53 protein-coding genes and 1 riboswitch (1 of these 54 cut by a window edge) are annotated in these 55825 nt (G+C 74.7%); of the genes, 35 read left to right on the top strand and 18 right to left on the bottom strand.

Going from position 1 to position 55825, the window contains the following annotated elements:
- Window positions 1–954 carry the beginning of an HPC2 multi-domain protein gene (locus ACFVFR_RS04900; RefSeq protein ID WP_383698170.1) on the bottom strand. It extends 2778 nt beyond the left edge of the window, so 954 of the gene's 3732 nt are visible here — the first part of the coding sequence; the start codon lies at window positions 952–954; its stop codon lies off the left edge, out of view.
- 285 nt (window positions 955–1239) lie between these two features.
- Between ACFVFR_RS04900 and ACFVFR_RS04895 the strand changes: the two genes are divergently transcribed.
- The 13 genes from ACFVFR_RS04895 (at window position 1240) to ACFVFR_RS04835 (ending at window position 14703) form a co-directional block, all read left to right on the top strand.
- Window positions 1240–2802 carry a phage tail sheath family protein gene (locus tag ACFVFR_RS04895; RefSeq protein ID WP_383698168.1) on the top strand — a complete coding sequence of 521 codons (1563 nt, stop codon included), beginning with the start codon at window positions 1240–1242 and terminating at the stop codon, window positions 2800–2802.
- Window positions 2803–2845: 43 nt separating this feature from the next.
- The gene (locus ACFVFR_RS04890; RefSeq protein ID WP_187061354.1) at window positions 2846–3289 is read left to right on the top strand and encodes a phage tail protein; all 444 of its coding nucleotides are present in this window, start codon (window positions 2846–2848) and stop codon (window positions 3287–3289) included.
- A complete protein-coding gene (locus ACFVFR_RS04885) occupies window positions 3289–3756 on the top strand; it encodes a hypothetical protein (protein ID WP_383698166.1) in 468 nt (155 codons plus the stop codon). The genes ACFVFR_RS04890 and ACFVFR_RS04885 overlap by 1 nt, the downstream gene beginning before the upstream one ends.
- Window positions 3753–3896: a DUF6760 family protein gene (locus ACFVFR_RS04880; RefSeq protein ID WP_383698164.1), complete on the top strand. Its 144-nt coding sequence runs from the start codon at window positions 3753–3755 to the stop codon at window positions 3894–3896. Before ACFVFR_RS04885 ends, ACFVFR_RS04880 begins: the two co-directional genes overlap by 4 nt.
- 34 nt (window positions 3897–3930) lie before the next feature.
- Complete coding sequence (locus ACFVFR_RS04875) at window positions 3931–6015, top strand: hypothetical protein (protein WP_383698162.1); 2085 nt, start codon at window positions 3931–3933, stop codon at window positions 6013–6015.
- Between the two features lie 163 nt (window positions 6016–6178).
- Complete coding sequence (locus ACFVFR_RS04870; RefSeq protein WP_383698160.1) at window positions 6179–6610, top strand: phage tail protein; 432 nt, start codon at window positions 6179–6181, stop codon at window positions 6608–6610.
- Window positions 6611–6822: 212 nt separating this feature from the next.
- Complete coding sequence (locus ACFVFR_RS04865; RefSeq protein ID WP_383698158.1) at window positions 6823–7734, top strand: peptidase M23; 912 nt, start codon at window positions 6823–6825, stop codon at window positions 7732–7734.
- Window positions 7728–9629 carry a VgrG-related protein gene (locus ACFVFR_RS04860; protein WP_383698156.1) on the top strand — a complete coding sequence of 634 codons (1902 nt, stop codon included), beginning with the start codon at window positions 7728–7730 and terminating at the stop codon, window positions 9627–9629. Before ACFVFR_RS04865 ends, ACFVFR_RS04860 begins: the two co-directional genes overlap by 7 nt.
- Before the next feature lie 131 nt (window positions 9630–9760).
- Window positions 9761–10036, top strand: coding sequence for a PAAR domain-containing protein (locus ACFVFR_RS04855; RefSeq protein ID WP_383698154.1), 276 nt, complete (start codon window positions 9761–9763; stop codon window positions 10034–10036).
- A gap of 2 nt (window positions 10037–10038) precedes the next feature.
- Window positions 10039–10446, top strand: a complete 408-nt coding sequence (locus ACFVFR_RS04850; protein WP_383698153.1) for a GPW/gp25 family protein — start codon at window positions 10039–10041, stop codon at window positions 10444–10446.
- Window positions 10443–12428, top strand: coding sequence for a putative baseplate assembly protein (locus tag ACFVFR_RS04845; protein ID WP_383698151.1), 1986 nt, complete (start codon window positions 10443–10445; stop codon window positions 12426–12428). The genes ACFVFR_RS04850 and ACFVFR_RS04845 overlap by 4 nt, the downstream gene beginning before the upstream one ends.
- A 2-nt stretch (window positions 12429–12430) precedes the next feature.
- Window positions 12431–12991 (top strand): phage tail protein, encoded by a 561-nt coding sequence (locus ACFVFR_RS04840; RefSeq protein ID WP_383698149.1) that lies wholly within the window; start codon window positions 12431–12433, stop codon window positions 12989–12991.
- 914 nt (window positions 12992–13905) lie between these two features.
- Complete coding sequence (locus tag ACFVFR_RS04835) at window positions 13906–14703, top strand: NADase-type glycan-binding domain-containing protein (RefSeq protein WP_383698147.1); 798 nt, start codon at window positions 13906–13908, stop codon at window positions 14701–14703.
- 103 nt (window positions 14704–14806) lie between these two features.
- Here ACFVFR_RS04835 and ACFVFR_RS04830 read toward each other — a convergent pair whose 3' ends face one another.
- The gene (locus tag ACFVFR_RS04830; protein ID WP_383698402.1) at window positions 14807–15547 is read right to left on the bottom strand and encodes a MerR family transcriptional regulator; all 741 of its coding nucleotides are present in this window, start codon (window positions 15545–15547) and stop codon (window positions 14807–14809) included.
- Window positions 15548–15681: 134 nt separating this feature from the next.
- On the opposite strand from ACFVFR_RS04830, the gene ACFVFR_RS04825 reads away from it, so the two are divergent.
- Complete coding sequence (locus ACFVFR_RS04825; protein ID WP_383698146.1) at window positions 15682–16092, top strand: DUF3291 domain-containing protein; 411 nt, start codon at window positions 15682–15684, stop codon at window positions 16090–16092.
- Window positions 16093–16126: 34 nt separating this feature from the next.
- On the opposite strand, the gene ACFVFR_RS04820 is transcribed toward ACFVFR_RS04825, so the two are convergent.
- Window positions 16127–16897 carry an SAM-dependent methyltransferase gene (locus tag ACFVFR_RS04820; RefSeq protein WP_383698145.1) on the bottom strand — a complete coding sequence of 257 codons (771 nt, stop codon included), beginning with the start codon at window positions 16895–16897 and terminating at the stop codon, window positions 16127–16129.
- A gap of 950 nt (window positions 16898–17847) precedes the next feature.
- On the opposite strand from ACFVFR_RS04820, the gene ACFVFR_RS04815 reads away from it, so the two are divergent.
- Both ACFVFR_RS04815 and ACFVFR_RS04810 read left to right on the top strand, forming a co-directional pair.
- Window positions 17848–18360, top strand: coding sequence for an STAS domain-containing protein (locus ACFVFR_RS04815; protein ID WP_383698143.1), 513 nt, complete (start codon window positions 17848–17850; stop codon window positions 18358–18360).
- Window positions 18361–18427: 67 nt separating this feature from the next.
- Window positions 18428–19414: a DUF3048 domain-containing protein gene (locus ACFVFR_RS04810; RefSeq protein WP_383698141.1), complete on the top strand. Its 987-nt coding sequence runs from the start codon at window positions 18428–18430 to the stop codon at window positions 19412–19414.
- A 47-nt stretch (window positions 19415–19461) separates the two neighbouring features.
- Here the strand turns inward: ACFVFR_RS04810 and ACFVFR_RS04805 are convergent, their stop codons facing one another.
- Complete coding sequence (locus ACFVFR_RS04805; protein WP_383698139.1) at window positions 19462–20499, bottom strand: ArsR/SmtB family transcription factor; 1038 nt, start codon at window positions 20497–20499, stop codon at window positions 19462–19464.
- 136 nt (window positions 20500–20635) lie between these two features.
- Complete coding sequence (locus tag ACFVFR_RS04800; RefSeq protein ID WP_383698137.1) at window positions 20636–21889, bottom strand: cysteine desulfurase; 1254 nt, start codon at window positions 21887–21889, stop codon at window positions 20636–20638.
- Window positions 21890–21985: 96 nt separating this feature from the next.
- Between ACFVFR_RS04800 and ACFVFR_RS04795 the strand changes: the two genes are divergently transcribed.
- Window positions 21986–22573 carry a CGNR zinc finger domain-containing protein gene (locus ACFVFR_RS04795; RefSeq protein ID WP_383698135.1) on the top strand — a complete coding sequence of 196 codons (588 nt, stop codon included), beginning with the start codon at window positions 21986–21988 and terminating at the stop codon, window positions 22571–22573.
- Between the two features lie 46 nt (window positions 22574–22619).
- Here the strand turns inward: ACFVFR_RS04795 and ACFVFR_RS04790 are convergent, their stop codons facing one another.
- Entirely contained in the window at window positions 22620–23150 is a 531-nt protein-coding gene (locus ACFVFR_RS04790; RefSeq protein WP_383698133.1) for a TerD family protein, read from the bottom strand.
- A 176-nt stretch (window positions 23151–23326) separates the two neighbouring features.
- Here ACFVFR_RS04790 and ACFVFR_RS04785 point away from each other — a divergent pair, with 176 nt between their 5' ends.
- Window positions 23327–24142 (top strand): aminoglycoside N(3)-acetyltransferase, encoded by an 816-nt coding sequence (locus tag ACFVFR_RS04785; RefSeq protein ID WP_383698131.1) that lies wholly within the window; start codon window positions 23327–23329, stop codon window positions 24140–24142.
- Between the two features lie 325 nt (window positions 24143–24467).
- Here ACFVFR_RS04785 and ACFVFR_RS04780 read toward each other — a convergent pair whose 3' ends face one another.
- Entirely contained in the window at window positions 24468–24908 is a 441-nt protein-coding gene (locus ACFVFR_RS04780) for an SPW repeat protein (RefSeq protein ID WP_383698130.1), read from the bottom strand.
- Window positions 24909–25139: 231 nt separating this feature from the next.
- On the opposite strand from ACFVFR_RS04780, the gene ACFVFR_RS04775 reads away from it, so the two are divergent.
- Window positions 25140–25550 (top strand): four-helix bundle copper-binding protein, encoded by a 411-nt coding sequence (locus ACFVFR_RS04775; protein ID WP_383698128.1) that lies wholly within the window; start codon window positions 25140–25142, stop codon window positions 25548–25550.
- Between the two features lie 62 nt (window positions 25551–25612).
- Here the strand turns inward: ACFVFR_RS04775 and ACFVFR_RS04770 are convergent, their stop codons facing one another.
- The 3 genes from ACFVFR_RS04770 to ACFVFR_RS04760 form a co-directional block, all read right to left on the bottom strand.
- Window positions 25613–25957, bottom strand: a complete 345-nt coding sequence (locus ACFVFR_RS04770; protein WP_383698126.1) for an MmcQ/YjbR family DNA-binding protein — start codon at window positions 25955–25957, stop codon at window positions 25613–25615.
- A 71-nt stretch (window positions 25958–26028) separates the two neighbouring features.
- On the bottom strand, window positions 26029–28260 hold the full coding sequence (locus tag ACFVFR_RS04765) for a protein kinase (RefSeq protein ID WP_383698124.1): 2232 nt from the start codon (window positions 28258–28260) through the stop codon (window positions 26029–26031).
- A gap of 396 nt (window positions 28261–28656) precedes the next feature.
- A complete protein-coding gene (locus tag ACFVFR_RS04760) occupies window positions 28657–29574 on the bottom strand; it encodes an MBL fold metallo-hydrolase (protein ID WP_383698122.1) in 918 nt (305 codons plus the stop codon).
- Between the two features lie 166 nt (window positions 29575–29740).
- Between ACFVFR_RS04760 and ACFVFR_RS04755 the strand changes: the two genes are divergently transcribed.
- From ACFVFR_RS04755 to ACFVFR_RS04730, 6 genes are all read left to right on the top strand, one after another.
- Window positions 29741–29950 (top strand): hypothetical protein, encoded by a 210-nt coding sequence (locus ACFVFR_RS04755; protein WP_383698120.1) that lies wholly within the window; start codon window positions 29741–29743, stop codon window positions 29948–29950.
- Window positions 29937–31340 (top strand): amidase, encoded by a 1404-nt coding sequence (locus ACFVFR_RS04750; RefSeq protein ID WP_383698118.1) that lies wholly within the window; start codon window positions 29937–29939, stop codon window positions 31338–31340. The genes ACFVFR_RS04755 and ACFVFR_RS04750 overlap by 14 nt, the downstream gene beginning before the upstream one ends.
- A gap of 224 nt (window positions 31341–31564) precedes the next feature.
- A complete protein-coding gene (locus tag ACFVFR_RS04745) occupies window positions 31565–32122 on the top strand; it encodes a TetR/AcrR family transcriptional regulator (protein WP_383698401.1) in 558 nt (185 codons plus the stop codon).
- A 233-nt stretch (window positions 32123–32355) separates the two neighbouring features.
- Window positions 32356–32625, top strand: a complete 270-nt coding sequence (locus ACFVFR_RS04740; RefSeq protein ID WP_383698117.1) for a hypothetical protein — start codon at window positions 32356–32358, stop codon at window positions 32623–32625.
- Window positions 32622–34232: a hypothetical protein gene (locus tag ACFVFR_RS04735; RefSeq protein WP_383698115.1), complete on the top strand. Its 1611-nt coding sequence runs from the start codon at window positions 32622–32624 to the stop codon at window positions 34230–34232. Before ACFVFR_RS04740 ends, ACFVFR_RS04735 begins: the two co-directional genes overlap by 4 nt.
- 312 nt (window positions 34233–34544) lie before the next feature.
- On the top strand, window positions 34545–36065 hold the full coding sequence (locus ACFVFR_RS04730; protein ID WP_383698113.1) for a SulP family inorganic anion transporter: 1521 nt from the start codon (window positions 34545–34547) through the stop codon (window positions 36063–36065).
- Window positions 36066–36123: 58 nt separating this feature from the next.
- Here ACFVFR_RS04730 and ACFVFR_RS04725 read toward each other — a convergent pair whose 3' ends face one another.
- Window positions 36124–36873, bottom strand: coding sequence for a Mut7-C RNAse domain-containing protein (locus tag ACFVFR_RS04725; protein ID WP_383698111.1), 750 nt, complete (start codon window positions 36871–36873; stop codon window positions 36124–36126).
- 98 nt (window positions 36874–36971) lie between these two features.
- Between ACFVFR_RS04725 and ACFVFR_RS04720 the strand changes: the two genes are divergently transcribed.
- The 5 genes from ACFVFR_RS04720 to ACFVFR_RS04700 all read left to right on the top strand — a co-directional run bounded on the left by ACFVFR_RS04720 (window position 36972) and on the right by ACFVFR_RS04700 (window position 43767).
- Window positions 36972–37550 carry a TetR/AcrR family transcriptional regulator gene (locus ACFVFR_RS04720; RefSeq protein ID WP_383698109.1) on the top strand — a complete coding sequence of 193 codons (579 nt, stop codon included), beginning with the start codon at window positions 36972–36974 and terminating at the stop codon, window positions 37548–37550.
- Between the two features lie 378 nt (window positions 37551–37928).
- On the top strand, window positions 37929–38891 hold the full coding sequence (locus ACFVFR_RS04715) for an alpha/beta fold hydrolase (protein WP_383698108.1): 963 nt from the start codon (window positions 37929–37931) through the stop codon (window positions 38889–38891).
- Between the two features lie 851 nt (window positions 38892–39742).
- Window positions 39743–39950, top strand: a riboswitch (cyclic di-AMP (ydaO/yuaA leader).
- Between the two features lie 5 nt (window positions 39951–39955).
- Window positions 39956–41227: a transglycosylase family protein gene (locus ACFVFR_RS04710; RefSeq protein ID WP_383698106.1), complete on the top strand. Its 1272-nt coding sequence runs from the start codon at window positions 39956–39958 to the stop codon at window positions 41225–41227.
- Window positions 41228–41432: 205 nt separating this feature from the next.
- Window positions 41433–43073, top strand: a complete 1641-nt coding sequence (locus ACFVFR_RS04705; RefSeq protein ID WP_383698104.1) for a DUF1266 domain-containing protein — start codon at window positions 41433–41435, stop codon at window positions 43071–43073.
- A gap of 136 nt (window positions 43074–43209) precedes the next feature.
- Window positions 43210–43767: a GNAT family N-acetyltransferase gene (locus tag ACFVFR_RS04700; RefSeq protein ID WP_383698102.1), complete on the top strand. Its 558-nt coding sequence runs from the start codon at window positions 43210–43212 to the stop codon at window positions 43765–43767.
- 27 nt (window positions 43768–43794) lie between these two features.
- Here the strand turns inward: ACFVFR_RS04700 and ACFVFR_RS04695 are convergent, their stop codons facing one another.
- On the bottom strand, window positions 43795–44151 hold the full coding sequence (locus tag ACFVFR_RS04695; RefSeq protein WP_383698101.1) for a hypothetical protein: 357 nt from the start codon (window positions 44149–44151) through the stop codon (window positions 43795–43797).
- Between the two features lie 251 nt (window positions 44152–44402).
- On the opposite strand from ACFVFR_RS04695, the gene ACFVFR_RS04690 reads away from it, so the two are divergent.
- A complete protein-coding gene (locus ACFVFR_RS04690; protein ID WP_383698099.1) occupies window positions 44403–45932 on the top strand; it encodes an MFS transporter in 1530 nt (509 codons plus the stop codon).
- On the opposite strand, the gene ACFVFR_RS04685 is transcribed toward ACFVFR_RS04690, so the two are convergent.
- Window positions 45910–46350: a GNAT family N-acetyltransferase gene (locus tag ACFVFR_RS04685; protein WP_383698097.1), complete on the bottom strand. Its 441-nt coding sequence runs from the start codon at window positions 46348–46350 to the stop codon at window positions 45910–45912. The genes ACFVFR_RS04690 and ACFVFR_RS04685 overlap by 23 nt on opposite strands.
- A gap of 200 nt (window positions 46351–46550) precedes the next feature.
- Between ACFVFR_RS04685 and ACFVFR_RS04680 the strand changes: the two genes are divergently transcribed.
- On the top strand, window positions 46551–47390 hold the full coding sequence (locus ACFVFR_RS04680; RefSeq protein WP_383698095.1) for a response regulator transcription factor: 840 nt from the start codon (window positions 46551–46553) through the stop codon (window positions 47388–47390).
- Window positions 47387–48769, top strand: coding sequence for an ATP-binding protein (locus ACFVFR_RS04675; RefSeq protein ID WP_383698093.1), 1383 nt, complete (start codon window positions 47387–47389; stop codon window positions 48767–48769). The genes ACFVFR_RS04680 and ACFVFR_RS04675 overlap by 4 nt, the downstream gene beginning before the upstream one ends.
- A gap of 46 nt (window positions 48770–48815) precedes the next feature.
- Here the strand turns inward: ACFVFR_RS04675 and ACFVFR_RS04670 are convergent, their stop codons facing one another.
- From ACFVFR_RS04670 to ACFVFR_RS04660, 3 genes are all read right to left on the bottom strand, one after another.
- Complete coding sequence (locus tag ACFVFR_RS04670) at window positions 48816–49904, bottom strand: TAXI family TRAP transporter solute-binding subunit (RefSeq protein ID WP_383698091.1); 1089 nt, start codon at window positions 49902–49904, stop codon at window positions 48816–48818.
- A gap of 133 nt (window positions 49905–50037) precedes the next feature.
- The gene (locus ACFVFR_RS04665; RefSeq protein ID WP_383698089.1) at window positions 50038–50295 is read right to left on the bottom strand and encodes a hypothetical protein; all 258 of its coding nucleotides are present in this window, start codon (window positions 50293–50295) and stop codon (window positions 50038–50040) included.
- Between the two features lie 284 nt (window positions 50296–50579).
- The gene (locus ACFVFR_RS04660; RefSeq protein WP_383698087.1) at window positions 50580–51041 is read right to left on the bottom strand and encodes a MarR family winged helix-turn-helix transcriptional regulator; all 462 of its coding nucleotides are present in this window, start codon (window positions 51039–51041) and stop codon (window positions 50580–50582) included.
- 483 nt (window positions 51042–51524) lie between these two features.
- Between ACFVFR_RS04660 and ACFVFR_RS04655 the strand changes: the two genes are divergently transcribed.
- Complete coding sequence (locus ACFVFR_RS04655) at window positions 51525–52196, top strand: nitroreductase family protein (RefSeq protein ID WP_383698086.1); 672 nt, start codon at window positions 51525–51527, stop codon at window positions 52194–52196.
- A gap of 76 nt (window positions 52197–52272) precedes the next feature.
- Here the strand turns inward: ACFVFR_RS04655 and ACFVFR_RS04650 are convergent, their stop codons facing one another.
- A complete protein-coding gene (locus tag ACFVFR_RS04650; protein ID WP_383698084.1) occupies window positions 52273–53346 on the bottom strand; it encodes a glycosyl hydrolase family 18 protein in 1074 nt (357 codons plus the stop codon).
- A 247-nt stretch (window positions 53347–53593) separates the two neighbouring features.
- Window positions 53594–53926 (bottom strand): putative quinol monooxygenase, encoded by a 333-nt coding sequence (locus ACFVFR_RS04645; RefSeq protein ID WP_383698082.1) that lies wholly within the window; start codon window positions 53924–53926, stop codon window positions 53594–53596.
- 447 nt (window positions 53927–54373) lie between these two features.
- On the opposite strand from ACFVFR_RS04645, the gene ACFVFR_RS04640 reads away from it, so the two are divergent.
- The gene (locus tag ACFVFR_RS04640) at window positions 54374–55600 is read left to right on the top strand and encodes a pyridoxal-phosphate dependent enzyme (protein WP_383698080.1); all 1227 of its coding nucleotides are present in this window, start codon (window positions 54374–54376) and stop codon (window positions 55598–55600) included.
- The last annotated feature ends 225 nt before the right edge of the window (window positions 55601–55825 follow it).

Below are 55825 nucleotides of genomic sequence, written 5' to 3'. Positions count from 1 at the left end.
TTCCGCGTCCTCGGCTCGACGGCTCGCCGGACCGGCCTTCCTCGCGTCCTCCTCCGCCTTCTTCTTCTCGCTCAGCGCCTCGTCGAACTGCGGCTCGTTGCCCTTGGCCAACTGCTCCTCGGTGACCTCGGCATCGGCCATCGCCTTGTCGTTCTGCTTCGGCCCGTCGGAGAAGTCCGTCACCGCCGGCGGCTGCTTGTCCGGGACCGCGTCGTTCGCGCTGGGGGCGCCCGGGTTCCCCGGCGGCTTGTCCGCCGTCATCGGGGTGACCTTCTTGCTCTTGGCCTTCGAGGTGTCGGGGGCGGCCCGGGTGGTGGTCTCGATGTCCTTGGCGGAGGTCTTCTTGCCGTCGGTGACCTTGCCGTTCACCTGCTCCTTGACCTGGTCGGCCTTGCCGGAGTCGGCGAACTTGTCGGCCTCGTTCAGGTTTTTCGGCGCCTGGTCGGCGATCGCCTTGTTCACCGCGTCGATGAACGCCTGCTTGTCGAACTCGCCCGGCTTGGCCGCGTTCATCTTCTCGGCCTGTGCCGCCTTGCCCTGGGCTTCCCTGTCGTCCGGCGGCGCCACCGCCGCGTCCTGCGCGGAGCGCGACTCCGTCGTCGCCGGCTGGTGCCGCTTGACCGTCTGTTTCTTCGTCCCGACGTCCGCCTTGACCCGCCGGAAGCCCGGCGCCTGCGCCGGGGAGGGCTTCACCGGCGCCGCGTACCGCTGCGCCACCAGGCGCGAGACCGCCGCGTTTCCCGCCGCACGCTGCAGACGGTGCAGACCGCGCCGGTCCAGGCTCGGTCCGCCGGGGACCGGGGTGGGTGGCGTACGGACAGCGCGTGACACCCCAGGGGTCACCTCGGTAGCCGGCGTCACCTCGGAAACGGCGCCCGTATGCTGCCCCATGGCGGGCACACCCGGATGGGGGCGCTGGCGCGCGGTGGACGGCACGTCGGGTGTGCTCTTCACGGCGACACCTGGCTACCGCCCGGAGGTTGTGCTCGCTGTGCGCCGCCTCCGGTGTTCCCAACTCCCCGCGCGCGCAGTGGACATGAGCGTCAGGATGAGGCCCCTCGCGGCGATCGGCCGCGAGGGAAAAGGAATGATCGGGTGCACCCCGTGGTGACCGACCAGCGATCAGCCGGCTGCCCCTTGGGGCAACCCGGACGGCACGCCAAGTAGCCCGAAGTTCTTTCCGGCTGATCCTTTACATGGCGAGAATCGCTGTCGTTTCCCCCGGCCAAGGAGAGTGGTATGCCGTCGTCGTACCTGTCCCCGGGTGTCTACGTCGAAGAGGTGGAGTCCGGGTCACGGCCCATCGAGGGGGTGGGGACCTCGGTTGCCGCCTTCGTGGGGTTCGCCGAGAAGGGGCCCTTCAACGAGCCGACGCTGGTGACGAACTGGACCCAGTTCGTCACCGTCTTCGGCGACTTCGTGGAGGGAACATACCTGGCCACCTCGGTCTACGGGTACTTCGCCAACGGCGGGGGCACCTGCTACGTGATCCGTATCGGCGGTTCGCGTGCCGCGCCGGACGCGGAGGCGGGGGACACCGCGCCGCCCGAGGAACTGGACGCCCCGCCGCAGGTCCCGCTCGGCCCGTACGTCGTGCGCACACTCCCCGGCGTCACGGGAGAGGTCACCGTCGAGGTCGCCTCGGCGGAGGTCGAGGACCCGCCGCAGGACGTGTTCAAGCTCATCGTCCGGCACAACGGCGAGGTCGCCGAAACCTATCCGGTGGTGACCACCAAGCGCAGCAAGGAGAACGTCGCCACCCAGGTCGCCGCGCGCTCCCGGCTGATCGCGCTGGAGGAGCCCGGCAAGGGGGCGGCGCCGCCCCGGCCCGAGCCGCAGTCGGTCCGGCTGGCCGTGCCACCCGGTGGGGCCGCGGGCGTGACACCCCAGGAGCTGACGACGGAGTCGTACGTGGGTGACCCGGACCAGCGGACCGGGTTCGGCGGGCTGGAGGCGGTCGAGGACGTCACGATGGTCGCCGCTCCCGACCTGATGAGCGCCTACCAGCGGCGCGTGCTCGACCTGGAGACGGTGATCGCGGTCCAGCAGGGGCTGATCGCGCACTGCGAGCTGATGGGCGACCGCATCGCCATCCTCGACCCGCCGCCCGCCCTCAGCCCGCAACAGGTGCGGGCCTGGCGCACGGAGACGACGGGCTTCGACTCGAAGTACGCCACCCTCTACTACCCGTGGGTCAAGGTGTTCGACCCAGCCGTCGGCCGCAACGCGTTCGTGCCACCCAGCGGGCACGTCGCCGGCGTCTGGGCCCGCAACGACGCGTCGCGCGGCGTCCACAAGGCGCCCGCCAACGAGGTGGTGCGCGGCGCGGTGGCGCTCCAGACACAGCTCACCAAGGGCGAGCACGACCTCCTCAACCCCATCGGTCTCAACTGCATCCGTGCCTTTCCCGGACGCGGCCTGCGGGTGTGGGGCGCGCGCACCCTGGCCAGCGATCCCGCCTGGCGCTACCTCAACGTACGCCGACTCTTCAACTACCTGGAGGAGTCGATTCTCGCCGGCACCCAGTGGGTGGTCTTCGAGCCCAACGACGACGCCCTGTGGGCCCGGGTGCGGCGGACGATCTCGGCGTTCCTGGTCAACGAGTGGCGCAAGGGCGCGCTCTTCGGGCTCACGCCGGAGGAGGCGTTCTACGTCAAGTGCGACCGGGAGACCAACCCGCCGGAGAGCATCGACGCGGGCCAGGTCATCTGCGAGGTCGGGGTGGCCCCGGTCAAACCCGCGGAGTTCGTGGTCTTCCGGCTCGCCCAGCTCTCCAGCGGCTCCGGCGCGGTCGACGAGTGAGACACCAGCCCGGCCCGCGACCGACTGACTCAAGGAGGCTGTTATGCCGCTGCCCGATCTCGACAGCTCCGTCGGGCATTCCTTCGGCCTGGAATTCGACAGTGTGCTGATCCGGCAGATCACCGAGGTCTCCGGCCTGAAGATGGAACAGGACGTCATCGAGCTGAAGCAGAACACCGCCGACGGCAAGTACGCCATCAAGAAGTTGCCCGGCCGCCCCAAGGCCGGCGAGGTCACCGTCACCCGGGGGCTGACCGAGGACAACAGCTTCGAGCGGTGGATCACCGACTCGCGCTTCGGGCGGATGAACAACGCCCGCCGCAACGGCTCCATCATCGTCTACGACTACGAGGGCATCCCGATCAAGCGGTACAAGCTCATCAACGCCTGGCCCAAGACGCTGGAGATCAGCGCGCTCAAGGCGGGTGACACCTCCGTCCTCACCGAGAAGCTCGCCATCACCTTCGAGAGCATCGAAGTCGAGTGATGCGCCGGCGCACCAGCGCGGCCACCGCCCCGGCCGTCGAATCCGCCGACCCGGTCGCCCGCCGGGAGGAGGAGCCCGGCGGGCGGGCCGGGGGGCTGCGTACCGAGTTCGGGTTCGAGCTGCCACGTGGGTACGTGGACGAGTCGGGCACCGTGCACCGGGCGGGGGTGATGCGACTGGCGACCGCGCGCGACGAGCTGGTCCCGCTGCGAGACGACCGGGTGCGGGAGAACCGCGCGTACCTGTCCGTGGTGCTGATCTCCCGGGTGCTGGTGCGGCTCGGCACGGTCGAGGACGTCCACCCGGGCGTGGTCGAGGATCTGTTCGCCTCCGACCTGGCCTTCCTCCAGGACTTCTATCGCCGTATCAACTCCGAGGGGCACACCCGCGCGTCGGTGACCTGCCCCTCCTGCCGTGACTCGTTCGCCGTGGACCTCGCCGGCGGTGGTCGCCTGGGGGAATCGTGACGTACGCGACCGACCGGATGCACGAAGAGGTCGCGTACCTCGCCTACCACTTCCACTGGTCGCTCGACCAGATCCTCGATCTGGAACACGCGGACCGACTCCGCTACGCGCACCAGATCGCCCGACTGGCCGGGCAGTGAACCACGCCGAGCGGCGGAGAGGGGCGAGCTTCTGATGGGATGGCTGTCGAGGTGGTCGGGCGGTGGCCGGGCGACCCCGGCCGGGGGCGAGGCGGCGGCCGGACCGGCCGACCCGACGTCCGCCGACTCTTCGAGCGCCGCCGACACGGTGCGTGGCGGCCAGGGCTGGCGCGAGCTGCCGCCACTGCAACGGACCCTGAACGAGGCCCCGTTGGTCGCAGACGTCGAATCCTTCCCGGCGTCCCTCGGCACCTGGCAGGACGCCTCACTCACCTCCCCCCTCGGCCACCTCGTCACCCCCGACGCGCCCACCGGGCTCGGCCACGGCCTGGCCACACCGGCCGAGCCCGACCCACCCGTGCCCGGCTCGGGGGAGACACGGGCAGCCGCGACCGGACGACACGAGGAGGGGCAGGACGCCGCGATGGCAGACCACCTGGCGGCCGGCCCGAACAGCCCGGCCGGACCTCGGGTGACCCTGCAACGCTGGTCGGCCCGGCCACTGACCTCCGCGTACCCGCTGGAGACCGGGTGGGTACGGGAGGTGGCCAGCCTTTCGCCCGAGCCCGAGCCCGTGCCCGACCCTGGCACGGCCCCGCCCGGCGCACCCACCAGCGTCGGGAGTACGCCGCGCTCCGCCGGTGTGCAGCGCTCGCCGTCCCTCGGGCCGCCGCCCGCTGTTGACGCGGGTACGGGCGCGGGCGCGCGCGGTACGGGTCTGGGCGCGCCGCTGGCCGGGCTGCCACCGACCGCGCAGCGCACCCCGGTGGCGAGCACCAGCGGCCCAGCTCCGTCGCCGGAGCCGGCCGCGACCGGACCGGCCGCCGGCGAACCTCCGGCTGGTCCCGTGTCCGACCCGCCACTCGACCGAGCCGACCCGCTCCCCGACCAACCCACCGCGCCACCCGACCAACCCGCGTCGCCGTCCCTGACCGCCGGGCCCGCCCCGGTGCGGGCCGACGCCGCCGAGTTCGCGGCCTCCCGGTCCTCCGTCGTCGAGCCGGAGGCCGACACGCATGCGGCCCGGCCGCTGCTCGGCACCGATCCGCTGGTCTCGCGGGCGGCCGCGGAGGACCAGACGGGCCCACCGGAGTATCCGGCTGAGCCGGCCGTCGGGCCGCCGCTCTCGGTGGCCCGCGCGGCGGAGTCGGGCGCGCGGCCGAGCGTGGCGCGGGAGTTCGCGGCGGGTTCGCGGCCACGCGGCGGCTCCTGGCCCCGGGCCGAGGCCGTCCAGCGGGCTCCGGTCCCGGTGCGGCCGGCCTCGGCCGACGGCACCGCGCTGCCCGCGCCGAGCGGGCCGGCCCCGGCCGTCGAGGTGGTGGCGCCGCTGGTGGCACAGCGCTCGGTGCCGGTGTTCTCCGACACGGCCCGGGAGGCGCTGGAGGAGGCGTCCCCCGCGGCGGCGGACGACGCCGTGCCCGTACGGTGGCCGGAGCCGGACACCGAGCTAGCCCCGCCACCCGCGCCGCGCCGAGCCGCCGCGCGTGGGTCGGCCGTCGGGGTGCAGCGGTGGGCCGGACCGCCGGCCGACGGGTCGGGCGGGACACGCGGCGAGCCAGGCCCGACGCGTACGGGGCCGACGCCGGCCGGGCCGACTCTCTCCCGTACCGGCCCCACGCCGACACCCACCGGCCCGCCTCGTACACCGCCCGCGCCGCGACGCGCCGCCGCGTCCGCCCCGGGCGCGGCCGGCCCCGGGCACGCGCCGGCCCCTGTCGGGCCGCTGGGCACGGCGCCGCTCGACGCCGGGGCCGTCGCCGTCGCGGCCGGGGTGGCGCGACGGACGGCCGACGGCTCCGTCGTCTTCCGCCAGCCCTCCTCCGCGCTGCCGGTGGCCGTGGGGCGGGACGCCGAACCGGCCGAGCCACCACCACCGGACCCGCCGCCCGACCCGGAACCCGAACCCGACCCGGAACCCGGGTCGGGCGGCGACGAGCCCTCGACCGAGGCCGATCCGGCCGGGGGGCGGTCAGCGACCGAGGGCCGGGAGGCGGGTGCCCCGGCCGTCACCGACGAGTTGGTGCGGGCGCTGTTCGCGCCGCTGAGCCGACTGCTTCGGGCCGAACTGCGGCTGGAGCGCGAACGGGCCGGCTACCTGATCGAGACCAGACACCGATGAACCAGACACCGACGACCCAGACACCGACAAACGAGTCACCGACGAACCAGCCAGCAGTGGTGCGCCGACCAGCAGTGGTGAGCCGGGCGGCGGCGCACCGGACACCGCCGCGCGGACACCGCCGAGCAGGCGCCGACAAGCAGACAGGGAAGGGAGGTACGGCATGAGCGTGACCGACGACCCGGCGGTGACCGTGTGCTTCGTCGTCACCATCGACGGCATCGAGCTGGGCTCCTTCAACACGTGTGAGGGCCTCGGGTGTGAGGTGGTGCTCGAACAGCGCGAGGAGGGTGGCAACAACGGCCACCTGTGGCAGCTTCCCACCCGACTGAAGTACTCCAACGTCAAGCTGTCTCGGCCGCTGACCCGCGAGACGGAGAAGGTGGCCCGCTGGTTCGCCAGCATGACGGGCGGGTTCAAGCGCAAGACCGCGCACATCGAGGCCCGCACCGGGGACGGGGTGAAGGTCGCCCAGTGGGGGCTGCTGGAGGTGGTGCCGGTCCGCTGGACCGGCCCCTCGTTCAACCCCGAGTCACCCAAGGTGGCCATCGAGACCATCGAGATCGCCCACCACGGCTACGTCATGGAGGGCTGAGCGGTGACCACCCCGCGCACCCGCACACACCCCCCGACCCGCCCCGGCGACCACACCCGCACCCGGACACGCCCCCACACTCGTGTACGCCCCCACACCCGCGTGTACACCCACACCCACACCCACACCCACACCCGGACCACCCCCCAGCCACCCCGCCAGGCGCACACCCGACGCCACACCCACCCACACACCCGGCACGGGGGGAGGGGATGAGCGGGGCCGTGGCGTTCAGCGCGGCGGGCACCGGTGGCGCGGGCGGGGGCGGCGGCGCGCGACCCAAGCTGGAGCACGCGTACCTGGAGATGCGCACCCCGCCACCCGGCGGGAGCCTGACCCCGGGCGGGCCGGCGGGGCGGATCGACTTCCAGTTCAACCCCAAGGAGCTGACGCTCACCAAGGCGGCGGCCTGGAAGCGCAGTCCGGCCAAGGGGGCCAAGAGCGCGGGCCCGCCCGAGTACCAGGGTCCCAAGCCCAGCAAGCTGACCGTGGAGATGTTCTTCGACGCCAGCGACACCCAGGACACCAGCGTGGTCACCTCGGTGGAGAAGCTGCTGGCCTGCTGCGTACCGACCAGCGAGACGCGACAGCAGCGGCGTTCGTCGCCCCCGTGGGTGATCTTCCACTGGGGCGGCCTCACCGGCTTCCCCGGCTATCTGAGCCAGGTCCAGGTGAAGTACACCCTGTTCACCACCTCCGGGGTGCCCATCCGGGCCGTGTGCCAGGTGACGATGGAGGAGATCAGCGGGGAGACCCCGGGGCAGAACCCGACCTCCGGCGCGCTGCACGCGCGCCGCGTGCACCAGGTGCGCACCGGTGACACGCTGCCCGAACTGGCCTGGCGCGAGTACGGCGACCCCACGGCCTGGCGGGTCATCGCCGAGGCGAACGACATCGACGACCCGATGCGCCTGACCGACGGTCGCGAACTGCTGCTGCCCGCGCCCGACGAACTGTCCCGACGGCACGCCCCCGCCCAGGCCGCGCCGGTGAGCGGGTCGGCGACCGCCGGCGGGCCACCGGGACAGCTCGCCTCGGCGCCCCGGGCCCTGGCGGGGCGCGGCCCCGCGCCCACCCCCGGCGCGCTGCCGGGCCACGCGTCGGCGGGAGCGGGCCCGTGGTGAGCCACAGTGTCGCCAAGACGCTGGTGGTCGAGGTCGCTGGCCGCCCGCTGCCCGCCGCGTGGGCCAACACGCTGGTCGAGGCGTACGTCGACGACAGCCGCACGCTGCCCGACCTGTTCCTGTTGCGCTTCCGCGACCCCAGCAGGGTCCTCCTGGAACAGGCGGGCCTGGCGATCGGCACCCCGGTGCGGCTGCTGGCCCAGGCCGGCGAGGGAGCTTCCGGCCCGCTGCTGAGCGGGCACGTCACCGCTCTTGAGGTGGACATCGACGACACCGGCACGTTCACGGTGGTACGCGGTCTGGACGAGTCGCACCGACTACTGCGGGGCCGGCGCGTCGCCAGCTACCAGAACATGACGCTGGCCGACGTCGTCGCCCGCGTGGCCCAGCGCGCGAAGCTGCGCCCCGGCACCGTGGACGTGGCCGGCCCCGTCCTGGAACACGTGGCCCAACCCAACATCACCGACTGGGAGTTCATCCGCACCCTGGCCGAGAGCGCCGGCGCGCAGGCGTGGGTACGCGACGGGCGACTCCACGTCACCAAGCCCACCGAGGCGGGCGGCGCCCCCGACACCGGGGCCCGCGCCGACACCAACCCCCTGGTCCTGGAGATGGGGGACAACCTGCTGCGCTGCCGGGCCGCCGTCTCGGCGGCCGAACAGGTCTCCGCCGTCGAGGTGCGCGGCTGGGACGTACGAGCCAAACAGCCGCTGGTCGGCCGGGCCGACGCCGGTACGGCGGCCACCCTGGAACTCGGGCTCACCGCGGCACAGGCGACCCAGCCCTTCGGCGAGGCCACCTACGTCGCCACCGACGCCGCCTACGGCAGCCAGGCCGAGGTGGACCAGGCGGCCAGGGCGCTGGCCCAGCGGATCGCGGGCTCCTTCGCCGAGTTGGAGGCCGTCATCCGGGGCAACCCCGCGGTGCGGGCCGGCGCCGCCGTCACCCTGGCCGGCGTGGGCAAGCCCTTCGAGGGCCGCTACACCGTCACCTCCTCCCGGCACGTCTTCGACGCCGTACGCGGCTACGAGACCTGGCTGACGGTCTCCGGCCAGCAGGAACGCTCGCTGTACGGGCTCGCCGGCGGCCCGGCCGGCGGCGGGGTCACCGGCGCCCACCGCGCCGGCCTGGTCAACGCGACGGTGACCGACACCAAGGACCCGGAGAGCCTGGGCCGGGTCAGGGTCCGCTTCCCGTGGCTGTCCGACGAGTACGCCAGCGACTGGGCCCGCACCGCCCAGGCCAGCGGCATCGGTGGCGGCGAGGCGTTCATCCCCGAGGTGGGGGACGAGGTGCTGGTCGGTTTCGATCAGGCCCGCATGGACCGGCCGTACGTGCTCGCCGCGCTCTACAACGGCCAGGACAAGCCCGGCACAGGCGGCGGCGCGGGCGGCGGCCAGGGTGGCACGGCCGGTGGCGCGCCCGGGGAGGGCGGCGCCGTCGACCCCACCACCGGGGCGGTCACCAGGCGGGCGTTCGGCTCCAAGGGGGGCAACAAGCTGGAACTCCTCGACGCGGCGAACGGCCCGCAGGGCCTGCGCCTGGTCACCGGCGACGGCAAGCTCAGCATCAACCTCGACCGCAAGGGAACCACCATCGTGCTGCACAGCGACGGGACCGTGGAGATCGAGGCCACCCAACGGGTGACCATCAGGGCCGGCGACGGACTCTCGCTGGACGCCGGCAAGGGAGCGCTGGAACTGGCCGGCGACGCGGTGCGGCTGACCGCCCGCGAGGGGGTGCGCGTCAACGGCGGCAACGGCCCACTCAAGCTCGCCACCGGCGGCTCCGTCGAGGTGCGGGGCAACCAGATCGCGGTCCACGCCGGCAACCGTACGGAGGTCAAGGGCGGTTCGACCGTCGCCATCAACGCCCCCCTCGTCCGCATCAACTAGCCCCGCGACAGCCAGCCCCGCGACAGCCAGCCCCGCGACAACCCGACCCGCGACAGCCGGTCCCGCCACAGGCCGTCCCGCCACCACCGGAGCCACCACGACCCGTCCCGTGCCGAAGGGGAGGAGCGCACATGCCAGCAGCCGCCCGCGTGGGCGACCCGACCGGCCACCCGGGCGTGGTGGGCGGGCCGGGTGTGCCCACGGTGCTCATCGGCGGGCGCCCGGCGGCCACCGTCGGCACCCCGCACCAGTGCGCGTCCCCGGCCGCGCACCCGCCGTCCCCGCTGCGCCCGCCCGGCAGCCGTGGCGTGTTCGTCGGAGGCCGCCCCGCCGCCCGGGTGGGCGACGCGGCCGGCTGCGGCTCCCCGATCGTCGCGGGCTGCCCCACCGTCCTGATCGGAGGCTGACCATGGTCCAGCAGTTCATCGGCGCCGGCTGGGCCTTCCCGCCCCGCACCGACGCCACCGGCGGCATCGCCCTGGTACACGGCGGGCAGGAGATCGCCGAGTCCATCCGGCTGATCCTGTCCACCGCGCCCGGCGAGCGGCCGATGCGCCCCGAGTTCGGCTGCGCGCTCGGTGACTACGTCTTCGCCCCCGCCGACGCGGGCACCGCCGGCCAACTCGCCTACGAGGTACGCCTTGCCCTGGAGCGGTGGGAGCCACGCATCGACGTGGCCGACGTGGCGGTGCGTTTCGACGAGGCCGACGACGGTGTGCTCTACATCGACATCAGCTACGCGATACGCGGCGCCAACGACCCGCGCAACCTGGTCTTCCCGTTCTACGTGATCCCCCGGCACGAGGAGGGCACATGACGCTCCCCAGCCCCAACCTGGACGACCGACGTTTCCAGGGGTTGGTGGACGAGGCGAAGCGGCTGGTGCAGCAGCGCTGCCCGGAGTGGAGTGACCACAACGTCTCCGACCCCGGTGTCACCCTCATCGAGGCGTTCGCCACCATGGTCGACCAGCTCGTCTACCGGCTCAACCGGGTGCCGGACAAGAACTACCTGGCCTTCCTCGACCTGATCGGCGTCCGCCTGTACCCACCCACCGCCGCCCGGACCGACGTCACCTTCTGGCTCTCGGCCCCACAGCCGGAGCCGGTACGCGTCCCGGCCGGCACCGAGGTGGCCACCGTGCGCACCGAGGCCGAGGAGTCCGTGGTCTTCACCACCAGCGCCGACCTGCCCGTCGTGCCGTGCTCGCTGGCCCACCTGGCGACCTGGCCGGCCCAGGGCGAGGTCGCCGACGGCACCGAGGAGTTGGCGCTCGGCCGTGACGTGCGCTGCTTCGGCGCCACCCCGCGCCCCGGCGACTGCCTGTACGTCGGCCTATCCCAGCCCGCGCCGGCCTGTGTCGTGGTGCTGCGGCTGGACTGCCGGGTCGAGGGGGTGGGAGTGGACCCGCGCCGCCCGCCGCTGCTGTGGGAGGCGTGGGACGGCGGCGCGTGGGTGGCCTGCGAGGTGGACAAGGACGACACGGGTGGCTTCAACAAGGCCGGCGAGGTGATCGTGCACCTGCCGCCGGGCCACCTCGCGTCGGTGGTGGCCGGGCACACCGCGGGCTGGATCCGCTGTCGGCTGCTGACGGCCGCGCCGGGCCAGCCCACCTACGTGGCGTCGCCGACCGTCCGGGAGATCACCGCGTTCACCATCGGCGGCACCGTCGAGGCCAGTCACGCCGAGACCGTCACCGAGGAGGTCATCGGGGTCTGCGACGGCGTGCCGGGGCAGAGCTTCGAGGTGGCCAGGCCACCGGTGGTGCCCAGCGAGGAACCCTTCGTGGTGGAGGTCGCCGAGGGCACCGGCTGGGTGGAGTGGACCCGCGTGGACGACTTCGCCCACTCCACCGCGTACGACCGTCACATCACCCTGGATCCCAACTCCGGGCGAGTGGACTTCGGCCCCGGCGTACGCGAACACGACGGCTCGCTACGGCTGTTCGGCGCCGTGCCGCCCAAGGGTGGCACCGTACGGGTGCGCCGCTACCGCACCGGCGGCGGGCGGCGCGGCAACGTCGCCCGGCACGCCCTGCGTATCCTGCGCAGCTCGATGCCGTACGTGGCGCGCGTCGACAACCGCCGCCCGGCCCTGGGCGGCGTGGACGGCGAGAGCGTGGACGAGGCCCGGGTGCGCGGGCCGTTGACCCTGGCCACCCTGCACCGGGCCGTCGTGCCCCACGACTACGAGCGACTGGCCCGCGAGGCCGCGCCCGATGTGGCCCGCGTGCACTGCGTGGCGGCGGGGGAGCTGGCGGGCGAGGGCGCCGACGGGCGGGTGGAGCGGGACGCGGACGCGGGCGGCGTACGGCTGCTCGTGGTGCCGGCCGGGCGCGGGGACGAGCGCGGCCGGGTGCGCTTCGAGGAGCTGACCCCGCCACCCGAGACGCTCGCGATGATCGCCGCCCACCTCGACGAACGCCGCCCGCTGGGCGCCAGGCTGCACGTCGAGTCGCCCTACTACCAGGGCGTCACCGTCGTCGCCGCGGTGCGGGCCCGGCGGGGCGCGGCGGGCGAGGAGCTCCGCGAGGCCGGCCTGGCCGCCCTCTACGGCTACTTCAACCCGCTTTCGGGCGGCCCCGAGGGCGACGGCTGGCCCTTCGGACGGCCGGTGCACGCGGGAGAGGTGTACGCCGTGTTGCAGCGACTGCCGGGCGTCGAACTGATCGAGGACGTGCTGCTCTTCCCCGCCGACCCGGTCACCGGCGAACGCGCCGACCCCACCAACAAGATCATCCTCGACGAGCACGCGTTGGTGTTCAGCTTCGCACACCAACTGCGGGTCCTGGAGGTCTGACGATGCGCGCCGCGATACCAGGACTGCCCACCCCGCACCCGCTGGCCGACCAACTCCCCGCCGTCTACCTCGACCAGGACTTCCTGCTGCGCTTCCTCGGCGCGCTGGACGAGGTGCTCGCCCCCGTCCTGCTGACCCTGGACAACCTGCCCGCCTACCTGCACCCGCGCACCGCCCCGGAGGACTTCGTGACCTGGATGGCGGGCTGGGTCGCGGCCCGCACGGACGAACAGCGGCCCGAGGACCAACGCCGGGCGGTGGTCGCCGGCGCCGTCGTACGCCACCGGCGGCGGGGCACCCGCGCCGGGCTCGCCGAGGCCGTCCGAGTGGAGACCGGAGTCGAACCCGAGATCACCGAGAGCGGCGCCACCACCTGGGCGGTCGGCTCCGGCGGCCCGCTGCCCGGCTCGGCGCCGCCCTGGGTACGCGTCCGGCTGCGGGTGGCCGACCCGGCGGGCTTCGACCGGGCCCGCCTGGTGCGTCTGGTCGAAGCCGAGGTGCCCGCGCACCTCGGGTACGCGGTGGAGGTCCTGCCCAGCGACGCCTCGACGGACCCGACATGACCTGCCCCGACTGCGGACACCGCAACGAGCCGGGCGCCCGGTTCTGCGCCTCCTGCCGGGCCTTCCTGGACTGGGAGCACGCCGGCGAGTCCATGGGCGGCCACACCGGTACGGGCCGCGCCGACACGGGCGCCCCCGTCGGCGGCGCCGGCCAGCCTCCCGCCGTACCCCCGCCCCACCCCGAGCCCCCACCGGCCACCCCGCCGCGGACTCCTCCGCCCGCGGCCACCCCGCCCGCGCCACCACAGGCGCCCCTGGCCCGGCCCGGGCCGCCGCCGACCACGTCACCGGCCCCGTCCGGACCGGCCACCACCCCGCGCGCCCCCGCGCCACCCCCCGGCTCCGACGCCCCCAACCCACCCACCGGCCCCGCGCCCGGCGCGCCCCCACCGGCCGCCGGCCCGCCATCGCGCGGTGGCGCAGCAGCACTCTCCGGGCCGGAGGCCGGTCCACCGCCGGGCCCGCCACCCGGGCAGGGCGCCCGCCCGACACCCGGGCCCCCGCCAGGGCCCCAACCGCCACCCGACCCCGCCCCGTGGCGAACGCCCGACCCCCAGCCGTCGCCCGGCCCCGCCCCGCAGCGAGCACCCGGCCCTGCTCCCCACCCGTCGCCCGGTGCCCAGCCGGCACCCGGCCCCGGGTCCGGCCGTGGGCGTACGCCGGGTCCTGACTCTCGACCCAGCCCCAGCGTCCACCCCGGCCCCACCTCCAGCCCCGGGCCGTCGTCCGGCTCGACGCCCGACGGCCCGGCGGCGCCGGCGCGGCCCGTACGTCCTGGGGCGGGCCCCGCCAGACTTCGCCCGCCGCGCCCGCCGCTGCCGCCCGAGGCGGCACGGCCGGCGTCCGAGCCGGTGGCGCCGCGGCGCCCGGGGGACCGGGTCGGCGACGGGGACGAGGTCGGACCCGACCACCGGGTGGGTGCGTCCGCCGACCCCGGGCCGCCGCCGGCGGCCGGCCGTGGCGGGTCGGCGAGCGGCCGGCCCTGTCCGCGCTGCCGGGCGGACAATCCGTACGAACGCCGGCTGTGCCTGCGGTGCGGCGCGGAGCTCGCCACCGCGAACCCGTCGTCTGGGCGGCGTCAACTGCCCTGGTGGCGGCGGCTGTTCGGGCGGGACCCGGACCGGGTGCTGGTGGCCGGCAGTCGGCCCCGCCACCGCACGTGGTCCCGGCCACGGCTCGCGCTGCCGCTGACCTTGCTGGTTCTCCTGGGCGCGGCGTACTTCGCCCGCTCCCAGCTCTCGGACGCGCTCACCTTCACCCAGGACCGGACCGGTACACCGGAGGCGCTGCGACCCGAGGCCGGCCGGGCCTCCAGCGAGGCCGCCGGTCACCGCGCGGGCGCCGCCTTCGACGGCTTCACCAACCGCTACTGGGCGCCCGCCGAGACTGGCCCGGCCACCGGGCAGTATCTGGAGACGACCTTCGAGAAGCCGGTGCGGCTGCGGAAGCTGCTCGTCATCGCGGGCGGTTCGGTCAACCAGGACGAGTTCCTGGCCCAGGCCCGCCCGGCCGAGCTGACGGTCACACTCTTCGACGCGCGGGGCGAGCGCACCACCCAAGCGGTCAACCTCAGGGACCAGCCCGGCCAGCAGACCTTCGACGTGCGCGGCTCGGACGTCTCCCGGGTGCGGGTGACCATCGACGCGGCGTACGGGGGCAGCCCCAAGCGGCGTGTCGCCATCGCCGAGCTGGAGTTCTTCGGCCGCCGCTGAGCCCCGCCCCGGGAGCGGGTGGTGGCGTGCCCCGGAGGGGGCTGGCCCGGGGAGCGGCGCCGGCGCGCAGGGGCGTGCGGGGGTACGCGCGGGGCGCGGGTGGTCAGGCCGAGCGGTGGGAGCCCGAGCCTGTGGGGTCGCTCCCGCCGGCGCGCGGGGCGTGCGGGGCTTCCGGGTCCCGCTCGGGCGCCGCTGGCTGACTCGGGTAGCGCAGCATCGCCTCGTTCTCCTGGGCGAGCCGGCGCAGGGTGGCCAGGACCGGTTCGAGCAGGACGGTCAGCACCAGCGCGCGTTCGGCGACGTCGATGCGGTCGTCGATGCCCGTGAGATGGTCGAGGTCCAGGCGGGCGGTGGCCTCGGCGAGTTCGGCGTAGGGCGCCAGTTCGTCCGCCCCGAGGCTGGCGTCCACCCGGCGCAGCGCGCGCAGTCCGGCGGCCAGCGCCGCCCGGCCCGGGGACTGGTCGCTGACCGTCCACCCCATCCGCTCCACCAGTGCCGCCGCCTCCGCCGCGCAGTCCTCGCCCGCGCCGGCCGCGTCGGCGCCGCCCGTGCCGGGGCTCGCGCCGGTGTCGGCCACCGGCGAGCCCAGTGCGTAGTGCGTGACGCCGAGCGTGTGGTAAAGGTCGAGCGGTTCGCTGATCGCGTTCAGCACCTCGCGACTGGCGGTCACGGACAGCCCACCGAAGCTGATCAACGCGCGCACCAGCCGAAGCCGGCGCAGATGGTCCTCGTCGTAGTCCGCCTGGTTGGTAGCCGTCGCGTGCCCGGACGGCAGCAGGCCCTCCCGCAGGTAGAACTTGATCGTGGGGATGGCCACCCCACTGCGACGGCTCAGCTCGGACATCTTCACGTCGTTCTCCTCGGCATCGCGCCCCGCTCGACTGGCAGGCACTGGTAGGCAGTGCCACTATCCGTAGTAGATAGTTCTGCTGCCTACTGTAGTCGGAGCAGTCCACCACCCCACATCGAGGAACCGCCATGCCCACTCTGCCGTGGATCACCGCCGCCACCCCCGACCCCGCCACCCGGGCCGTCGTCATGGCCTCCCGGCTGGAGCTCCGCTCGCGGGCGCAGGTGCCGCGCTTCTTCTGGAAGTCCCTGCTCGCCCTGCGGCAGGCCAGGAAGGCCCCGGGGGCGCTCGGCGTCACGCTGGTCGCCGAGCCCCTCCGGGGCGTCTTCTGGACACTGTCGGCCTGGGAGAACGAACAAGCCGTGCACGCCTACGCCCGCGCCGAACCGCACCGTTCGATCATGCGGGAGCTGGGCGCGGTCACCCGCCGGTCCCGGTTCGTCTTCTGGACGGCCCCCGCCGACACCCTGCCGATCGACTGGGCCGAGGCCAGGCACCGCATCGCCGAGGCCGAGGCGGCGGCGGAGGCCGGAGCGTGAGGTGGGCGGGGCGTGAGGTGGGCGGGGTCCTGTCTCACGCCACCGGGATCAGCGTGAGGTAGGCGATGCCCAGGACATCGCGATAGCCGCGCAGCCAGCGCGAGCGCTGCTGGTCCACCCGCGCGCGGGCCGGCTCCGCCTCGGGGTGGGTCGGGTGTTGGGCCAGCCACTCCTCCACGTCGGCCCGGTAGCCCGACTCGAACTCCTCCCACTCGTCGTGGCCCGCCGACTCGATCCACTCCGGGCGGAACCCGGCGGCGATCGCGAGATCGACGAGCCCCGCCAGGCTGGGGTGTTCCTCCGCGCTGGCCTGCGGCCACATGCCGGCCAGCTCGGCGGGGGAGGGGGTGCGCTGCCAGAAGCCCTCGCCGAGGAGTACCCGCCCGCCCGGGTTGACCAGGCCGCGCAACGCCGTGAGCGCGGCGGCCGTGTGCCCGGGGGGCTCGACCTCGCTCAGGGCGTGGCTCGCGCCGAGACAGATCACCACGTCGGCGGGGCCGCGCGTGGTCGCGACGCCCGACTCCGCGTGGAAGGCGACCCGCTCGCCGAGCCCGCGATCCGTGGCGGCGGCCCGACCACGGGCGACATCCTCCTCGCTGAGGTCGACGCCCACGCCGGTGGCGTTCGGTGCCGCCGCCAGCGTACGCAGCAGGAACTCCCCCCAACCGCAGCCGATGTCGAGCACGCTGGTGGGGTTGGTCCGGGCGACGCGGTCGATCATGCGCGCGGCCCGCGCCTCCGAGAGCGGGCCGTGAAAGGTGAGACGGGTCAGGCGTGGGGGTGCCGTACTGGCTGCGTTGTTCATGTGTCGGAAACTACGTCGCCGGCCGTTGGGGGAACAGCGAATTTCGCGGCCGTACGCCGGTGTGTCAGGAGGCTTTCGGGGAGACGGGGCGCCGCCGCGAAGAAGAGGCGTACGCCGGGGGAAAGCTTTCGGCCATCCTGTGGGCTTCAGGTGACCGCTCCTCGGCCGCCGTCGAACGCCCGCGTCACCTACCGGCCTGTCGCGCGAGGGGTGTTGGGCCCGCGCGGTAGTCCCGATCGAGCCGTTCGCCCGCCTGTCGGGCCCGTGGCCAGCGCCGGGATCGCGGGCCCGCGCCCTCGGCCCGGGGCCGGGCCGCCCCGGCCCGCCTCCGACCGCGCCCACGCCCGCCCCGCGCCCCCGGGCCCGCCCGCCGCCGCACCGGCCGGCCCGCGCGACGCGTCGCACCGTTCGCGCCCCCCGCCGAGCGCCCGCCATCGAGTACAGGCCGGAACCGGCCAGATGACCGGCGAATGCTTGGCCGCGCGCCGCGATGGCGGCGCTTTCTGTCGGCCCTTCGCGCACGCGCCGTACGCGGTACGTGCCGGGACCGGGCGGCCACGCGGTGTGCCCGAGCGCGAGACGGGTCATGCGGTCGGCGCGCCGCGCTCACCGGCCCCGCTGCGGTCACGGCGACGGAGTCGGCCGTTCCCCGACGCCGGCCCGGGGCTCGTGGGTGATCTTCGAGGCAGGCGGCGCAAGCGCTGTCAGAGAGTCGCGTTCGCGGCGCCGGTGGCCAAAGCTGGCCGTTCCACGGCAGATTCGGAGTTGGCTGGTAAGTGTCGGTGTAGTCGCACGTGACAGCGGCAATAGTGTGAAGACCGGTGTCGCCCCGCCCCTGGCGACTACCGTCCCCCACCGCACGTATGCCGCGTGTCGAGGAGCAGAATCTCGGCACGTACCGACGGTTCACCGTCTAACCGAGGACGCACCGACAGCGATGAGGGCATCTCATGCGCCAGTGGCACTCCGAGTATCAAGCGAGATGCTGGTACGACGACGCGAACACCGTCGTCGAGCTACACGGAGAGATCGACATAGCGGCGGCCGAGTGCCTCGCACCCCGGCTGCGCCGGCTGGCCGCCGGCGCGAGCCACGAGGTCGTCATCGACCTGCGACCGGTGACCTTCATCGACTGCAGCGGGCTGAGCATGCTGTGCGCCCTGCACGAGCTGCTGATGGTCGACGGGCGCCGGCTGCGTGTGGTGGCGACCCGACCGGTCACCCTCAAGATGTTGCGGCTGACCAGGCTGGACCACGCCTTCGTGGTGCACGGCTCGCTCCGCGAGGCCCGCGCCGCGACCCGCGCGCCGCGCGGCCCCCAGAGTCCACCGGCCACGGGTCGCACGGCGCCCAGCGCGGGGCGGGCGGCGCTGGGCGCGGCCATCGCCAGCGTGATCCCGGCCTACCCGCGCACCAGACCCCGCCCGGACGCGCCGGCGGGGCGCTCCCCCAACGACGGGTGAGCCCCACTGGCGGCGCCGGCGCCGATGATGTCTCCTGGAGCGGGACCCACGAACGAAGAGGGCTGCGGTGGACAACGGGAAACGCCGGGCGGCGGCATGGCTCGCCGTACTGACCACCGTGTTCGCCCTGTCCGCCGTCGGGTGTGACGACAGCGACGCGCCCGAGGACGGCACCTCCCCGTTCACCGGCCTCGCGGCGCGCGACGCCCCCGTGCTCGCCGTGAAGATCGACAACGTCGGCCCGGCGCGGCCCCAGAGCGGCCTCGGCGCGGCCGACATCGTCTACGTGGAGCGCGTGGAGGCCGGCCTCTCCCGGCTGATGGCCGTCTACTCCTCCCATCTGCCGCCCAGCGTCGGCCCGGTGCGCAGCGCCCGCGAGACGGACCTGGAGCTGCTGCGCCAGTTCGGTGAGCCCGCCTTCGCCTATTCGGGCGCCCAGTCAAAACTGCTGCCGCTGGTCAAGGACGCCCCGCTGCACCCGGTACCGCCCGAGCAGGTCGCCGACGCGTACACGCGCAGCCGCGACCGGGCCGCCCCGCACAACCTCTACCTGCGGCCCGAACGCGCCCTGGCCGCCGCCTCCGACGCCGAGGACGCGGCGGACATCGGCTTCCGCTTCGGCGCCGCGCCCTCCGGCGGGCGTGACACCCCCGCGTACACCGTCCGCTACCCGGCGGCGGCCGTCTCCTTCACCTGGGCGGGCGGGCGCGAGCGCTACCGGGTGGCGATGGACGGGCAGTCGGTGCCGGTGGCCGACGCCCAGGGGCGCGGGCCGGCGACTGTGGTCGTCCAGGGCGTCACCATCCGCGACTCCCGCTTCCACGACCGGCTGGGCAGCGCCTCGCCCTTCACCGACACCACGGGGTCGGGGCCGGCCCTGGTGCTGCGCGACGGCAGGGCGCACCAGGCCCGCTGGGAGCGGCCGTCCGCCACCCGGGGCACGGAGTTCAGCACGCCCGACGGCAAGCGCCTGGCCTTCGCCCGTGGCCCGGTCTGGGTGGCCTACGTACCGCGCGACGCCGTGCCCTCGGGAGCCGCGGGCACCTCCCGCTAGGCGCGGGCGCGGGGCGGGCGAGCACCCGGGGCGGCGGCCGGCCGGGATCACCGCAGCAGGTCCAGCAGGGCGGCGCCCCGGGCGGCCAGGCGCAGCCGCACCGTACGCCCCTGACGTACCCGCTGTACGAGCCCGGCGCGCTCCAGCTGGGCACAGTGGTAGGTCGCGGTCGCCGGCGAACACCCCAGGTGGTTGGCGAGTTCGGTCATGGTGGCGCCGCGCCGGCCGTGTCGCAGGATCGCCGCCCGCTGCTCTCCGAGCACCAGCACCAGCGCGTCCGAGTCCGCCTCGGGCCCGCTGGCGCTCTCCAGCGCCTGTGCCAGGCCCGCGGGCGGATAGCCCACCCACAGGCTGTCGCCCCCGGCGGAGCAACCCGCCAACGCCTGGGTCCCGGAGAACAGCGGCGCCAGCACCAGCAGGCCACTGCCCGCCGCCTGCGGGACACGCGCCGGGGGGCCGCCGTGCACCCGCGTCGGGTCGGCGAAGTGCAGGGTGGAGTCCACGAGCTGGCACCCCGGGCCCAGGTCGGAGAGGACCAGGTCGAGCTGGTTGGTGACCAGCGCGGTGCCCACCCGCTCGACCTCCCGGGCCCGCACGCCCGCCGCCCGCCGCCACATCGGCTCGTAGGTGCGCCAGATGGCCTCCTGGACGCTGGCCGACGCGGCCGAGAACACCCGGGGGTGCTGGAAGAGCCGGTCCCAGACGGCGGGCGGCTGGCCCGCGAAGTGCCGCACCACCTGGTGCTGTACGGCATCGGAGGACAGGTCGCGGATGCGCTCCAGCTGCGCCTCCACACCACCCTCGGCGAACGGGTCCAACGCCGTGGTCAGCTGGGAGGGCATGGGGGCGGGGGAGGAGGCGAACAGCGACCTGAGCAGCCGCGCGGCACCGGGTGGCAGCGCGGCCCGGATCGTCTGGCGGAGACGTGGTGGCACACCCTGCGGCGGGCCGCCGAGCACGTCCGAGAACAGCGAACGCACCGAGAGCCCGGGGTGTGTGGAGACCCGCACGTTGATCTGACGTAACTCACCCAACTTGAGCCGCGCCGGCGACTTCACGACCAACCACCGTTCGTGACGCCCCATCAAAGTCACTGTGGGGCACGGTATTTGACCGCACCAGAATGACCAATGCCACGGCGGGGAGCGAGCACATCGGCCCGTGTCGGCGACACGGATTCGGCCAACCTTTCGAATGCCCCGCCCCCGGCCTGACGGCTCGCTACGCCCCGAAGAACGCCTGGGCGGCGCGGACGCCGTCGGCCAGCGCGTCGACCTCCTCCAGCGTGTTGTAGACGTAGAACGTGGCCCGGGTGGTGGCCGGAACGCCGTAGCGACGGACGATGGGGCGCGCGCAGTGGTGCCCGACGCGTACGGCGATGCCGCGCTCGTCCAGCACCTGGCCGACGTCGTGCGGATGGATGTCCGCCACCGTGAACGAGACGGCCGCTCCCCGGTCGGTCAGGTCCCGGGGGCCGATGACGCGCACGCCCGGGATCTCGCCCAGGCGCTCGATCGCCCGGGCGGTCAGCGCGTCCTCGTGGGCGGCCACCTCGTCCATGCCCAGCGCCCGCAGGTAGTCGACGGCCGCTGCGAGCCCCACCGCCTGGGCCGCCATCGGCACGCCGGCCTCGAACCGCTGCGGTGGCGGCAGGAACGTCGCGTGGTCCATCTCCACGATCTCGATCATCGAGCCGCCGGTGAGGAACGGCGGCAGCGCCGCCAGCAGCTCACTGCGGCCCCACAGCACACCCACACCGCTGGGCCCCAGCATCTTGTGACCGGAGAAGGCGAGGAAGTCGGCGCCCAGTTCCATCACGTCCACCGCCCGGTGCGGCACCGACTGGGCGGCGTCGACCACGACGTGGGCACCGACCGCGTGCGCCCGGTCGGCGATCAGGCGCACCGGGTTGATGGTGCCCAGCACGTTGGACTGGTGGCTGAGGGCCACCACCTTGGTGTCCGCGTCGATCAGCCGGTCCAGGTCGTCCAGGTTCAGCCGGCCCTCGTCGGTCAGCCGGAACCAGTCGAGCCGGGCCCCGGTGCGGGCCGCGAGCTGCTGCCAGGGCACGAGGTTGGCGTGGTGCTCCATCTCGGTGACCACGATCCTGTCGCCGGGCCCCACCCAGGCCGGGCCCGACCCGTCCAGCGGGGCCTGGCCGAGCCCGTAGGCGACGAGGTTGATGCCCTCGGTCGCGTTCTTGGTGAAGACGATCTCGTCGTCGGCCGCGCCGACGAAGCGCGCGACGGTGTGCCGCGCCGCCTCGTACGCCTCCGTCGCCTCGCCGGCGAGCTGGTGCGCGCCCCGGTGCACGGCGGCGTTGCGGGTCAGGTAGAAGTCGCGCTCGGCGTCCAGGACGGACAGGGGTTTGTGGGTCGTGGCGCCCGAGTCCAGATAGACGAGCCGCGCACCGCTGTCCATCGTCCGTTCGAGGATCGGAAAGTCGCCACGGAGCTTGTCGACATCGATGGCCACGAGGGCACCTCCAGGAAGTCTCACGCTTTCTGATGTTGTTTAACGTGAGGGACGCTAGACCTCCTCACGGAGAAGTGCAAGCGTTAACATGAGGTGATGGACCACGACGCGCCGTACTACCTTCGCCAGCCGCCGGTGCCCGGCGAGGAGCGCTTCGCCTCGCTCGCTCTGGTGAACACGCGCTTCGAGATCAGCCACGGCCCGGTGGACCTGCTGGAGGACACGGAGGCCGCCCATCTCTGGCTGGTCCGCCACGGGCTCCTCGCGGACCCGGTCACCCTGACCGGCCGCCAACTCGGCACGCTGCGCACGCTGCGCGAGGCGCTCCGGGACCTGTTCGCCGCCCACGAGACCCACGCCACGCCCCCGGCCGCCAGCCTGCGGGCGCTCAACGCCGCGCTCGCCACCGCCCCGCCCACCCCCCGCCTGACCTGGGGCGCCGAGGGCCCGCGCCGCGCGGACGAACCCGACACGGGCAACCCGGCCGGCGCGGCGCTCTCCCTGCTCGCCGACGACGGCACCGAGTTGCTGACCGGCCCGGAGGCCGCGCTGCTCGCCGAGTGCGGGGCGCGCGGCTGCGCGCGCTGGTTCCTGCGCTCGCACGCCGCGCGCCGCTGGTGCACCACCAGGTGCGGAAACAGAGTGCGGGCCGCGCGACATTACGCGGCCCGCAAGGGACAGTGAGGACAAGGGTGGGCGAACGAGGCGTCGGGATCGCCGGACGTCGCCTTTATACGGGGCGCTGGCCCATCAGCTCCGCGAATCCCGCGGGGTCGGTGTCGAATCCACGGATGACCTCCCGCAGAGTCCATTCTCCCGCCTCGTCCCGGGTGAACTCGGCGATGGTGGCCGCCGTGGCCGCCGAGACACCGGAGAAGTCGTACTCGACGAGCTTGGTGTAGCGCTCCTGTATCCGCACGGCGGTGTTCGGCACAGCGCCGAACGCCTTGTGGCCGCCGCCCTGCTGGATGACCACACCCACCACGACCCGCTCGTAGGACTCCGCGAGCCGGTCGAGCTCCAGGGTCATGACCTCGTCCATGCCAAAGCCCTGGCCGGTCTGACTGTCCCGGTTCAGGATGATGGTGCCGTCCGGCGAACGGCTGCCGAAGTGCACGAGATAGACGGGTTTCCCGTACGGCGCCTCGGTGGAATAGGTCGCGGCGATGATATCGAGGTCATTGATCGGCTCGCCCGCGGGACTCGGGTCCCACTTGAGGGCCACCTCGACTTTCTTGAGCCCTTTGTTGAGACTGCTCACGGAATTCCCTTTCACGGCGCTGAGTTGAACAAGAACACGCTCGTGTCCAAGGGTATCGCCAGCGTGTGGAGTTGACGGGGCGTGGGACGGGTCGCCGGTGGAGCGGCCGACGGTGGCGCGCGCGGCGCGCGAAATGGGGTGGCGGCGCCCGGCCGGGTGTTACACACTTCCCCACCATGTCCCCAGCGCCCGCGACCGGCCCACTGAACACACGCGACTCCGTCGCCACCGAGCTGCGCACGCTGGGGCTACGGCCCGGTGAGAGCGTCCTGGTGCACTCCTCGCTCAGCGCGCTCGGCTGGGTCTGCGGCGGCGCGTCAGCCGTCGTCGCGGCCCTCCTCGACGTGCTCGGGCCGCGCGGCACCCTGGTGGTGCCCACGCACACCGCCGAGAACTCGGACCCGGCCGGCTGGGTCAACCCGCCCGTGCCCAGGGAGTGGTGGCCGGTCATCCGCGCCGAGACCCCGGCCTACGACCCGGCCACCACGCGCAGCTTCCACGTGGGAGTGGTGCCGGAGACCGTCCGCACCTGGCCCGGCGCGGCGCGCAGCGCCCACCCGCAGACCTCCTTCGCCGCCGTCGGCCCGCGTGCCCAGGCGATCGTGGCCGACCACGCGCCGGACTGCCGGATGGGCGAACGCAGCCCGCTGGCCCACCTGGAGGCGGCCGGGGCGCGGGTGCTGCTGCTGGGCGTGGGGTACGACTCGTGTTCCGCCTTCCACCTGGCCGAGTACCGGATTCCCGGGCCCCGGGGGGACAACTCGTTCGCCGCCATGACCCCCGCCGGCCGCCGCTGGATCACCGTGCGCGACGTGGAGGTCGACGACGACCGTTTCGACGAGCTGGGCGCGGCCTTCGAGCGGGAACACCCGGTGGCGCGCGGCACGGTGGGCGCCGCGGACGCGCGACTGTTCGCCCTGCCGGACGCCGTCGCCTACGCCGAGGGCTGGCTGGCCAGGCACCGACCGTACGCCGCGACCGCCGAGCGCTGACCCCGCGCCGACGGGGCGGCCCGCCGGCGGTGTCAGCCTGGTGGAGCGTCCGGGTGGGGCGCGGCGGTGCGGTGGAGGCGGTCGAGACCGGCGGGGCCGGCGATCGCGCGGGGGGAGTCCGGCGCGTGGGCCAGCGCGGGAGGCGGCGACCTGCCCTCCGCCGCGCGCCAGCGCGCCGTCTCGCCGTACGATCTCGCGCGTCGCGCCCCGTGGCCGGCCGCGCGTCGCTCCCGGATCGTGGTTCGCCGGTGTCGGGCGCGCGACCGCGCCGGCGGGTGTGTGCGCCGGCGCGGTGGCCACCTCGGTGAGGTGGTGGGCAGTGGTCCTAGGTGTGTTTGCTCGCCCGGGTCACCATGGCCGCGGCGACGAGGCCGAACAGGCAGATGACGCCGCCCGCGACGATGTTGTTCCACATCATTCCGGTGTCGGGGTGGCGGGTGACCACCCAGGGCGAGACGATCAGCCAGACGCCGATCGCCGCGCAGGCGCCGCTGAGGCCACCCATCCGCTCCGGTGCCACCGTCAGCGCCAGGCCGATGACGGCCACCGCTATGCCCATGATCAGGTTGTTACGGGCGAGTTCGGGCTCCGCCGCGGCGAAGTGGACCGTCCATGGGGAGATCGCCACGTACAGTCCGGCGAGCAGGAGCAGTCCGTCCACCGCCACCACGCCCGGGCGCCCCAGCACGCGGGCGTAGCGGTCGCGCATCTCCGATACGTCCGGGTGATCCGCCAGGTCGCCCGGGTGGTGCGAGACGTTGGCCATGAGTCCCGCCTCCTTCGGTTCGAACCAGTCTGGCCGCGTCATGCGGCGTGCAGCCGGTTCCATTGTGCTCCGATTTCTCCCATACCGGTAGATAAGGGTAGATCGGCTGCGCGCGCACCGTCGGCGCGGCGGGCGCGGGGCGTTTGCGGTGGCCCCGTGGTGAAACCCGGGGAGCGAGACACCCTGCCGGGCGGGTCGGTCCGGCCGGCCCCGACCGACGAGGAGGCCGTCATGACGACGGTGGTCAAGGACATGCTGCACACCTACCCGGCCGACCTGGGCGGTGTGGACCGGGCGGCCCTGGAGCGGTGTATCGAGGAGTGCGCCACGTGCGCGCAGGCGTGTACGGCCTGCGCCGACGCCTGTCTGGCCGAGGGCGCGGTCGGCGACCTGACGCGGTGCATCCGTACCGACATGGACTGCGCCGACATCTGCGCGGCCACCGCCTCGGTGCTCTCCCGCCACACCGGCTACGACATCAACGTCACCCGCGCCCAGCTCCAGGCGTGCGTCGTCGTCTGCGTCTCCTGCGCGCAGGAGTGCGAGCGGCACGCGGACGCGCACGAGCACTGCCGCATCTGCGCCCAGGCGTGCCGCCGCTGCGCGGACGCCTGCCGAGCGCTGCTGCACACCCTGGGCTAGACCGCACCGGCCGGGGCACGGCTGGTCGGGCGCGCGACGGGTGACGGCCTCGGGGAGGCGGGTCAGGCCGGGGCGGTGAAGCTCTCCAGGAGTCGCGGTGGGGCCGCCTGCCGCCAGGAGTCGACGACGATGTCACGCAGTTCCCGCTCGTCGTCGAGGGCCGCGATGCGGACCCGTACCCAGTGCGAGCTCGCCTCGTGTGGTGGCACCCAGAACTTGGCAGGCTCGGCCGCGATCAGCTCCTGGCGCTCGACCATGGGGCAGCGCACCGCGAACGACGACTCGTCGTCGGGGACGGTGACGAACATCTTGCCGGCCACCCGGAAGGTGGGCATGCCCCAGGCGATCTTCTCCACTGTCTCCGGCAGGGAGAGCGCGATGCGTCGCACATCCTCGGAATCGGTCATGGCCATACGGTAATCGCGCCGGTCAGCGCGCGCTCACGGGGGCCACCCGGGCGCGCGCCGCCGTGCGGTGACTAGGCGCGCGGTGCGGGGAGTTCGGCGGCGGCCGAGGTGGCCAGCCGGGTGGCCATGGCGCACAGCTTGGGCACGGGCTGTGGCCCGTCGACGACGAGGTGCACCTCCTCCACGGCCCGGCGGCCGTTGCTGTCGGTGAACTCGCGGTGGCGTACGCGTACGCGGCAGGAGTCCGAGCCGTCACCCTCCGGTTCGATGACGGCCTCGCGTCCGCTGAGCCGGGTGCGTCGGCTGTGCGGGGTGGGGGAGGTCTGGCCCCGGTCGAAGCGTACGTCGGTGACGATGTCGCTGGTGGTGCTGCGCCAGTCGCACTCCCAGTTGCCGTATCCGACGTCCGGGTCGCTCGCGTCGATGCCGGGCACCACCGACAGCGCCTGGGCGTCGAGCAGGGTGCACGCGTCGAGTTGGGCCAGCGACTCGGCCGCCGGCTGGACCGTGCGCGGGGGCGGGGTGCCGTCGGCGAGCTGGCGGGCCGCGTAGGTGGCGGCGGTGTCGGCCATCTCGCACAGTGGCGCCGGACCGTCGTCGGTCTGGTGGGCGGTGACGTAGACGCTGAACCGGCTCCGCCCGCCGGGCAGCAGCGAGCGCGTGCACTGGTCGCTCTCGGGCGGCAGCTCCGCGACGCCGACCGGGCCCACGGAGCGGGCGGGCGGGGCGATGTCGGAGGGCGGGTCGTTGCTGAAGTCCACCTTGACGTCCACGGTGCTGTCCGCGCCGTCGGTGACGATGACATCGCAGCGGTCGAAGTTGCCGTAGGCCGGGTCGAGACGGGCGTCGCCGTAGCGGGCGAGGACCTGGGGGCGTACGAGGGCGCAGGGGTCGGCGTCGCGGGCCGGCGGCTGGTCCGGCTGGGCGGGGGCCGGCCGGCTCGGTTCGCGCCGGCCCGCGCCGTTGGCGTCGCGGTCGTCGTCGCCGAAGGGGAGGGGCACGGTGAGGGCGACGAGCAGCACGGCGGCGGCCACGGTGGCCAGCGGCACCAGCCAGCGGAGCCGCCCGGCCGAGCGCCAGCGGTCCCGCCACGAGTCCTCGCCGTCCGGCCCCGCCCCCTGCCCTCCGGGCCCCGGCCCCGAGCCCCGCTCCACCTCCCGCCCGGACCCCGACCCGGTCCCCGACCCGGTCCCCGACCCGGCTCCCGGCCCCGACCCGCCCCCTGAGCGCGTCCCGGCCGCCGCCGCGGCCGCTGGCTCCGCCTCGGAGCCGACGTCCGTCCCGCCCTCGGAGGCCGCTTCGTACACCGGCTCCGAGCCGGGTGGCCGCCGCGATGCCGGCGTGGAGCCCGGTTCCGGGGCGGGCTCGGGGTCGGGCTGGTCGGCGATCGCCACGACCCGCTCCAGACGGCGGCACGCTTCGGCCGCCGTGGGGCGCTCCTGGGGCCGCGTCGCCAGCATCGCGTCCAGCGTCTCGCGCAGCGGGCCGAGCGTGTCGTCCCGTCGCGCCAGGTCGCCCTGACACCGCGGCCACGGCCGGGTCGCCCCGGCGGGCTCCTCGTCGACCCGCGTCGTGTCGCCCGGCCCGACAGGTGCCGCCCCCGCGTCGGAGCGTGAGGCGTCGTCGGCACCGGTCGGGCGCGGTCCCGCGCCGACCGAACGGGATCCGTCGCCGAGCGGGGGGCGGCCGACCAGCAACGCGTAGAGGGTGGCGCCGAGCGAGAACACGTCGGACTCCGGCACCGGCATGCCCTGGACCACCTCGGGCGCGGCGTAGTCCGGCGTGTAGGAGATGCCCCGGTTGGGGGTGCGGGTCACGAAGCCGGGGATGCGGTGGGCGGCGTCGAGGTCGGTCAGCTTGGCCGTGCCGTTGCCGCTGAGCAGGATGTTTCCCGGCTTGACGTCACAGTGCACGATGCCCGACGCGTGCAGGGCGGTGAGCGCGCCGGCGATCTGGGCGCCGATGAAGGCCGCCTCACGGGGGCAGATCGGGTCCCGGCCGGCCAGGCTGCCGCCCGCCGCGTACTCCATGACCAACCAGTACTCGACCGCCGGCGGCTGGCCGATCTGGACGGCGTCGTAGAGGGTGACCACGTTGCGGTGCGGGCGGAACTTGGCCAACGCCCGTGCCTCGTCCCGCAGCCGGACGAAGGCGCGGGCGCTGTGGTCGTCGATCCGGGCCCGCTTGAGCGCCACGTCCTGGCCCAACACGGTGTCGTGCGCCAGCCACACCTCGGATCTGCCGCCGGTGATCGGTCCGTCCTTGAGCAGGTACCGTCCGCCGACAAGATCACCCTCGCGCACTGTGCTTCCCCTCAAGTCAGAGCCGGCCACGGCCGGTTGTGCGCACCGAAGGTACTGCGTACGGGCTCGTGGTCAAGCGCGCGCGGGCGGTGCGCGGGGTGGTGAAACGCTCCTGCCCGTGGGACGGGCGCGATCCGTGCCCGGGGCGGGTGCGTTACGTACCCGTTGACCCCGGGCGTCCGGTTGGCGGACGGCGGAGGGTGACCCGCACGGGGGACCTCGCGTCCACGGGGTGGACGCCCCGGTGTCTGGCGGGTGAGACGAGGCACAGGGGCGCGCACGGGGGGCGCGCGGCGGCCGACCGCCTGGCTCCCCTCGACGGCCCTGCGCTCTCGCGGCTGGACGGCCCGAGGTCGCGGGCCCCGCGCGCGGGTCGGGGGCGGGGCGCGGGTGGGGTTACGCGGGCCGGGGCGTGGGGCGTACGGGGAGCAGGCGGAAGCCGTCGCCGGCGGTCCGCACCAGGCCGCCGGTGGGGTCCGGGAAGTGGGTGCCAAGGAGCAGGGTGTCGGTGTCGGCGAGCGTGGTGAGCAGCCTTCGGCGGGTGGCCCTGGCCTGCTCGACGTCGGTGTCCACGCAGCTCGCGATCTCCGGGTCCAGGAGCTGCACGGGGTGGTGCACGCAGTCGCCGGTGATCAGCGCCCGCTCGGCACCGGCCCGCAGTTCCACGGCGAGGTGGCCCGGGGTGTGGCCGGGAGTGGGGAGCAGCCGTACGCCGGGGGCCACCCGCGCTCCCGTGGCGGGGACGTCGACGAGGTCCAGCAGCCCGGCGTCCGCGACGGGGTGGACCGAGTCGCGGAACATCTCTCGCCTGGCCTCGTCCATGTCCACCCCCGCCCAGTGGTCCCACTCGGCGCGGGCTGTCACATACCGGGCGTGCGGGAAGGTGGGCCGCCACGCGCCGTCCCGCACGCGGGTGTTCCAGCCGACGTGGTCGGTGTGCAGATGGGTGAGGATCACCAGGTCGACGGTCTCGGGTGGGAAGCCGGCCGCCGTCAGGCGGGCGAGGTAGGCGCTGTCGAGGTGGTCCCAGGCGGGGTTGGCGCGCGACTTGCCGTTGCCGATGCCGGTGTCCACCACCACCCGTAGGCCGCCCACCCGGACGGCGAAGCTGTGGCTGGCCAGGCGCGGCACGCCGGTGGCGTCGGCGAAGTCGGGCCGCAGCCATGGCGCCTGGTCGACGACGTGCGCGGTGGCCGACGGCAGCAGCCACGGGCCCGTCTCGGGCGGCAGTGCCACCTCGTCGATGCGGTGAACGCGCAGGTCACCGACGAGCCAGGTGGGGGTGGGGGCGACCGGGTGAGCGGTGTCGGGCATCGGGGGAGTCCCTGTCGTGAGGCGGTGCGACGAACGTAAAAGCGAACTGTTTGCGTTAGTGGACGCTAGTCCCTACGCTGCCACTAACGCAAATGTTCCGCTTTTGCGATGGAGGTGGCGCCGTCCGCGCCGCCGACCCCACGGCACACCCAGACGAAGGGCTCCCATGAGCACCCCGGACCTCACGCCGCGCGAGGCCGCCCACTGGGCGCACCGCGCCGGCCTGCCACTGGACGAGGAGCGGCACGCCGCCGTGGCCGCCACCGCCCAGCACATCCACGCCGTCGTCGCGACCCTGCGCGAACTGGACTTCGGCGAGACCCACCCCGCCGCCGTCTACAGCGCTCGGCCGGAGGCGCCTGATGCGACCCTTTGAGCTGTCCCTGACCGAGGCCGCCGAAGCCCTGGAGCGCCGTGAGCTGTCCGCCGTCGAACTCACCGACTCCGTACTGGAGCGGGTCGACGCCGTGGACCCGCACGTCGGGGCCTACGTCACCGTCACCGGCGAGGCCGCCCGCGCGGCAGCCGCCCGCGCCGACGCCCAGCGCGCGGCCGGCCACCACCGTGGCCCGCTGCACGGCATTCCCGGCGGCCTCAAGGACCTGATCGACGTCGCCGGGCTGCCCACCACGGCCAGCTCCCGGGCCCGCCGCGACCATCTGGCCGGCGAGCACAGCGCCGTCGCGGCCCGACTGCTGGCGGCCGGCGCGGTCCTGGTCGGCAAGACGCACACCCACGAGTTCGCCTACGGGCTGACGACTCCCCAGTCACGCAACGCCGTTGACCAGGGACGGGTCGCCGGCGGGTCCAGTGGTGGCTCGGCGGTCGCGGTCGCCACGGGCGCGGCCACCTTCGCGCTGGGCACCGACACCGGCGGCTCGATCCGGGTGCCCGCCGCCCTCAACGGTCTGGTCGGGCTCAAGCCGACCTACGGCCTGGTGCCGCGTTCCGGGGTGACCTCCCTGTCCTGGTCGTTGGACCACGTCGGCCCGATCACCCGCACCGTGCGCGACGCGGCCCACCTGCTCGCCGCGCTGGCCGGGCCCGACCCCGGGGACCCGGCCAGCCTCGCGCTCGGGTCCGTCGGTGACACGTCGTACGTCGAGGACGGCGACGGGCTGCGGGGCCTGCGCGTCGGCGTGCCCGGTACGTACTTCTTCGAGCGGGTGGACCCCGAGGTGGAGGCGGCGGTGCGCGCCGCCATCGACCGGCTGCGTGACCTCGGCGCCCGACTGGTCGAGGTGACGACCCCGATGGCGCGGTACGTGCACGCCGCCCACTGGGGCCTGCTGGTCCCGGAGGCCACCGCCTACCACGAGCGGACCCTGCGTGAGGCCCCCGACGCCTACGGCCCCGACGTGCGCGTGCTGTTGGAGGCCGGGGAGCTGCTCTCGGCCGGCGACTACCTGCGCGCCCAGCGCGCCCGCACCCTGCTGCGCCGGGCCTGGTCCCAGGTGTACGAGGAGGTGGACGTGGTCGCCGCGCCCACCGTGCCGATGACCGCGGTGCCGGTGGGCCAGCACGCCGTCCACTGGCCCGACGGCACCGTCGAGAGCGTCGCCGACGCGTACGTCCGGCTCAGCGCCCCGGCCAACCTCACCGGCATGCCGTCGCTGACGCTGCCCGTCGGCCGGGACAGCGCGGGCCTGCCCATCGGGATGCAGCTCATGGGCGCCCCGCTGGCCGAGGCCACCGTGCTGCGCGTGGGCCACGCCTACGAGGCGGCGTACGGGCTCCGCGCGGCACCGGCCACGCTGGTGTGCTGACCCGGGGCGCGTTGACGGGAGCGGTGGGCGCGAGGGCGCGGCGCACGGGCGCGGCGTGGGGTGCGACGCGACCACGCGGCGCGGGGACGCGGGCTTCGTGTGCGGCCGGTGTGGCCCCGGCGCCCTGGGGCCGCGCCCGGGGCGTGTGGGGCGCGTGCGGTCGGTCGGCGACCCGGCTAGACGCAACGATGTGGCGTTAAGGTGAGGCCATGAGCCCCAAGCCCATGGCGCGGCCCGGCGGACGCAGCGCCCGTGTCCAGGCTGCCGTGCACGAGGCCGTGCGCGCGCTGGAAGCCGAGCGCGGCCGGGCCGCGCTGAGCGTCCCGGCGATCGCGGCCCGCGCCGGCGTCACCCCGTCGACCGTCTACCGCCGCTGGGGCGACCTCCAGGAACTCCTCTCCGACGTGGCGGTGGAACGGCTGCGCCCCGAGGAACCCCCGCTCGACCGGGGCGGCCTGTCCGCCGACCTGACCGCCTGGGCCCAGCAGTTCCTGGAGGAGATGGGCTCGCCGTCGGGGCGCGCGTACATCCGGGACGCGCTGCTCGGCGACCCGGACGGCGGCAACGCGGGGCAGTGCTCGGCCTACGCCGCCACCCAGATCGAGCTGATCCTGGCCCGCGCGCGCGAGCGCGGCGAGGCGGCGCCCGCGCTGGATACCGTCCTCGACCACCTCGTGGCCCCGATGATGTACCGCATCCTGTTCCGACCGGGCCCGTTGACCGCCGCGTACGCCGAGCAGCTCACGCACGCCCTGCTCACCCACCCGGCCCGCCCGGCCTAGCCACCCGGGCCGCGCCCCGGACGGTCGGCCCCGGCCGGTGGGCGCGCGGGCGCCGGGCCGGCCGGTGGCGGTGGAGCCCAGCCCGCGCCCGCCGCCCCCGACGACTGGCGGACGACCTCGCCGTACCCACCCGGACGGCGACTCCCCAGGGCCGCGCGCCCCCCCGCGTACGCGAACCGCCCGGGCACGCGGGCAGCGGGTGGGGTCCGGGGGGCGTTCGCAGGTTCGCCGGCATGACGAGCGGTGAGGATCGGTCAGCGGGTCGGTCAGCGGATCGGCTCGCGTGGCTGTGCGGCGGGGCGTTCGCCACGCTCGCGGTGCTGGCGGGCGTGTTGTCGAGGCGGGGCAGTTTGCCCGGGCCGCTCCTGGTGGCAGCGCTGGTCGGCTGCGCGCTGCCGCTGTGTGGCCGGCGGGGGGCGTACGGCCTGGCCGCCGTCGTCCTCGCCGGCACGGGGGGCCGTGTGCTGTTCGTGGTCCGGCCCGCCCCCGGCCGGGGGAGTTGAACGACCGACTGCTGGGGGCCGGGCTGCCGGTGGCCGGCGACGTGGCGGCCGGGGGGCTGGTGTTGGCGGCCGCGCTCCTGGCCGGTGTCCTCTGGTGGCGGGCCAGGCCGCCGAAGCTGTCCGCGCGCGGCATGCCGCCCGCGCCACGCCTGAGCGAGCGCTCCGCCGCGAGCCGCTCCCGCCGTCGGCGACGGGCGGGGTACGTCGTCCCCGGAGCCCTCGCCGCGACGGCGGTGAGCCCGGTGCTCGTGGCGGCGGGGCAGGTGAGAGTGGACCAACTGACCCGGCGGGCCGTCGACAGCGCCTTCGACTGGACGGAAGGGCCGGCCGGCGTCCCGGCCGAGCTGAGGCCGGCCGCACACCACCGACCGGGGGGCGGCGCCGACCGGATTCGACCGGGCCTGGACGCGCGGGCGCATCGGGTCGTGCCGTTGTCCGGCGAGGGGCTGACCGTGCTGTGCACGCCCACGCGACGGGACCCGCGATCCTTCGTGACCCACGGGACCCGGCTGAGCGTCGTGGACCTCGACACCGGCCGGGCACACTGGTCCGTCTCCGCCAACCGAGACCTGGGCCGCCACATCGTCGTCGACAGCGAACACGACGCCATCGGCCCGCTCACCGGAGCCGCCGCCGTCCGCTTCCACCTGACCACCGGGAAGACCGCCGCGGTGCACGCGCTGCCCCCCATCCGGACGGGCTGGTCCCTCGTCCCGGCCCGCCCGGACACGGGCGCGACGCCGACGCGCGCGCCGGGCCACCTGCTGATGAGCGGTGAACCGGTGGACGCGGACGGGTCGTTCGGCTACCGCGCCGCCGCCGCGCTGGACCTGACGACCGGCTGGCTGTGTCAGTTGGCCCGCGCGTCCGCCTGGCGGTGCGACTTCGTGCGGCTGACCGCTCGGGCGGGGGCGCGGGCCGCGCCGCTGACCACGGATCGGAACGCCCAGCGCGGTGGCGCTGACCTCGGGGTGACCGCACTCGACCGGACCGGTGCGCGAATCACGACGGGGAAGACCGTACCGCTGGGTGACTACACCCTTCCCGTACCCGGCCAGGCGTGCGCGCTCCGCCACCCGCGGGGGGCCGTGCTCGGCCTCGACGGCACGGTGATCGTGCTGCGGACCCGTGGCCGCCTCGGCCACGGGGAGCAGGACCTGGTCGCCGTGGACACCGCGGCCGGACGGATGCGCTGGCGGCGCGTGTACGGGGTAGCGGACATCGAGACGTTCATCGGGCCCACCCGGGCCGACCGGGTCGAGCACGGCCTGCTGGCCCGCACCACGGAGGGCGGGCACGGCCTGGTGGACCGCGACACCGGCGAGGTGCGCGAGCGGTGGACCGGCGACGACACGCGGCGGTCCCCCCTCTACGCGGCCGACGGGTACGGCAGCCTGCCGGACGCCGTCACCTACGGGGTCGCTCCCGGCGACGGCGGCGCGATCCCCTGGCGGCCGCGCCGGCTCGACCCGCGCACCCTCCGTCCGACCGGCGCCCCCCTGTTCGAGATCACCGACTTCTCGCCGGTGCTCATGACCACCGGCGGGGGCCACGTCTTCGGCTGGTCGGACGGCCAGGTCACGGCGCTCAGGCCGGCGCCCCCGTGAGCGGCGCCCCGGGGCCCGGCGGGGCCCCCGGGGCGGCACCCGGCCGATGACCGACAGGTGTTCGACGTCACGGTAGAGTTCAGCGGCGCGCGACACCGCCTCGGCCGGCCGGTCGGCAGCCGACGGCGTCCGGGCGAAAGCGCCCGTGGCACGGTCGACCCGGACTCGCGGTCGCCGCCGACCACGCCGCGCGCCGCGTACGCCGAGACCTCCGGCCAGGGCCGGGGCGGGCGGCGCGGCCCGTGGGAGCGGGCCCCAGCCGACGCGCACGCCCCGGCGCACGGGCGCGGGCGCCCGAACAGAAACGGTCGCATGTCCCAACCGCTGTCCCCGGCCGCCGCGCTGCGCGCCCGCCTGTCCCGTGGCGTGGGCCGGCCCGACTGGCTCGCCTCCGGCACGGTCTTCCGCACCGAGGTGCTGGGTGGCCTGGTGGTGGCCCTGGCGCTGATCCCCGAGGCCATCTCGTTCTCGGTCATCGCCGGCGTCGATCCCAGCGTCGGCCTGTTCGCGTCCTTCACGATGGCCGTGGTGATCTCCGTCGTCGGCGGGCGCACGGCGATGATCTCCGCCGCCACCGGGGCGATAGCCCTGGTGATCGCCCCGCTCAACCGCGAACACGGCTTCGGCTACCTCCTCGCCACGGTCATCCTCGGCGGCCTCGTACAGATCCTGCTCGGCGCCCTGGGGGTGGCCAAGCTGCTGCGGTTCGTCCCGCGCAGCGTGATGGTCGGCTTCGTGAACGCCCTGGCCATCCTGGTCTTCGTGGCCCAGCTACCGGAGCTGTACGACGTGCCCTGGCCGGTCTACCCGCTGTTCGCCGGCGGGCTGGCGCTGATGGTGTTCCTGCCCCGGCTCACCCGGGCCGTGCCGGCGCCGCTGGTCTCCATCGTCATCCTGACGGCGATCACGGTGGCCGCCGGACTCGCCGTCCCGACCGTGGGGGACAAGGGCGAGCTGCCGTCCGCGCTGCCCACCCCCGGCCTGCCCGACGTACCCCTCACGCTGGCCACCCTGACCACCATCGCCCCGTACGCCGTCGCCTTCGCGCTGGTGGGGCTCATGGAGTCGCTGATGACCGCCAAGCTGGTGGACGACATCACCGACACCCGCTCCAGCAAGACCCGCGAGTCCGTCGGTCAGGGTGTGGCCAATATCGTCACCGGCTTCTTCGGTGGCATGGGCGGCTGCGCCATGATCGGCCAAACCATGATCAACGTGCGGTCCTCGGGCGCCCGCACCCGGCTGTCCACGTTTCTGGCCGGGGCCTTCCTGATGGTGTTGTGCGTCGTCTTCGGCCCCGTGGTCTCCGACATCCCGATGGCCGCCCTGGTGGCCGTGATGGTCCTGGTCTCGGCGGCCACCTTCGACTGGCACTCGGTCCGACCTGCGACACTGCGGCGGATGCCCGTCGGAGAGACCACCGTCATGGTCGTCACCGTCGGCTGTGTCGTGGCCACCCACAACCTGGCCGTCGGCGTCATCGTCGGCTCCCTGACCGCCATGGTGATCTTCGCTCGCCGGGTGGCCCACCTCGCCCAGGTCACCGCCGTCCAGGACCCGGACGGCGGCCAGGTCGTCTACGCGGTCACCGGCGCGCTGTTCTTCGCCTCCGCCAACGACCTCGTCTACCGCTTCCGGTACGCCGACGACCCCGACGACGTGGTCATCGACCTCTCCCGGGCCCACATCTGGGACGCCTCGTCGGTGGCCGCGCTGGACGCCGTCGAGGCCCGGTACCGCCAGCTCGGCAAGCGGGTCACCCTCGTCGGCCTCAACCAGCACAGTGCCGCCCTCCACGACCGGCTCGCCGGCCGGCTCGGCGCCGACCACTGAGCGGCGGCGCCGGGCGGACCGGGCCCGGGTGGCTCCGGCCGGACCGTGGGGCAGCGGGTCAGGGCGCGCCGTGCTCGGTCAGCGGGGCGAACTCGCGCAGCGCCGCCGCCACGATGGCCTCCAGCCGCGCGTGGTGCGCGCCGCGCCAGTACACCCGGTGGCAGGACAGGCACCGCGCGAAGACGTCGTAGGTGCCGCGCGTCCCGGCCTCCAGGTACTGCCCCACGGAGTCCTTGTCCGCCGCCGCGAGCACTCCGTTGCACGCGCTACAGCGGGTCCACGGCGCGAGCCGCGGCGCGAACCGGCCCAGCACGTCCCGTAGTTGCTCCTCGGGCCGGTCGCTGTAGACGTACGCGCCGGCCCATAGCTCACGCCGGCGCAACAGGCCCCGGTCGCGCGAGAGCAGCACGCGGCGCTCGGCCGCCGACCGGGTGGCCAGCGCCGGGTCGCCGATGTCCTCGTTCTCGTACGCCGTGTCCACGCCGAGCAGCCGCATCCGCCGCGCGAGGGTGCCCAGATGGACGTCGAGTAGGAAGCGCAGCGGAGCCCCCGGAACCCGTTGGGGCCGGCGCACGGGGCGTACCTCCACCACCTGGCCCTCGCCGGGCACGTGCGCGGCGCTCACCGGGCGCCCGGCGACCAGCAACGCGCCGACCTCGGTGAGCGGCACACCCAGGGACTCCACGACGTGCCCCAGCGAGGAGGTCCCGTCGGTGACGAGGGTGAAGGGCGCGCCCCGCCGGTCGGGGGCGACGAAGACACCCAGTGCGAGATCGAGGCTGACCTGGATACGGGGGCGCGCGTTCACGGGCGCCAGCATGCCACCGTACGCCCGGCGCGGCGGTGTCAAACGGGAGAGCCCTCCGCTTTCTTGAATGACCGGTCAAGATGTTCTAGGGTGAGGACATGAGCAGGACCAAGGAGTTCGACCCGGACGCCGCGTTGCGAGCGGCCATGGAGCTGTTCTGGCGCAAGGGGTACGAGGCCACCTCGGTGCAGGATCTGGTGGACCACCTCGGGCTCGGCCGGGGGAGCATCTACGGCACCTTCGGCGGCAAGCGCGAGCTGTACCTGAAGGCGGTGGACCGCTACGGCGAGGACGCCAGGGAGCTGTTCGTCGCCCGCCTCTCGGGGCCCGGCTCCGGGCTCGACGCGGTGCGCGGACTGGTGCGCTTCTACGCGGAGGGCGCGTTGGCGGACGAGGACCGCAAGGGCTGTCTGATGACCAACACCGCGGTCGAGCTGCCCGCCGACGAGGACGCGCGTCGCCGCGTGGCCTCCGGCCTCGAAACCCTGGAGACGGCCATCATGGGCGCCCTCGTGCGGGCCCGCGCCGAGGGCGAGTTGGGCCCCGACAAGGACCCGGCGTCGCTCGCCAGGTTCCTGGTGACCCTGCTCCAGGGCATTCGCGTGGTGGGCAAGACCCCGGTGCGCGAGCGGTTCCTGGAGGACGCCGTGGAGCGGGCGCTGGGCGTCCTCGACTGAAGTCCCCCCGCGCCACGCGCCCTCGCCTCGCCCCACGTCCCGGGGTGGCCTGACCGTATCGCCGCGGCGACACCCTCTCCCGCGTCCTCGTGGCGTTCCTCCTCCCACCCCACGTCGAACCGTCCGGCCGGTGGTGCGTCGTCACGCCTGTGGCCGCGCCCGCGCGCGTGGCTGTGTCGGTGTCCGGCCGTGTCGTACAAGGCACACCCGCCGCACGGGCACGTGGTGGTCGTCGGGGGCGCGAGGTGACCGTGGGCTGCCGTCCCACCTGCCTCGGGCGAGTAGACCCCTGCCCGCTTATTTGACCGAACATTCAAGAAAGCTGTCGCGTGCCGTGTCGGTACGTGGCAGGTAGAGACCCAAGGAAGAGAGAAGCCCATGGCCGATCACGAGCCCTGCCCGGTCCCCACCGACGCCGAGCTGGCCGCCTCGCTCGACGGTGACTTCACCAGTGCCTACGCCGACGTCAACGGGGTCCGACTGCACCACGTCACCGGCGGCGAGGGAGACCCGCTCATCCTGCTGGGTGGTTGGCCGCAGACGTGGTGGCAGTTCCGCAAGGTACTGCCCGAGCTGGCCCGTACCTTCCGGGTGACCGCCGTGGACCTGCGCGGCATGGGTGGCTCGGACAAGCCCGCCGACGGATACGACAAGCGCACCATGGCGCGGGACATCCACGAGCTGATCCGACACCTGGGACACGAGTCGGCGTTCGTCGCCGGCCACGACATCGGGGCCTCGCTGGGTTACCACCTCGCGGCCAACCACCCGGAGTCCGTGCGCCGCCTGGTCACCATCGACCTGGGCGTGCCCGACGCCTCCTGGCTGTCGATCGGCATGCTGCCCGGCTCGGACGCGCAGCAGGCGGCCCTGGTCCACGGTCGGGGCGGATACCCCTGGTGGTTCGCGTTCAACCAGCTACGCGGGCTCCCCGAGGAGCTGCTCGCCGGCCGCTTCCGGCCGGTCATCGACTGGCTGTACGGACACATGCTGCTGGACCAGGCGTCCGTGGAGGAGGGCGCCCGACGCGTCTACGCCCACGCCTACGACACACCCGAGGCCATCCGGGCGGGCAACGGCTGGTATCAGACGATGCGCCAGGACATCGCCGACCTGGACACCCACGCGCCGGTCACGCTGCCCATCCTGACGCTGGCGGGTGAGACCAGCTACGCCGCGCTGCGCGAGCAGATGGGCCCGGACAAGGGCACCGACATCCGGGTGGTCGAGGTGGCGGGCAGCGGCCACTACGTACCGGAGGAGCGGCCCGAATCGGTGGTCCGGGAGCTGGTCGCCTTCTTCGGGGCGGGGCGGGCCGCCCCGGCGGACGAGGGCCGCTAGCCTCCCGTCCGGCCGGCGCGAGCCACCCTCCTGTCCGCGCGTCCGGCCGCCCGGTGGCCTTCGTCGGGTGGCCGGAGGTGCCGCGGGCGGGCGGGGGCCGGCCCGTGCCGGCCGGGGTGGCTCGCCGGTGCCGGGTGTGTGGGTGTGTGGTGCCCAGGGGTGGGGCTCGGGTCGCCGGGAAGGGGCCTGTCGGCCCGGACCCGCGCCCCCGGCGCCCCCTTCCGTAGGCGGGGGCGCCATCGGCCGGGGGATTGGGTGGCCTCGTCCCGGGTAGCAGCGGCGTCGGGCGCGGTCTGCCGCGCACCGGCATTCTCTCGCGACGTGGTCCGGCGCGGCCCGCGTCCACGGGGCGGTGGAATTCCGGGGCCGCCGGCGGCCCGTGGCTCGCGGCTTTCCGGGATTTGCCGGAAAGAGAGGCAACCCGCCCGGCTCGTGGCGCGTGTTCCAGAGGGGAAGGCGTATCGCGGACCCCGCATCGTGTGGCGTGGGGCACATCCCAGACCTCGGGGCGGGGTGCGTAGCGACTCCGGAAGCGCCATCCAAGATCATCTAAAAACGGACTACCCGGACTTTACGGGTGCTGTGGTGCGGCTCACGGGCGTCACTCGTGGATCTGTCACGCGCTGTGTCCGCGCGATGCCCGTCATGCGTGCCGGACCCCGACCCGCCAGGGAATCGAGCGGTCGCGCATTCCGTGGAATTGTCGCCCTGAGGCGAAGATCCCTCGCGCAGCGTTATCTCGCATCGCGAGCTAACGCCTTAATTGATCTTTATCGGGCGGTCCGTGGCTTGTCGTCGGGGAAATGAATGTGTTTTGTTGGCGATCCCGCTGAAACGAAGGCGGGTATCCGACGCCGGAATGCCGAATCTTGCCGCTGGCCGAGGAGAAACTTCGAAGTCATCACGGCAAGAGCGGGGGAACCAGGTAAGTGCCGCACCGCGTCCAGCGCGGTCGGCTTGGGGTGAAGACGTGTCGCGACGCCAGGCGTCGCACGGGACACGTCCGGGCAACTCCAGCCCGAATCCGACAGCTCACCTCGCAGGCATAGGAGAGGGATACCCCTATGTCTCATCGCACGCGTCACCGCCGCATCAGCCCCCGTCGTCTCGGCATCTCCGTCGCGCTGACCGCTGGCGGCGCCAGCCTCGCCATCCCCTTCCTGGGTGCGACCCAGGCCCACGCCGCCTCGGTGGACGTGTGGGAGAAGGTCGCCCAGTGCGAGGCGACCGGCAACTGGAGCATCAACACCGGCAACGGCTTCTACGGCGGCCTGCAGTTCACCGACAGCACCTGGCGTGCCTTCGGTGGCGCGGCGTACGCCCCGCGCGCCGACCTGGCCACCAAGGACCAGCAGATCGCCGTCGCCGAGAAGGTCCTCAAGGTGCAGGGCCCCGGCGCCTGGCCGGTGTGCTCCGTCAAGGCCGGCCTGACCGCCGGTGGCCCGGCTCCGCAGGTCGCCCCCGACGGCGCCCGCGACCAGGCCAACACCACCCGCGAGGCCCGCCCGGCCGCGCCCAAGGCCGCCCCGAAGGCCGCGCCCAAGGCCGCCGCCCCCCAGGCCGCCCCGAAGGCCGAGAGCAAGCCGGCTCCGCGCACCCAGAACTCGACCGCGGGCACGACGTACACCGTCCGCTCCGGCGACACGCTGTTCAAGATCTCCCAGGCGCACGACGTCAACGGTGGCTGGCGCGCGGTCTACGACCGCAACCAGGACGTCATCGGCGACAACCCGAACCTGATCTTCCCGAACCAGCGCCTGAGCCTGCCCGGTGGCGGCTCCGTCGCCCAGGCCCCGCAGCAGAAGGCCGCCCCGCAGCAGCAGGCCGCCCCGAAGCCCGCCAAGCCGCAGGCCCCGCAGCAGCAGTCGGCCCCCAAGCCGCAGGCCGCGCAGAGCGCCCCGCAGCAGCAGGCCGAGGCTCCCTCGTCGACCGGCTTCACCACCCCGGTGGCCAACAGCACCCTGGGCACCCCCTACCACCAGTCCGGTGGTAGCTGGTCCAGCGGCTACCACACCGGCGTGGACTTCCCCGTCTCCACCGGCACCACCGTGAAGTCCATCGGCGGCGGCCAGGTCGTCTCGGCCGGCTACGCCGGCTCGTACGGCAACCAGGTCGTCATCCGCCACGCGGACGGCCACTACAGCCAGTACGCCCACCTGTCGCAGCTCTCCGTCTCGGCCGGCCAGTCGGTCACCGGCGGCCAGCAGATCGGCCTGTCCGGCAGCACCGGCAACAGCAGCGGCCCGCACCTGCACTTCGAGGTCCGCACCGGCGCCGGCTACGGCTCCGACATCGACCCGATCTCCTACCTGCGGGGCAAGGGCGTCAGCATCTGACCAGCGGTTCCACCGCTGAGCCGGCGCCACTGACCGCCTCTGGACCAGTGGCCCGCGCGCCACACCGCACCACCCGACGTGCCCTCGCGCCCACCCGGCGCGGGGGCACGTCGGCGTTCCGCGCGGGCACATCCGAGCACGACCAGGCATCCGATGTGCGGGCAGCCGGGTGCTACGGGGCCAGCCCTGGGTAGAGTTCCCGGTCATGGGGTTGTGGAACGGGGAGGAACCCGCGAAGCGGGGCGACGCCGAGGCCGAGCGCACCGCCGACGGTCCCGTGCGAAGCGCCGGCGACCCGGCGCGCGCTGCCGGGGAGCCGCTGGGCGCCCCTGACACCAGGGCCCACCCGGCGCCGGGCGGCGGCGACGGCGCGCCGGTGCGCGATGCCGAGGCCCGTGCCGCCGGGCCCACGCCCCGGGGCGCGGACCCGGCGGGCCCCGTACCCGCCTCCGTACCCGCCCCCGACCCCGGCCCACTCGATACCCCGCTGTCGGCGACCCCCGCGCCCCCGCCCGGCGGGCCGACCCCGCTCGACGTCCCGCCCCCGCCCGGCGGGCCGGCGTCGGCCCCGGGCCCCGCACCGGCCCCGGGTGGCGCGGCGCCGGCGGGCGGCGGGCCCTGGTCCTCCTCCGCGTGGCAGCCGCCCAGCGCCATCGAGCAGGAGCTCTACGACGCGAAGACCCGTGGCGACTGGTCCCGCTACGTCGGCGTGCTGGCCCGCACCCCGCTCTTCGTCGCCGACTCGCGGGCGCGCGTGGACACCCACCCCGACACCGTGGTCTTCACCTCCTACCGCGACCCGCGCACCCGCACCGACTGCCTGGCCGTCTACACCGAGGGCATGCTGCCGGCGCCGGCCGAGGACCCGGTCTTCCACGCCGGTTCGCTCGGCTGGTACGCGCGGGTGTGGGGCCCCAAGGACCCGCCGTGGCTGGCGGTCAACCCGGGCAGCCCGTGCGAGGCGTACTTCGCGACCACCCCGGCCCACCGCGCCCTCTGGCAGCGGCACGCGGACCACGCCACCAGCGAGGAGCGGCCACAGCGCCAGCTCCGCGCCCTGGTCGTCGGCGGCCCGCTGCGCGGCCCGGTGGCCCACGGACTGGCCTGCGGGGCGCTGCTGAGCGTCAACAACGGCGAACTGTGGAACGCCATGGCTTACCACGGCGGCGGCTACACGGCCGAACGGGACCGGCTGGGGGAGTGGTGGGGCATCACCTCCCGAGCCGAGTGGCAGCACACCCAGGAGACCCTGCTGCGCGCCGAGATGACCAGCCCCATATGGGAGTTCACCCTCGGCATCCGCCGCTCCCTGGCGCTCGACTTCGCCGGCCCCGTCGACGTGGACCACTGGCGCCAGGTGGCCGAGCGCGCCCTGTGGCACAACGCGGCCGAGGCGGCCGAACCCCGCATCACCCCGGACGGTGTGACCGTCGCCCAGCCCCGTGGCGACGCCGAGGTGCGCTCCCAGGTCGCCGGCGTGCGCCGGCTGATCGGCCGGATCACCCGCTACGAGGCCCGCTTCCGCGCGGACGGGCTGCTGGCCGACGGCAGGTTCGTCCGCTCGGTGGAGGCGTGGGACTACGGGCGCGCCTCCTGCATGGCGCGCTGGGGTCTGGGCGCCCGCTACTGCACCCTGCCGGAGGCGGAACAGGCCGTGGTGCGCGCCGGTCGCCTCAGCCAGGCCAACTACCGCTCCTGGACGGACTTCTCCGCCGCCTACATCCTCGGGCGCTGCCTGCACTTCGACGAGGAGGAGTTCGGCGACTGGTACGAGGACATGGTCGCCGCCCACCGGATGCTGATGTCCGACCCGGGCAGCCCCTGGCGCAACCTGCCCTGGAAGTAGTCGCCCACCCCGGGCCCCGCCGTCCCGGGACCGGCGCGGGCGCGGGCGCGGGCGCGGGCGCGAAAAAGGGTGTGACCGGCCGGAGTGGGCTCGTGCACGATGGGAGCTGACCACACCGACCGGGAGAAGCCCGCTGATGAACGTGTTCGTGACGACGGAGCGGCTGGTGCTGCGCCGGTTCACCGAGGCCGACGTGGACCACCTGGTCACCCTGGACAGTGACCCCCGGGTGATGCGCTACCTCACCGGCGAACTCACCCCGCGCGCGGAGATCGAGAACAAGGTGCTGCCGGGTATCCTGCGGGACTACCAGCGGGGGCCGGCCGGTCGCTGGGCGGCCGTCGAGCGAGCCAGCGGCGACTTCGTCGGGTGGCTCGGTCTCCAACCCTCGCCCGACGGCGGCGTACGGGACGTGGAGCTCGGCTACCGGCTCAGGGCATCGGTCTGGCGCCGTGGATACGCCACCGAAGGGTCCCGCGCGCTGCTCCACAAGGGCTTCGCCGACCTCGGAGTGGAGCGCGTGTGGGCCCAGACCATGGCCGTCAACACCGCCTCCCGCCGCGTCATGGAAAAGGCCGGCCTGCGCTACGTGCGCACCTTCCACGAGCACTTCGAGGACCCGCTGCCCGGCACCGAGCACGGTGAGGTCGAGTACGAGCTCCGCCGTGTCGACTGGGAACCCGCGCGGGGGTGACCCGGGGGCGCGGGGTGGTGCGGCCGGTCAGGAGCGGACGCGTGTGGCGCCCGCGTACACCACGCGATGGCCCCTGGTCAGTTGGGCCACGATGATGATGCGCCGGCCCTCGGGAAAGGAGAGGTCGCATACGCGCGAACGCCCCCGGCCGTTGACGGAGCAGGTCCGCACGGCCTTCGGACGCCGCGTGTCGTAGACGCGCACGCCGAACGCGTAACCGTCGGCCCGGGTGTCCGTCACCCGGACCCGCTCGCCCGTGGCGTACCAGGTGACCCTGCCGCCGCGCAGTCCGGCCGCCTCCGCCGGTGCCGCGCCCAGCAGTCCGGCAGCGACGCTGGCCGCGAGGACCCCGACCGTGGACGTACGAACCCCGCGCGCACCCATCCGGCCCCTCGATCCTCGTCCCGCCCCTGGTCCCGGGCCCACGGCCCCCGGGCGGATGCTAGCAAGGCCGCCGCGCGACCCGGACACCGCACACACCCTCGCGGCGGGCACCGCGAGCCACCCGGCGCGGGGTGGGCCGGGATTCTTAGCGGAACGTTAGATCTGACCATCGCGCCTTGTGAGGCGCCGCCGCGCCACCCGATGCTCTGGGCACCCCGCACCACCCCGACCAGGAACTTCGTGGAGCCGCCATGTCATCGCCCGCCGCCGCGTCCCACCCCACCGGCCCACCCGCGCCCGGCGAGCCACCCACCCGCCACCCGACCCACCCAGCCGAGCCGACCACCCCGACCCACCCAGTTGACCCGGCCGAGGAACGCAGGCAGCGTCGCTTCGCGCTGATCGGCGGCTCGTTGGGCAACCTCGTGGAGTGGTACGACTGGTTCATCTACGCCAGCTTCGCCCTCTACTTCGCCGACTCCTTCTTCCCCGGCGACAACCCGACGACCAAGCTGATGAACACCGCCGGCATCTTCGCGGTCGGCTTCCTGATGCGCCCGGTGGGTGGCTGGGTGCTGGGGCGGGCCGCCGACCGCAGGGGCCGCAAGAGCGCGCTGACGCTGACCGTGACCATGATGTCGGTGGCCGCGCTGCTCATCGCCGTCGCACCCACCTACGACCAGGCGGGATACGGCGGCGCCCTGGTGCTGCTGCTCGCGCGGCTGTTGCAGGGCATGAGCATCGGCGGTGAGTACGCGGCGAGCGCCACCTACCTCACCGAGGCGTCCGCGCGAAACCGCCGCGGCCTCGGATCCTCCTTCCAGTACGTGTCCATGACCTGCGGGCAGCTCCTCGGCCTCGCCATCCTCATCACCCTGCAACACACCCTCACCAAGGCACAGTTGGAGAGCTGGGGCTGGCGTATCCCGTTCCTGCTCGGCACGGTGTTCGCGGTGGTCGTGTACTGGCTGCGGCGCCGACTGACCGAGACGCGAGCGTTCCAGGAGAAGGCGGGGGAGGGTCCCGACGACGGGGCGGGGACGCTCCGGGCGCTGTGGGAACACCGCCGGCAGGCCGTCCTGGTGATGGCCCTGACCCTGGGCGGCACGGTGGCCTACTACACGTACACCACCTACCTGACCAAGTACCTGATCGGCAGTGCCGGCATGGAGAAGACCACCGCCACCCTGGTCAGCTTCACCGCCCTCGCGGTCTTCGCGGCGATCCAACCCCTGGCTGGCGCGCTCTCCGACCGGATCGGTCGCCGCCCGCTGCTGATCACCTTCGCCGTCGGCTGCACGGTCGGCACGTACCCGATCATGACCGCGCTCGGCTCCGCGTCCTCGTACTGGCCCGCGCTCGGCCTCTCACTGCTGGCACTGGTCGTCGTCACCGGCTACACGTCGATCAACGCGGCCGTCAAGGCCGAACTCTTCCCCACCCGGGTGCGCGCGCTCGGGGTGGCGCTGCCCTACGCCGTCGCCAACGCGCTGTTCGGCGGGACCGCCGAGTACGTGGCGCTCTGGTTCAAGAACAGCGGCCACGAGTCGATGTTCTTCTGGTACGTCTCCGGCTGCGCGCTGATCTCGCTGGTGACCTACGTGCTCATGCCCGACACCCGCGCCGTCGCCCTTAGCGACGCCGAGCGGGCGAGCGACACACCCGCGTCGCCCGACGGCCCTCCCGCGTCGCCCCCGCCCTCCGCACCCGTCGCCGCAGCCACGTCCGCCACCGAGCCCGCCACCGACCCCGCCGCCGTCAGGACGGCGAGCGCGCCATGAACACGTCCACCGGGTCCTCGCGCTCCACGGTGAACCCGTGCCGCTCGTAGAGCCGACGGGCCGGGCTGCCCCGCAGCACGTTGAGCCGGACCAGGTCGCCGGCCCGGTCGCAGCGCTCCAGCAGCGTCCGCAGCACGGCCGAGCCGACGCCACCGCCCTGGAGCTCCGGGGCGAGGTAGAAGTGTTCGAGCCAGCGGGCGTCCGGGGCCGGCCGCAGGGCCACACAGCCGGCGAACACCCCACCCACCTCGATCACCTGGGTGTGCGCGGGCTCGAACCCGTCGCGCAGCCGCTGGCGCACCCGGTGCGCGTCGTACCGCCCCAGCCGCTCCAGGTCGGCCCGCAGGACCACCGCGCGCAGCGCGGCCACCGCCTCGACATCCGCCGCCGCGGCTGGCCGCGTCACCCAGTCCACCATGCGCGCCACGCTACCGCGCGGCTCCGCCCCCGCCCGCTTCCGGCCCGCGCCCACGCGGGGGCACGGGCACGGCGACGGGTCGGCGGGTGGGCTCCGCGCGGGCCGCGTGGTCGACCCGGCGGCGCGAAGCCGACGGTGTCCCGGGGCCGCGCCCCGTGGTATTCCGGTAGCCGTCGTCCCCGGTCACCAGGAGAGTCCTCATGCACACCCTTCTCGTCGAGGACAACGACCGCATGGCGCACGCCCTCGGCACCGCGCTGGCCGTCCGTGGCCACAGCGTGCGCCGCGTCAGCCGCGCGCTGGACGCGCTACGGCACGCCGGCGAGGCCGAGTTCGTCCTGCTCGACCTCGGACTGCCCGACCTGGACGGCCTGGAACTGCTGCGCCGGCTGCGCGCCCTGTGCGCCGTGCCGCTGATCGTGGTCACCGCCCGCTGCGCGGAGCACGACATCGTGGCCGGCCTGCGCGCCGGCGCCGACGACTACGTGGTCAAGCCGTTCCGGATGGCCGAGCTGATGGCGCGCATCGACTCCGTACGCCGGCGCACCACCCCCGAGACCCCGACCGCCGCCACCGGGGAGGCCACGGACGCGGGGCCCCGGCACGGGCCGCCGGGGCCGGTGCGCGCCGGCGACGCCGTGATCGACCTGGCCGCCCGCACCGTGACCGTGGCCGACGCGCCGGTCCGGCTGACCCGGCGCGAGTTCGACGTCCTGGCCTACCTGGCGGCCCGCCCCGGCGAGGCCCACTCGCGCGAGGAGATCCTCTACCGGGTCTGGGGCGACGCGCTGCGGACCGCCTCCCGCTCGCTGGACGTGCACGTCGCGGGCATCCGCACCAAGACCGGCCGCCCCGGCCTGGTCCGCACCGTGCACCGGTTCGGCTACCAACTCGGCCCCGGGGCGCGGCGGTCCCCGACCGACGAGTCGGTACCGAAACCGACCGCCGACCCCCCGCCCACCCCCCGCGCGCCCGCCGCCCGCGACCGGCGGCCCGCACCCGTGGAAGGCCCGGCGCGGCGCGGCCCCGCACCGCGATGAGACGCCGGTTGCTGGCGGTGCTGCTGGCGCTGATGGGGGCCGCGACGCTGCTGCTGGCCGTCCCGCTCGCCGACGCGTACGCGCGCGGGCGTACCGAACACCTGCTGCTCCAGCGGCGCGCCGACGCCGTGCGCTTCGCCGACCTCGCCGAGCGCGGGCTGACCGAGGCCGACCAGTCGGAGCTGTCCACAGAGATCCACCGCTACGCCCTGCTGTACGACGCCGGGGTACTCATCACCGACGCCAACGGCCGCCCCGTGCTCCGCGCCGGACCCCGTTCCCGGTGGGCCGGGCCCGACCTGGCGGAGGCCACGGACCGGGCACTGGCCGGGCGGTCGACGGAGCGGCTGCCCACCGTGCACCCGTGGGGGCCCGGCGTGGCGGTGCTGGCCGAGCCGGTCGGCAGGGACGAACGGGTCAGCGGGGTCGCCGTGCTCGCCGTGCCGACCGACGCCGCGCGCCGCGACGTGGGCAGCCGCTGGTCGCTGATCGCGGCCGGCGCGCTGCTCGCCTTCACCGCCGCCGCGCTGGCCGCCGTCGGCATCACCCGCTGGCTGCTGCGCCCCGTCCGCGACCTGGACCGGGCCGTCGGCGGGCTCGCGGCCGGCAGCCTGCACACCCGCGCCGACCTGGACGCCGGGCCGCCGGAACTGCGCCGGCTGCGGCTGCACTTCAACGCCATGGCCGAGGGGATGTCCGAGGCGATACGCCGCCAACGCGACTTCGTCGCCGACGCCTCCCACCAGCTCCGCAACCCGCTGGCCACGCTCGTACTGCAACTGGAGAACGTGGAGCCCCACCTGGCGCCGGCCGGCCACGACGAGCACGCCCGCGCGCTGGAGGAGACCGAGCGGCTCGCCGAACTCCTGGACGGACTGCTGGCGCTGGCCCGGGTGGAGTCCGGCACGGCCGAGCGCACCCCGCAGGACGCCTCTGCCGCGGCCCGGGAACGGGCGGCGGCCTGGGCGCCGGTCTACCGGGAGGCCGGACTCGAACTGGCCGTCGAGGTCGCGGACGGGCTGCGGGTGCGCGCGCTGCCCGGCGCGGTGGGCCGGGTGCTGGACGCGCTGCTGGACAACGCCGCCAAGTTCGTGCCGCCCGGTGGCCGGGTGCGCGTGGCGGCCGACCTCGCCCCGGACGGCCGGGTCGCGGTGCGCGTCACGGACGACGGGCCCGGCGTGCCGGCGGGCCAGCACCCCGCCCTGGTACGGCGCTTCGCGCGCGGCGCGGACCACCAGAACCTGCCGGGCAGCGGCCTCGGCCTGGCCATCGCCGACGAACTGGCCCGCGCCAGCGGCGGCACCCTGACCACCGCCGGCGTTACCCCGCACGGGCTCGCGGTGGAGCTGCGGCTGCCGGCCCTCGGCGCCTCGTCCTGACCGGCCCGCGGGTCAGGCGAGCGGGCGCGACGGCCGGGGCGCGGCCTCATCCGTACACCGAGCGGTAGTAGTCCACCGCCCCCGGGTGCAGGGGTACCGCGCCGGTGGCGATGGCGAACCGTGGCTCCAACCGGGCGCCCGCCGTCACCTCGCGTAGCAACTCGCGCCAGCGGCCGAAGACCACCCGCAGCAGCGCCCGGGCGGCGCGCGGGGGCACATCGCCCCGCGCCACCAGGTAGTTGCCCACCCCGACCGTGCGCACCGGCTCGCGCGCCCCGTACGCGCCGGGCGGCAGCGTCACGGGCGCGTACACCGGCCCGTAGGCGGTACGCAGCGCCCGCACCAGGTCGTCCAGCGGCAGCAGTCGCAGTGGCGTCGCGCGCGCGAGGGCGGTCAGCGTGGGCGTGGGGACGCCACCGGACCACATCAGGGCGTCCACGTCCCCCTCGCGCAGGGCCTGTGTCGACTCGACCAGCCCAAGGCGCCGTTCGCGTACGGCCCGGTCGCCGACGAGTCCGGCCGCGAGCAGCAGCCGCTCGGCGACCGTGCGCAGCCCGGAGCCGGTGGCGCCGGTGGCGACGCGGCGCCCCGCCAGGTCCGCGACGGAGTGCGCCGGGCCGGGCGCGGGCACCACCAGGTGGGTGTAGTTGACGTACACCCGGGCCAGCGCGGTCAGGGATATCGGCGCGGCGAACGGCGGCCTGCCGCCCACCGCGTCCTGCGCCGCGTCCGCCATGGTCAGGGCCAACTCCACGGCGCCGTCGGCGAGCTGGCGCAGGTTGTCGACGCTGGCTGCGGTGGCCACCGGCACCAGGTCCAGCCGCTGGTCGCTGGCCGCGACGGCCGCCGCCAGCGCATGCCCGAACGCGTTGTACGGGCCGCCTACCGGCCCCGTCGCCAGCCGCAACCGCACCACCGGCCCCGGGCCGGGCGAGCGCCCGGCCAGTGCCCAGGCCGCCAGCGCCGCCGCCCCGCCAGCCCCACCGCTCAGCACCCGCCGCCGGCCGGCGGTCGCACCCGGCGCCCCGGCGCCCGTGTCGAGCGCCGGCCCGCGCGCGGCCGGCCCGCACGCCGCGTCGGGCCGGGCGGGGCGCGTCGGGTGGCGGTCGGCGCCGCGAGCGTCCGGACAGGTCACCTCGGCAGCGTAACGACGCGCCGCCAGGCCGAGGCCCCCGGCGGCCGACCGAAGCCCGGGGCCACCGGGCGCGGGGCGCCGGCCGGGGGCGGTGCGGGCCTTGGCCCACGTGGGCGGCCAGCCGGGGTGGCCGTCACAGCAGGACCAGCAGGAGCAGCAGGAGCAGCACGGCCCCGGTACCGCCCACGGTCGCTTGTCGAGGGCTGATCCGGCGTTCGTGGGCCCTGACGTAGGAGCCGTCGCGGTAGTGCCCCCGCACGTGCGTGGTCGCCACCGGAGGGGCGGCCCGTGGGCGCGTGGGCACGCGGCCGGCGGTGGAGCGTCGGGAGCGGCGGTAGTGCGGCCGGACGTACGAGCCGTCACGGCGGTAGTGCCCACGAACGTGTGCCATGGGGGTCCCCTTGGGTGCGTCAGTTGGCGGTACCGAGCGGGCCCCGTCGGGACCCGGAAGACGACGCTACCGACCCCCTCTGACATCGGGTCGTACCGGCAACCGGCGGGTACCACCGGCGCGTTGGGCCCCGGTGTCGGGTGGGGCGCGAGTGGCCCCCCGAGCGGGCTGAGGCGATGGCTCGTCCGGTGAGTGTGAGGCGACGCACAGCAGGTCACGGTCCGCCGCGCCCTGGCGTGAGCGCCGGTGTCGGACACCGGAGCGCGGTGTGTCGCGGCGCGGGCTCAGGCGCGCAGTCGGAGGAGCTTGCCGAGCAGGGCGGAGAGCTGGGCGCGTTCGGCGGGGGTGAGGTCCTGGAAGGTGGCGTCGAGGAACGCGGGGACCGCGTTCTCGGCGCGGGCCAGGAGGCGGCGCCCCGAGGCGGTGATGGTGACGGCGTAGGCGCGGCGGTCGACCGTGTCGCGCTCGCGCCGTACGTGCCCCGCGCGCTCCAGAGCGTCACAGACTCCGACCATCACGCTGCGGTCGATGCGCAGCTGGTCGCTCAGCGCCCGCTGCGAACAGGGGCCGACCTCGGCGAGCATCTTGAGCACCAGGTGGTGCCCGACGCCGATCCCGGACTCGTTCGCCTGGGCCTCCGCGGCGCGGGCGACGGCGCTGGAGGCGCGGCACAGCGCGATGTCCAGGCGTTCCGTGGCGAGCGTCGGAAAGTATCCGTCCTCGCGGGGTGTGGCTTTGGGTGGCAAGCGGTCCCACCTCCCGGGCGGGTGCGTCGGCGGTGCGTACCGCTGGACCCTACCAAAACCGTCTGCCCACAGATTGTTTGCGTGCCACGCATGGCATTTGTATGCTCGCCAATCATCTGTACGCAGACGATCTGTGCCGAGATGGAGGTCGGGCATGGCCGAGCGTCGCGCGCGTCGCGCGGGACGGCGGCGGGGGAGCGGTCGGCTGGGCGGGCGGGGAGGCGGCGCGTCCTCACTCGCCTCGGGCCGTCGTCGCCCGGTCGGCGTCGCGGGCACGGTCACCGTGGTCGGCGCGGCCGACGCCGTCGTGGTCGCCGCGGGTGGGTCGGCGCGGCCGTCCGCACCCGGGACACCTCGGCGATCGCCCTTCTGGTCGGGCCCCTTCGGGTCCGACCACGGCCGGGCCCGCCACCATCCGACACGCGTCGCCGTGCGCGGGGCGCACATCGCCCCGCACCCCCTCCGCATCCGAGGAAGTGGCCTGTGACCCTGGACCTGACCCCCGACCAGCTTCTGTCGACCACGCGCGCCGTGCGCAAGCGGCTCGATCTGGACCGCCCGGTCCCGCGCTCCCTGATCGAGGAGTGCGTGGACCTGGCCACGCAGGCGCCGACCGGTCGCAACCGGCAGCGCTGGCACTTCGTCGTCGTCACCGAGCCCGCCCGGCGACGGGAGGTGGCCGACATCTTCCTGCGCGCGCTGTCGCTGGCCACCGGGCAGCCGCTGAGCGCACGCGACACGTGGCGCATGAACTACCACCCCGGCTCCACCGAGCGCGTCTTCGACGGCCTGCGCCACCTGGCCACCCACATCCACCGGGTGCCCGCCTTCGTCATCCCCGGGGTGGAAGGGCGCACCGACCACGCCCCGGTGGCCGAGCAGGCGGGGACGTGGGGCTCGATCCTGCCGGCGGTGTGGAGCTTCATGCTGGCCGCGCGGGCGCGCGGGCTCGGCACCACCTGGACGACGGCGCAGGCGCCCCTGGAACGGGAGTTGGCCGAGGTGCTCGGCGTGCCGTACGACGAGGTCATGTTGGCCGCCTTCCTCCCGCTGGCCTACACCCTGGGCACCGACTTCAAGCCCGCCCGCCGCATCCCCCGCGAACGCGTCCTGCACTGGGACGGCTGGGGGCACGGCGACGAGCCCCCGAGGTAGGACGCCTCCGGTCGCTGGCGGACCCGGCCGACGGGGGGCTGGTGCCCACCCGGCCGTGCGCGGCGTGGGCCGTGGGTCACCCGTCGCGGCCCGCTCGCGCGCCGCGTGCCAGCGTCGGCCACAGCGCGGGCTCCTCGAAGTCCAGTGCCCACAGCGCCGTCTGGGTGACTCCGTGTCGGCGCAGCACCGGCAGGTGGGCGGCGACGCCCCGGGCGTCCTGGTACCAGACCTCGCGCCGCCGCCCGTCCTCGACGTACGGGAAGTGGGGCGTGCGCGAGGCCGTGTCCCGGGTCAGGGGGGCGCCCACCCTGCGCCGCAGGGCCTGCGCCTCGCGCGTGGTGCGGTGCGTGGCGCGGGACCGGTCGCCGGCGCGGTAGTCCCAGCCGTACGCCGGGATGCCCATCTCGATCCGCGCCGGGGGCACGTGCGCGGTGGCGTAGCGCAGGATCGCGTCGTACCAGCGAGGCGAGGTCAACGGCCCCGGCGGGCCAAGGGCGTTGTGCAGGTTGTAGCCCATGACGCGCAGCCGGTCCACGGCGCGCCCCAGCTTCGCGTAGTCGTAGACCGGGGCCGTGTCGCGGGCGGCGGTGCGCGGGTAGACGGCCACGGTGCACTGCTTGCCGCGCGCGTGCAGCCGCGCGCAGACCTCGCCGACCAGGGCGCTGAACCCGGCGCGCACCCGACGCAGCACACCCGCGTCGGCCGCGTGGTTCATGCGCTCGTAGTCCAGGTCGAGCCCGTCGTAGGCGTGCCGCTCGGCCAGCCGCACCAGCGTCGTCACGTGCGCCGCGCGCCGGGTGGGGTCGCCGAGCAACGCGGCCATGGCGGCGGCGTCCGGGGCCTCGGTCACGGTCGGCACGACCTTGATGCCGGCCCGGCGCAGGCCCTCGACCACGCGCCGGTCGCCCGCGCCCGGATGCGCGGTCATGCCCCGGTCCGAGGTCGCCTCGTACCAGAAGGGGCTGACGGTGTGCAGTTGGTCGGCGTGGGCCAGCGCGTCCCGGTAGCCACCCTCCTGCTGCCAGTACGGCAACCACGCCGACACCGTCCGCACGCCCTGGGGCGCGGGCTCGGCGGCCGGCGCCCCGGGCGCGGTCAGCGCGATCGAGGCGAGCAGCGGGAGGGCGGTCAGCGCGCGAAGGACTCTCACCCCGTCAGTCTCGGCCGCCCCGCGCGGGGCCGCACGCGCGCTACGCCAGGTGGGCGGCGGCCCGCACGCCCCGTGGCAGGCGCCGGGCGCCGGCCCTACGGCGCCGCCGCGCGGGGCGGGCCCACCCCGGCCGGCGGCGGGGCGCGGTGGCCGGGGCGGGGCGCGGTGGCCGCCGCGCCGTCGGATGCGATCCGGCGTCGGGCGGCGCGGTGCGTCAGACGTCGCGAGGGTCAGGCGACGCGGGGGGTCACGCGGTGCGGGGGGTGACCTCGGCCATCTGGCCCCAGCCGTCCATGTCGGGGATCTCGGTCGAGACGATCTGCGGCGTGGTGGCCACGGCGTACGACATGGCATCCACGCCGGCCGCGAAGTGCGCGGACTCCACGTGCGCGCGACCGGCCTCGCCGTCGCGGAAGGCCTCCACCAGAACGAACTCGTGCGGGTTGGACACGCTGCGGGACCACTCGAAGAACAGGTTGCCCGGCTCGTCGCGGGTGGCCTCGGTGAAGTCGTGAACGGTGTCGAGCCAGTCGTCGGCGCGCTCGGGGCGGACGGTGAATTTCACGGTGATGAAGATCATGACGTTTCCTCGGAGTGGGGGTTCCCAGGCAGCGGTCGAAGCCTGCCGCGCGCCCCTGGCGCTGCCCGGTGGTGCGCCCCGGTCAGGGGCACCCGACCCGCCACCCTAACCCTCCCACCACCCTGCCCCAGCCCACCCCCGGCAGCCCCCACCCACCGGGTCCCACCCCGACCCCCGACCCGCGACCCAACCGCCCAACCGCCCAACCGCTCAGCCACCCAACCGGGGGCGACACACCCCGCGCCTCCCCGCCCGAGGCGACGTCATCCGTACCCCGCCACGGGTGACGGCGCCCCGCCGCGCGCCACCCCGGGCGGCGCGACCGGGCCACCCTCCCGGCGGAGTGGCGCTTGCCGCCGCCCTCGCGCACGCCGCCGCCCTCGCGCGCGACGGGGGCCTGACACGCGGCCTCCTGCTCAGCGCGGTCAGCGCCTACGCTCGGGGGCCGTGACCCCTCACAGCACGCTGGCCACCGCCCAGCGCTCCCTCGGTGATCCGGACATCCGCTACCCGCTGTGGCCCGCGTTGACCCGTGGCTGCCCCCGGACCAGCACCGACACCCTGTCCTATCCCGTCGAAGTGGACTACGCCTACGAGCGCGTGGACACCGCCCTGTTCGAGCCGGGGTACGCCGCGCGGCACGGTCTGCGGCCGGGCGCGGGCATCGAGCGGTGGGCGCCGCTGCTACCGCCGCTGGACGCGCCGGGCCTCGGCGAGGGCGGCACCCCGCTCGTCGAGCTCGCACCCGGGGTGCACGTCAAGGACGAGTCACGCAACCCGACCTGGAGTCACAAGGACCGGCTCAACCGCTGCACCACCAGCGCGGCACTGCGCTCCGGCGCGCCGGGCATCGTGGTCGCCTCGTCCGGCAACCACGGGGCGGCGGCAGCGGCGTACGCCGCCCGGGCCGGGCTGCGGTGCGTGGTCTTCACCGCCACCGACACGCCACCGGCGGTGGACGCGTTCCTGCGGGCCTACGGCGCGGTGGTGCTGCCGGTGCCGCTGGCCGACCGGTGGCCGCTGGTGCGCAAGGCCGTCGAGCACGCCGGGTTGTACCCGGTCAGCAACCTGACGGCCACCCACACCGGGCACGCCTACGGCGCCGAGGGGTACAAGACCATCGCGTACGAGATCCACACCGACCTCGGCACCCCGGCCGCGGTCTTCGTGCCCACGGGCTACGGCGAGATGCTCTACGGCGTCTGGAAGGGCTTCGCCGAGCTCCACCGCCTCGGTCTCGCCGACCGCGTTCCCCGGATCTTCGCCTGTGAGCCGGCCGCCGGAGGCCCGCTGGCGGCGGCCGTGCGGGCCGGGGTGCCCGCGACTGAGGTGGAGGTGGGCCCGACCGACGCGTACGGCATCGACTGTTCCGTGGGCGGCTATCGCGGTGTCGTGGCGCTGCGCGCGAGCGGCGGGCGCCCCCTGCTGCTCACGGATGACGAACTGCGCGGGGCGCAGCGGGAGTTGGCGGCGAGCGGAATGTGGGTCGAGCTGTCGGCGGCGGCCGGCCTCGCGGGTCTGCGACAGGTGGGGGAGGTGGACGGGCCGGTGGTGTGCGTCTCCACCTCGAGCGGCTTCAAGGACGTGTCCGTGGGCTCGCGGGTCAGCGAGCCGGTCGATCCCGCCTGGGAGTCGGTGCGCCAGCGGCTGCGTACGGCCGGCATCGACGCGTGATTCACCTCGGCCGGTACGGGCCCCGGGAGGTCGGGCCGCCGGCCTCGAACCGGCCTCGGCCTCTCCCGGCGCGCGGCGGCCCGGCCACCCACGCGGGTGACCGGGCCTTCGTTCGGCGTGCCGGGACTAGTACTGCAACGGTGCTTGCCGTGACTGATGGCCGGGTTGGTCGTTGGCGTGTTCATGGGTGGGGACCTTGCTGATGTCAGGTTGTGGGCGGGCGAA

Source organism: Streptomyces sp. NPDC057702 (assembly GCF_042799315.1).
Classification (GTDB): domain Bacteria; phylum Actinomycetota; class Actinomycetes; order Streptomycetales; family Streptomycetaceae; genus Streptomyces.
The sequence above is the reverse complement of the archived record's forward strand: the minus strand, read 5'-3'. Positions and strand labels throughout refer to the sequence as shown.

Excerpts from the sequence above, each read along its gene's own strand:
- ACFVFR_RS04895 (WP_383698168.1), top strand. The coding sequence starts at position 1,240 with ATGCCGTCGTCGTACCTGTCCCCGGGTGTCTACGTCGAAGAGGTGGAG.
- ACFVFR_RS04890 (WP_187061354.1), top strand. The coding sequence starts at position 2,846 with ATGCCGCTGCCCGATCTCGACAGCTCCGTCGGGCATTCCTTCGGCCTG.
- ACFVFR_RS04885 (WP_383698166.1), top strand. The coding sequence starts at position 3,289 with ATGCGCCGGCGCACCAGCGCGGCCACCGCCCCGGCCGTCGAATCCGCC.
- ACFVFR_RS04875 (WP_383698162.1), top strand. The coding sequence starts at position 3,931 with ATGGGATGGCTGTCGAGGTGGTCGGGCGGTGGCCGGGCGACCCCGGCC.
- ACFVFR_RS04870 (WP_383698160.1), top strand. The coding sequence starts at position 6,179 with ATGAGCGTGACCGACGACCCGGCGGTGACCGTGTGCTTCGTCGTCACC.
- ACFVFR_RS04865 (WP_383698158.1), top strand. The coding sequence starts at position 6,823 with ATGAGCGGGGCCGTGGCGTTCAGCGCGGCGGGCACCGGTGGCGCGGGC.
- ACFVFR_RS04855 (WP_383698154.1), top strand. The coding sequence starts at position 9,761 with ATGCCAGCAGCCGCCCGCGTGGGCGACCCGACCGGCCACCCGGGCGTG.
- ACFVFR_RS04850 (WP_383698153.1), top strand. The coding sequence starts at position 10,039 with ATGGTCCAGCAGTTCATCGGCGCCGGCTGGGCCTTCCCGCCCCGCACC.
- ACFVFR_RS04845 (WP_383698151.1), top strand. The coding sequence starts at position 10,443 with ATGACGCTCCCCAGCCCCAACCTGGACGACCGACGTTTCCAGGGGTTG.
- ACFVFR_RS04840 (WP_383698149.1), top strand. The coding sequence starts at position 12,431 with ATGCGCGCCGCGATACCAGGACTGCCCACCCCGCACCCGCTGGCCGAC.
- ACFVFR_RS04830 (WP_383698402.1), bottom strand. The coding sequence starts at position 15,547 with ATGTCCGAGCTGAGCCGTCGCAGTGGGGTGGCCATCCCCACGATCAAG.
- ACFVFR_RS04825 (WP_383698146.1), top strand. The coding sequence starts at position 15,682 with ATGCCCACTCTGCCGTGGATCACCGCCGCCACCCCCGACCCCGCCACC.
- ACFVFR_RS04820 (WP_383698145.1), bottom strand. The coding sequence starts at position 16,897 with ATGAACAACGCAGCCAGTACGGCACCCCCACGCCTGACCCGTCTCACC.
- ACFVFR_RS04815 (WP_383698143.1), top strand. The coding sequence starts at position 17,848 with ATGCGCCAGTGGCACTCCGAGTATCAAGCGAGATGCTGGTACGACGAC.
- ACFVFR_RS04805 (WP_383698139.1), bottom strand. The coding sequence starts at position 20,499 with ATGGGGCGTCACGAACGGTGGTTGGTCGTGAAGTCGCCGGCGCGGCTC.
- ACFVFR_RS04795 (WP_383698135.1), top strand. The coding sequence starts at position 21,986 with ATGGACCACGACGCGCCGTACTACCTTCGCCAGCCGCCGGTGCCCGGC.
- ACFVFR_RS04785 (WP_383698131.1), top strand. The coding sequence starts at position 23,327 with ATGTCCCCAGCGCCCGCGACCGGCCCACTGAACACACGCGACTCCGTC.
- ACFVFR_RS04780 (WP_383698130.1), bottom strand. The coding sequence starts at position 24,908 with ATGGCCAACGTCTCGCACCACCCGGGCGACCTGGCGGATCACCCGGAC.
- ACFVFR_RS04775 (WP_383698128.1), top strand. The coding sequence starts at position 25,140 with ATGACGACGGTGGTCAAGGACATGCTGCACACCTACCCGGCCGACCTG.
- ACFVFR_RS04770 (WP_383698126.1), bottom strand. The coding sequence starts at position 25,957 with ATGACCGATTCCGAGGATGTGCGACGCATCGCGCTCTCCCTGCCGGAG.
- ACFVFR_RS04760 (WP_383698122.1), bottom strand. The coding sequence starts at position 29,574 with ATGCCCGACACCGCTCACCCGGTCGCCCCCACCCCCACCTGGCTCGTC.
- ACFVFR_RS04755 (WP_383698120.1), top strand. The coding sequence starts at position 29,741 with ATGAGCACCCCGGACCTCACGCCGCGCGAGGCCGCCCACTGGGCGCAC.
- ACFVFR_RS04750 (WP_383698118.1), top strand. The coding sequence starts at position 29,937 with ATGCGACCCTTTGAGCTGTCCCTGACCGAGGCCGCCGAAGCCCTGGAG.
- ACFVFR_RS04745 (WP_383698401.1), top strand. The coding sequence starts at position 31,565 with ATGGCGCGGCCCGGCGGACGCAGCGCCCGTGTCCAGGCTGCCGTGCAC.
- ACFVFR_RS04740 (WP_383698117.1), top strand. The coding sequence starts at position 32,356 with ATGACGAGCGGTGAGGATCGGTCAGCGGGTCGGTCAGCGGATCGGCTC.
- ACFVFR_RS04730 (WP_383698113.1), top strand. The coding sequence starts at position 34,545 with ATGTCCCAACCGCTGTCCCCGGCCGCCGCGCTGCGCGCCCGCCTGTCC.
- ACFVFR_RS04720 (WP_383698109.1), top strand. The coding sequence starts at position 36,972 with ATGAGCAGGACCAAGGAGTTCGACCCGGACGCCGCGTTGCGAGCGGCC.
- ACFVFR_RS04715 (WP_383698108.1), top strand. The coding sequence starts at position 37,929 with ATGGCCGATCACGAGCCCTGCCCGGTCCCCACCGACGCCGAGCTGGCC.
- ACFVFR_RS04710 (WP_383698106.1), top strand. The coding sequence starts at position 39,956 with ATGTCTCATCGCACGCGTCACCGCCGCATCAGCCCCCGTCGTCTCGGC.
- ACFVFR_RS04705 (WP_383698104.1), top strand. The coding sequence starts at position 41,433 with ATGGGGTTGTGGAACGGGGAGGAACCCGCGAAGCGGGGCGACGCCGAG.
- ACFVFR_RS04700 (WP_383698102.1), top strand. The coding sequence starts at position 43,210 with ATGAACGTGTTCGTGACGACGGAGCGGCTGGTGCTGCGCCGGTTCACC.
- ACFVFR_RS04695 (WP_383698101.1), bottom strand. The coding sequence starts at position 44,151 with ATGGGTGCGCGCGGGGTTCGTACGTCCACGGTCGGGGTCCTCGCGGCC.
- ACFVFR_RS04690 (WP_383698099.1), top strand. The coding sequence starts at position 44,403 with ATGTCATCGCCCGCCGCCGCGTCCCACCCCACCGGCCCACCCGCGCCC.
- ACFVFR_RS04685 (WP_383698097.1), bottom strand. The coding sequence starts at position 46,350 with ATGGTGGACTGGGTGACGCGGCCAGCCGCGGCGGCGGATGTCGAGGCG.
- ACFVFR_RS04680 (WP_383698095.1), top strand. The coding sequence starts at position 46,551 with ATGCACACCCTTCTCGTCGAGGACAACGACCGCATGGCGCACGCCCTC.
- ACFVFR_RS04675 (WP_383698093.1), top strand. The coding sequence starts at position 47,387 with ATGAGACGCCGGTTGCTGGCGGTGCTGCTGGCGCTGATGGGGGCCGCG.
- ACFVFR_RS04665 (WP_383698089.1), bottom strand. The coding sequence starts at position 50,295 with ATGGCACACGTTCGTGGGCACTACCGCCGTGACGGCTCGTACGTCCGG.
- ACFVFR_RS04645 (WP_383698082.1), bottom strand. The coding sequence starts at position 53,926 with ATGATCTTCATCACCGTGAAATTCACCGTCCGCCCCGAGCGCGCCGAC.